The 57445-nt window shown below is 60.8% G+C and carries 52 protein-coding genes; 27 read left to right on the forward strand and 25 right to left on the reverse strand.

Features of this window, described 5'->3' with window-relative positions:
• The 17 genes from cydB to BJ928_RS29105 form a co-directional block, all read left to right on the forward strand.
• Window positions 1-519: cytochrome d ubiquinol oxidase subunit II (cydB, locus tag BJ928_RS29025; RefSeq protein WP_120296733.1), on the forward strand; the 519-nt coding region annotated here is incomplete at its 5' end.
• Between the two features lie 18 nt (window positions 520-537).
• Window positions 538-663 (forward strand): cytochrome bd-I oxidase subunit CydX, encoded by a 126-nt coding sequence (cydX, locus tag BJ928_RS29030; RefSeq protein WP_047634591.1) that lies wholly within the window; start codon window positions 538-540, stop codon window positions 661-663.
• Between the two features lie 338 nt (window positions 664-1001).
• The gene (locus tag BJ928_RS29035) at window positions 1002-2405 is read left to right on the forward strand and encodes a PLP-dependent aminotransferase family protein (RefSeq protein WP_047634589.1); all 1404 of its coding nucleotides are present in this window, start codon (window positions 1002-1004) and stop codon (window positions 2403-2405) included.
• 199 nt (window positions 2406-2604) lie between these two features.
• Window positions 2605-3009, forward strand: coding sequence for a DUF983 domain-containing protein (locus tag BJ928_RS29040; protein ID WP_047634588.1), 405 nt, complete (start codon window positions 2605-2607; stop codon window positions 3007-3009).
• A 267-nt stretch (window positions 3010-3276) separates the two neighbouring features.
• A complete protein-coding gene (locus BJ928_RS29045; RefSeq protein ID WP_047634586.1) occupies window positions 3277-3987 on the forward strand; it encodes a FadR/GntR family transcriptional regulator in 711 nt (236 codons plus the stop codon).
• Window positions 3988-4016: 29 nt separating this feature from the next.
• Window positions 4017-5609, forward strand: coding sequence for an ABC transporter substrate-binding protein (locus BJ928_RS29050; RefSeq protein ID WP_047634584.1), 1593 nt, complete (start codon window positions 4017-4019; stop codon window positions 5607-5609).
• A 155-nt stretch (window positions 5610-5764) separates the two neighbouring features.
• Window positions 5765-6724 (forward strand): ABC transporter permease, encoded by a 960-nt coding sequence (locus tag BJ928_RS29055; protein ID WP_047634617.1) that lies wholly within the window; start codon window positions 5765-5767, stop codon window positions 6722-6724.
• Window positions 6725-6727: 3 nt separating this feature from the next.
• The gene (locus BJ928_RS29060) at window positions 6728-7603 is read left to right on the forward strand and encodes an ABC transporter permease (RefSeq protein WP_047634583.1); all 876 of its coding nucleotides are present in this window, start codon (window positions 6728-6730) and stop codon (window positions 7601-7603) included.
• 20 nt (window positions 7604-7623) lie between these two features.
• A complete protein-coding gene (locus BJ928_RS29065) occupies window positions 7624-8538 on the forward strand; it encodes a dihydrodipicolinate synthase family protein (protein WP_047634582.1) in 915 nt (304 codons plus the stop codon).
• A gap of 5 nt (window positions 8539-8543) precedes the next feature.
• A complete protein-coding gene (locus tag BJ928_RS29070; RefSeq protein ID WP_047634616.1) occupies window positions 8544-9560 on the forward strand; it encodes an ABC transporter ATP-binding protein in 1017 nt (338 codons plus the stop codon).
• Complete coding sequence (locus BJ928_RS29075; RefSeq protein WP_047634580.1) at window positions 9561-10514, forward strand: oligopeptide/dipeptide ABC transporter ATP-binding protein; 954 nt, start codon at window positions 9561-9563, stop codon at window positions 10512-10514.
• A gap of 229 nt (window positions 10515-10743) precedes the next feature.
• Window positions 10744-11628, forward strand: a complete 885-nt coding sequence (locus BJ928_RS29080) for an AraC family transcriptional regulator (protein WP_047634579.1) — start codon at window positions 10744-10746, stop codon at window positions 11626-11628.
• A 207-nt stretch (window positions 11629-11835) separates the two neighbouring features.
• Entirely contained in the window at window positions 11836-12921 is a 1086-nt protein-coding gene (locus BJ928_RS29085) for a sugar ABC transporter substrate-binding protein (protein ID WP_047634578.1), read from the forward strand.
• 74 nt (window positions 12922-12995) lie between these two features.
• Window positions 12996-13817, forward strand: a complete 822-nt coding sequence (locus BJ928_RS29090) for an ATP-binding cassette domain-containing protein (protein WP_047634576.1) — start codon at window positions 12996-12998, stop codon at window positions 13815-13817.
• Window positions 13814-15064 carry an ABC transporter permease gene (locus BJ928_RS29095; protein WP_047634575.1) on the forward strand — a complete coding sequence of 417 codons (1251 nt, stop codon included), beginning with the start codon at window positions 13814-13816 and terminating at the stop codon, window positions 15062-15064. Before BJ928_RS29090 ends, BJ928_RS29095 begins: the two co-directional genes overlap by 4 nt.
• Window positions 15065-15089: 25 nt before the next feature.
• Window positions 15090-15818 (forward strand): SDR family oxidoreductase, encoded by a 729-nt coding sequence (locus BJ928_RS29100; RefSeq protein WP_047634615.1) that lies wholly within the window; start codon window positions 15090-15092, stop codon window positions 15816-15818.
• Window positions 15818-17449, forward strand: coding sequence for an FGGY-family carbohydrate kinase (locus tag BJ928_RS29105; protein ID WP_047634574.1), 1632 nt, complete (start codon window positions 15818-15820; stop codon window positions 17447-17449). The genes BJ928_RS29100 and BJ928_RS29105 overlap by 1 nt, the downstream gene beginning before the upstream one ends.
• 9 nt (window positions 17450-17458) lie before the next feature.
• Here BJ928_RS29105 and BJ928_RS29110 read toward each other — a convergent pair whose 3' ends face one another.
• On the reverse strand, window positions 17459-18352 hold the full coding sequence (locus BJ928_RS29110; protein WP_047634573.1) for a LysR family transcriptional regulator: 894 nt from the start codon (window positions 18350-18352) through the stop codon (window positions 17459-17461).
• A 259-nt stretch (window positions 18353-18611) separates the two neighbouring features.
• Between BJ928_RS29110 and BJ928_RS29115 the strand changes: the two genes are divergently transcribed.
• From BJ928_RS29115 to BJ928_RS29125, 4 genes are all read left to right on the forward strand, one after another.
• A complete protein-coding gene (locus BJ928_RS29115; RefSeq protein WP_047634613.1) occupies window positions 18612-19010 on the forward strand; it encodes a cupin domain-containing protein in 399 nt (132 codons plus the stop codon).
• A gap of 11 nt (window positions 19011-19021) precedes the next feature.
• Window positions 19022-19759: an SDR family oxidoreductase gene (locus BJ928_RS29120; protein WP_047634570.1), complete on the forward strand. Its 738-nt coding sequence runs from the start codon at window positions 19022-19024 to the stop codon at window positions 19757-19759.
• 70 nt (window positions 19760-19829) lie between these two features.
• Window positions 19830-19952: a hypothetical protein gene (locus BJ928_RS39755; protein WP_281024160.1), complete on the forward strand. Its 123-nt coding sequence runs from the start codon at window positions 19830-19832 to the stop codon at window positions 19950-19952.
• A gap of 116 nt (window positions 19953-20068) precedes the next feature.
• Window positions 20069-20989 (forward strand): alpha/beta hydrolase, encoded by a 921-nt coding sequence (locus BJ928_RS29125; RefSeq protein WP_047634569.1) that lies wholly within the window; start codon window positions 20069-20071, stop codon window positions 20987-20989.
• Between the two features lies 1 nt (window position 20990).
• Here BJ928_RS29125 and BJ928_RS29130 read toward each other — a convergent pair whose 3' ends face one another.
• Both BJ928_RS29130 and BJ928_RS29135 read right to left on the reverse strand, forming a co-directional pair.
• A complete protein-coding gene (locus tag BJ928_RS29130; protein WP_047634612.1) occupies window positions 20991-22994 on the reverse strand; it encodes a CocE/NonD family hydrolase in 2004 nt (667 codons plus the stop codon).
• Window positions 22995-23017: 23 nt separating this feature from the next.
• Window positions 23018-24598: an ABC transporter substrate-binding protein gene (locus BJ928_RS29135; protein WP_047634568.1), complete on the reverse strand. Its 1581-nt coding sequence runs from the start codon at window positions 24596-24598 to the stop codon at window positions 23018-23020.
• A 122-nt stretch (window positions 24599-24720) separates the two neighbouring features.
• Between BJ928_RS29135 and BJ928_RS29140 the strand changes: the two genes are divergently transcribed.
• On the forward strand, window positions 24721-25506 hold the full coding sequence (locus tag BJ928_RS29140) for a helix-turn-helix transcriptional regulator (RefSeq protein WP_047634567.1): 786 nt from the start codon (window positions 24721-24723) through the stop codon (window positions 25504-25506).
• Window positions 25507-25759: 253 nt separating this feature from the next.
• Window positions 25760-26869 carry a thioesterase domain-containing protein gene (locus BJ928_RS29145; RefSeq protein ID WP_047634566.1) on the forward strand — a complete coding sequence of 370 codons (1110 nt, stop codon included), beginning with the start codon at window positions 25760-25762 and terminating at the stop codon, window positions 26867-26869.
• 61 nt (window positions 26870-26930) lie between these two features.
• Here the strand turns inward: BJ928_RS29145 and BJ928_RS29150 are convergent, their stop codons facing one another.
• From BJ928_RS29150 to BJ928_RS29190, 9 genes are all read right to left on the reverse strand, one after another.
• Window positions 26931-28562, reverse strand: a complete 1632-nt coding sequence (locus BJ928_RS29150) for an ABC transporter ATP-binding protein (RefSeq protein ID WP_047634565.1) — start codon at window positions 28560-28562, stop codon at window positions 26931-26933.
• The gene (locus BJ928_RS29155) at window positions 28555-29382 is read right to left on the reverse strand and encodes an ABC transporter permease (protein ID WP_047634564.1); all 828 of its coding nucleotides are present in this window, start codon (window positions 29380-29382) and stop codon (window positions 28555-28557) included. Before BJ928_RS29155 ends, BJ928_RS29150 begins: the two co-directional genes overlap by 8 nt.
• Window positions 29379-30386 carry an ABC transporter permease gene (locus BJ928_RS29160; protein ID WP_047634562.1) on the reverse strand — a complete coding sequence of 336 codons (1008 nt, stop codon included), beginning with the start codon at window positions 30384-30386 and terminating at the stop codon, window positions 29379-29381. The genes BJ928_RS29155 and BJ928_RS29160 overlap by 4 nt, the downstream gene beginning before the upstream one ends.
• Window positions 30387-30583: 197 nt before the next feature.
• Window positions 30584-32173, reverse strand: a complete 1590-nt coding sequence (locus BJ928_RS29165) for an ABC transporter substrate-binding protein (protein ID WP_047634561.1) — start codon at window positions 32171-32173, stop codon at window positions 30584-30586.
• Between the two features lie 127 nt (window positions 32174-32300).
• Entirely contained in the window at window positions 32301-33083 is a 783-nt protein-coding gene (locus BJ928_RS29170) for a carnitinyl-CoA dehydratase (RefSeq protein WP_047634559.1), read from the reverse strand.
• Window positions 33084-33089: 6 nt separating this feature from the next.
• Window positions 33090-35147 (reverse strand): acetate--CoA ligase family protein, encoded by a 2058-nt coding sequence (locus BJ928_RS29175; RefSeq protein ID WP_047634558.1) that lies wholly within the window; start codon window positions 35145-35147, stop codon window positions 33090-33092.
• 4 nt (window positions 35148-35151) lie between these two features.
• Window positions 35152-36312: an acyl-CoA dehydrogenase family protein gene (locus tag BJ928_RS29180; RefSeq protein WP_047634557.1), complete on the reverse strand. Its 1161-nt coding sequence runs from the start codon at window positions 36310-36312 to the stop codon at window positions 35152-35154.
• 12 nt (window positions 36313-36324) lie between these two features.
• Complete coding sequence (locus tag BJ928_RS29185; RefSeq protein ID WP_047634556.1) at window positions 36325-37815, reverse strand: carnitine 3-dehydrogenase; 1491 nt, start codon at window positions 37813-37815, stop codon at window positions 36325-36327.
• 7 nt (window positions 37816-37822) lie between these two features.
• Window positions 37823-38725 carry a 3-keto-5-aminohexanoate cleavage protein gene (locus BJ928_RS29190; protein ID WP_047634555.1) on the reverse strand — a complete coding sequence of 301 codons (903 nt, stop codon included), beginning with the start codon at window positions 38723-38725 and terminating at the stop codon, window positions 37823-37825.
• 106 nt (window positions 38726-38831) lie between these two features.
• Between BJ928_RS29190 and BJ928_RS29195 the strand changes: the two genes are divergently transcribed.
• Window positions 38832-39827 (forward strand): GlxA family transcriptional regulator, encoded by a 996-nt coding sequence (locus tag BJ928_RS29195; protein ID WP_047634554.1) that lies wholly within the window; start codon window positions 38832-38834, stop codon window positions 39825-39827.
• Here the strand turns inward: BJ928_RS29195 and BJ928_RS29200 are convergent.
• Window positions 39799-40677 (reverse strand): LysR substrate-binding domain-containing protein, encoded by an 879-nt coding sequence (locus tag BJ928_RS29200; protein ID WP_047634553.1) that lies wholly within the window; start codon window positions 40675-40677, stop codon window positions 39799-39801. The two genes, BJ928_RS29195 and BJ928_RS29200, sit on opposite strands and share 29 nt — an antisense overlap.
• Before the next feature lie 105 nt (window positions 40678-40782).
• Between BJ928_RS29200 and BJ928_RS29205 the strand changes: the two genes are divergently transcribed.
• Together BJ928_RS29205 and BJ928_RS29210 are read left to right on the forward strand one after the other, a co-directional pair.
• Window positions 40783-41691 (forward strand): DMT family transporter, encoded by a 909-nt coding sequence (locus BJ928_RS29205; protein WP_047634552.1) that lies wholly within the window; start codon window positions 40783-40785, stop codon window positions 41689-41691.
• Between the two features lie 242 nt (window positions 41692-41933).
• Window positions 41934-42296, forward strand: coding sequence for a hypothetical protein (locus tag BJ928_RS29210; protein ID WP_047634551.1), 363 nt, complete (start codon window positions 41934-41936; stop codon window positions 42294-42296).
• Between the two features lie 29 nt (window positions 42297-42325).
• Here BJ928_RS29210 and ugpC read toward each other — a convergent pair whose 3' ends face one another.
• The 12 genes from ugpC to oiaX all read right to left on the reverse strand — a co-directional run bounded on the left by ugpC (window position 42326) and on the right by oiaX (window position 56530).
• Entirely contained in the window at window positions 42326-43390 is a 1065-nt protein-coding gene (ugpC, locus tag BJ928_RS29215) for a sn-glycerol-3-phosphate ABC transporter ATP-binding protein UgpC (protein WP_047634550.1), read from the reverse strand.
• 23 nt (window positions 43391-43413) lie between these two features.
• Entirely contained in the window at window positions 43414-44928 is a 1515-nt protein-coding gene (locus BJ928_RS29220; protein ID WP_047634549.1) for a DUF5060 domain-containing protein, read from the reverse strand.
• A gap of 38 nt (window positions 44929-44966) precedes the next feature.
• The gene (locus tag BJ928_RS29225; RefSeq protein WP_047634547.1) at window positions 44967-45854 is read right to left on the reverse strand and encodes a carbohydrate ABC transporter permease; all 888 of its coding nucleotides are present in this window, start codon (window positions 45852-45854) and stop codon (window positions 44967-44969) included.
• A complete protein-coding gene (locus BJ928_RS29230; RefSeq protein WP_047634546.1) occupies window positions 45851-46750 on the reverse strand; it encodes a sugar ABC transporter permease in 900 nt (299 codons plus the stop codon). Before BJ928_RS29230 ends, BJ928_RS29225 begins: the two co-directional genes overlap by 4 nt.
• Before the next feature lie 96 nt (window positions 46751-46846).
• A complete protein-coding gene (locus tag BJ928_RS29235) occupies window positions 46847-48100 on the reverse strand; it encodes an extracellular solute-binding protein (RefSeq protein ID WP_047634545.1) in 1254 nt (417 codons plus the stop codon).
• A gap of 78 nt (window positions 48101-48178) precedes the next feature.
• On the reverse strand, window positions 48179-48826 hold the full coding sequence (gene dhaL / locus BJ928_RS29240; RefSeq protein WP_047634544.1) for a dihydroxyacetone kinase subunit DhaL: 648 nt from the start codon (window positions 48824-48826) through the stop codon (window positions 48179-48181).
• Entirely contained in the window at window positions 48826-49842 is a 1017-nt protein-coding gene (locus BJ928_RS29245; protein ID WP_047634543.1) for a dihydroxyacetone kinase subunit DhaK, read from the reverse strand. The genes dhaL and BJ928_RS29245 overlap by 1 nt, the downstream gene beginning before the upstream one ends.
• 58 nt (window positions 49843-49900) lie before the next feature.
• Complete coding sequence (locus tag BJ928_RS29250; RefSeq protein ID WP_047634542.1) at window positions 49901-51781, reverse strand: hypothetical protein; 1881 nt, start codon at window positions 51779-51781, stop codon at window positions 49901-49903.
• Window positions 51778-52812: a Gfo/Idh/MocA family oxidoreductase gene (locus tag BJ928_RS29255; protein WP_047634541.1), complete on the reverse strand. Its 1035-nt coding sequence runs from the start codon at window positions 52810-52812 to the stop codon at window positions 51778-51780. The genes BJ928_RS29250 and BJ928_RS29255 overlap by 4 nt, the downstream gene beginning before the upstream one ends.
• 201 nt (window positions 52813-53013) lie before the next feature.
• Window positions 53014-53841: a phosphogluconate dehydrogenase C-terminal domain-containing protein gene (locus tag BJ928_RS29260; protein WP_047634540.1), complete on the reverse strand. Its 828-nt coding sequence runs from the start codon at window positions 53839-53841 to the stop codon at window positions 53014-53016.
• A gap of 89 nt (window positions 53842-53930) precedes the next feature.
• Window positions 53931-55265, reverse strand: a complete 1335-nt coding sequence (locus BJ928_RS29265) for a four-carbon acid sugar kinase family protein (RefSeq protein ID WP_047634539.1) — start codon at window positions 55263-55265, stop codon at window positions 53931-53933.
• A 5-nt stretch (window positions 55266-55270) separates the two neighbouring features.
• Window positions 55271-56530 (reverse strand): 3-oxo-isoapionate-4-phosphate decarboxylase OiaX, encoded by a 1260-nt coding sequence (gene oiaX / locus BJ928_RS29270; protein WP_047634538.1) that lies wholly within the window; start codon window positions 56528-56530, stop codon window positions 55271-55273.
• A 185-nt stretch (window positions 56531-56715) separates the two neighbouring features.
• Here oiaX and BJ928_RS29275 point away from each other — a divergent pair, with 185 nt between their 5' ends.
• Window positions 56716-57420: a transcriptional regulator NanR gene (locus BJ928_RS29275; protein WP_047634537.1), complete on the forward strand. Its 705-nt coding sequence runs from the start codon at window positions 56716-56718 to the stop codon at window positions 57418-57420.
• Window positions 57421-57445: the final 25 nt, after the last annotated feature.

The raw sequence follows: 57445 nt of genomic DNA on the forward strand, positions 1-57445 counted from the left end.
GCTCTCGCCGTGATCGTGCTCTTTGCGCTTGGGGGTCTGTTCCTGTGGATGGGCATAGACGGCTATCATATCGCCAGCGCCATCGATGGCGAAGGCCCGTCCAATCCGCTTCTGAAGACGGTCGAGCACAGCGCAGGGGCGTGGCTTACCAACTACGGCACCCATCCGTGGATGATGATCGCGCCGGTTCTCGGTTTCCTCGGCGCGGCAGCCGCCTTGCTTGCCATGCTCGGCCGGCGAGAAGTCACGGTGCTGCTGTTCAGCAAGCTTGCCATTTTCGGCATCATTTCGACCGTTGGCTTGTCGATGTTTCCCTTCCTCTTGCCGTCATCGCTTGATCCACGCTCCAGTCTGACGGTCTGGGATGCTTCGTCCAGCCATCTGACGCTGTTCATCATGCTGGTCGTCACCATCATCTTCCTGCCGATGATCCTGGCCTACACCGCGTGGGTCTATCGCGTGCTGTGGGGCAAGGTCGACGAAGAGACTGTCAACGACAAGGGCGGTCACGCCTACTGATCCTCAAGGAGATTTTACATGTGGTACTTTGCCTGGCTTCTCGGCTTCCCCCTCGCGGCGGCGTTCGCCGTTCTCAATGCCATGTGGTACGAACTCGTGGACGATCAAGCGAAGGCGAAAGCCGCGCGCGCTCAGGAGAAATGAACAAAACCTCCGTCCCGACCCAAATGGAACCTTGCCACAGGATTGGCACGTCAGCTGAAGCCGGCGTGCCGAATTTCGCGATAAACCAAGGAGGACATTCATAGCAGGTCTTCGCTGCTTGAGACTGCCTGGATGATCAAATCAGTTCATTATGCCGTCAATTGCAGCAGTAACTGTCCGCGCAAAACATCCATCAATTGAAAATATTGCGACATTTGGCCTTGCCGGGGATGAAAACCGGGGCCGGCGCCTCTACATAATTCGAGTTGTATGCAACAATATGCGATCAATGCCGGTCCCAATCCCAGCTTAGGCCCGGTCCCGGTGCGGAGCATGAAATGAAAGACTGGCATCCCGATCTCAGCCGCTCCTCCAGCCCCCGCTACATTGCCATAGCAGACCTGATAGAAATGGATCTGCGCACCGGTGTTCTCGTCGCCGGCGACAGGTTGCCGCCACAGCGTGCGCTTGCCAAGCGCCTCGGCATCGACTTTACGACGGTGGCGCGCGGTTACGTCGAGGCTCAGAAACGCGGTCTGGTGGACTCGCATGTCGGGCGCGGGACTTTCGTGACGGGCAGGCAGGAAAGGGAGCGCCGCAATTTCATCGTCGATGCCGCTCCCGATCCGCGCCGTGCTGTCGCGATCGATTTTTCGATGAATCTGCCGCCTGAGCCGAGCGACCCCGATCTTCTTGCCCGCATGCGGGAAGGCATGTCCGTGGTGGCGGCGGATCTGGTCCCCTTGCTGCGCTATCAAGGTTTTGGTGGCACCGGCATGGACAAGGAGGCTGCCAGTGCATGGCTCAGCCGCCGCGGCCTTTCCCCGGCGCGGGAGCGCATCTTCGTAACTCCCGGCGCGCATCCCGCCTTGCTGGCGATCTTCGGCCTGCTCGCCAAATCGGGTGAAACCGTGCTTTCGGAGAGCATTACCTATCCCGGCATGCGTTCGATCGCGGCGCAGCTTCGGCTCAATCTCGCAGGCCTCGCCATGGATGAAGAAGGCATTTTGTCGGAAGCCTTTGCCGAAAGCTGCGAACGGCTGCGACCGAAGGCGCTTTACCTCAATCCGACGCTGCAGAATCCGACCACTCTTACGATTCCGCAGAAGCGCCGGGAGGCGATCGCCGCCATTGCCCGCAAATATCGCGTGCCGATCATCGAGGATGACGCCTACGGCTTCATTCCGCTGGATGCGCCACCGCCAATGGCGGCAGTCGCGCCGGATCTGACCTGGCATATCGGCGGATTGGCGAAGTGCATCGGAGCCGGTCTGCGCCTCGCCTTTGTCGTGGCGCCGGACACGAAGTCGATATGGCCCTTCGTGAGTGCGATGCGCAGCAGTAGCGTCATGGCGTCGCCACTCAACATGGCGCTCGCGACACGCTGGATCGAGGATGGCACCGCCGACGGCATTCTGCGTTTCATTCGCACCGAGGCTGCCGCCCGTCAGGAGATGGTCGCAGACATCTTGCCGGCCGGCAGCTACAGGGCCGATCCTATCAGCTTCAATATCTGGCTACCGCTCGGCGGCGGCTGGACGCGCGCTATCTTCAGCAGCCATATGCGCGATGCGGGCATAGGCGTTGTCGCAAGTGATGCTTTCACGGTGGAGGGCACGGCACCCGAAGCGGTGCGCGTTTGCCTCGGCGGTCCGATCGGTCGCGACGCCTTGAAGGGTGCGCTGAATTTTATGGCCCATGCACTGCAAGGGCCGCCGGAAATGGCCGCGTCCTTCTTCTGATATCCTTGCCGGAATATCGTTATTGATTGGACGGAGACAGGCTCCGGCGCGGCGGTCGTTTTCCTTGATCCGAGCGGCCTCCACTGCGTCATTCTGACTGATGGACTTATCATTCGCGTTCATTGTACCTATATTGGATGCATTCAATATTAATATTGATCGCAGTCGTTCAGGAAATTGATCGAGGAGTGATGCTGTCATGGATGCCGATTATCCCCCGCTGAGTCCGTTACAAACAGGCATTCGCTGCCGTTGTCCGCGTTGCGGGCAGGGGCGTCTGTTCGATGGGTTCTTGACCCTGCGCAAGGAATGCGAAGCCTGCGGCCTGGATTATTCCTTCGCAGATCCCGCCGACGGGCCGGCTTTCTTTGTCATTTGCTTTGCCTGCATCCCGAGCGTGCTACTTGGCGTTTGGCTCGAGGTGGCGTTCTCGGCGCCGGTCTGGGTCCAGTTTCTGGTGACCGGTCCGTTCATGCTGGCGACCTGCATTCCGCCCTTGCGACCGTTGAAGGGCTGGCTGATTGCAAGCCAGTATTTCTACAAGGCGGAGGAAGGTAAACTTGTCCGGTTGCCGGAAAGCGATACGCCACATACGGCGAATTGAAGAGTGGCATGCCTGCCTGGCGCCGAAAGGCAGCCAAGTTGGTCCGTCATCGTGACGTTTCGACAGCATTTTTGCTGATTGTATAAGGGTCGGCGATAGCTGGCCTACGACGCCCATTAGCGAGCATAGAGCAGTATCGCGCCATCCACCCTGGAGCGGCGGCGTTTGCCAGCGTGTGATCCTCACATGTCGGAAACACTTATCCACTTGACGGATATCCTACAAGTCAATAGGTTCGCTTCCAATCTCGGTTGGGAGTCCGGTTCTATGGTCGGCAAAGTCATACAGCCATTGACGCGTGCACCGCTGTTGCATGTTTCCGTGCAGGAGAGCCTGCGCAGCTATATCGCCGACAACGGCCTGCAGCCCGGCACCATGCTGCCAGCGGAAGGAGAGTTGGCGACGCAATTGGGCGTCAGCCGAAACTCTCTCCGCGAGGGTATCAAGGCGCTCGAATCCCTCGGTGTGCTGGAGACGCGCCGCGGTATCGGCATCTTCGTCAAGGCATTCTCCTTTGCGCCGCTGCTCGACAATCTCGCCTACGGTCTCGGCGATGCGCTGCGGCACATGGAGGAAGTGCTGGAGATCCGCCGTACGCTCGAAGTCGGCCTGATCGGCAAGACGCTCGAGATGATCGGGCCGGAGGATCTGGCCGAATTGCGCGCCACCACCGATCGTATGCGCGCCCATGCCGAGCGCGGCGAGCCCTTTGCCGAAGATGATCAGCTCTTTCACCGCCTGCTGTTTCGTTGCCAGGGCAACGAGACCTTCGTTCGCCTGATCGATGTCTTCTGGCTCGCTTTTTACAAGGCGTCCCGCTTTTTCGATCTGGACGATGTCGATCCCATGGCCACCTGGCGTGACCATGAAGCGATCGTCGATGCGCTGGAATCCAAAAATCTGAAGGAGGTGCGCATGCGCCTCGACCGCCACTACGAGGGAATTTCGCAGGTGATAGCCAACAACAAGAAGAAATAGCCATCACGAACAAGGGGAGGAGGATATTCATGAGGAAGACTTTTCATCTGTCGACAATCGCGTTGGGAGCATTGCTGTCGGCCACCGCGATGCCTGATATGAGCGGCATGGCTGCGCCTGCCGTGGCTGCCACGATGTCCGGTGGATTCGATGTCGGTCCGGGCGGCTTTCAGGGCAATTTCAATCCGCTGGCAGCAACGGCCGGCCTCACCTGGCTCAACACCTATTTCGAGCCGCTCGTCAGCTATGACGAAAAGCTGCAGAAGATCGTCGGCGTGCTTGCTTCCTCCTATGAGGTGAGCCCGGATCAGCTGACCTACACGTTCAAACTTGCCGATGCCAAGTGGCACGACGGCAAGGCCTTCACGGCCAAGGACGCCAAATTCACCGTCGATCTTGCGGCGAATTCCAAGACCGGCTCGGTCTTTGCCGCCCGGTTTAAGCTCCTGTCATCCGTAGAGACGCCGGATGATCATACCCTTGTCGTCAAGCTGTCCGCGCCGTCGGCGAGCCTCCTCGATACGCTGGCCAAGATCATGGTTTTGCCCGAGCATGCGCTTGCTGCCATACCTGCCGATCAGCTTGCAAAGAGCAGCTGGTGGTCGACGTCGCCGATCGGGACCGGGCCATTCAAATTCGTCAAATATGTGCAGGATCAATATGTCGAGCTGACAGCGAATCCCGACTATCGCGGCGGCAAGCCGGTACTGGATCGGCTGATCAACCGCTATTTTGCCAATCCGGCCGCGGCGATCTCGGCGCTGCGGGCAGGTGAGATCCAGTTCACCTATGTCGATTCCAACGATGTGCCGACCTTCAAGGACGACAAGTCGTTCCAGGTCATCGAGGGCGATTCCTTCGTCGTCAATTATCTCGGCTTCAATCAGGATTCGCCGCTATGGAAGGATCTTCGCGTCCGTCAGGCCGTCATGCACGCCATCAATCGCGATGCGATCATCAAGAGCCTCTATGGCGGCGCGGCCAAGCCCGCCAATTGCGCTTATGTGGCCAGCCAACTCGTGCCCGATGGCATTGACGCCTATCCCTACGATCCGGCCAAGGCCAAGCAATTGCTCGATGAGGCCGGCTGGGACAAGATCAACGGCGACAAGCCCATCGCCCTGCTGACCTATTACAACACGCCGCTTGCGACGAATGTGCTCGCAGCCGTGCAGGCGATGCTCGCGCAGGTCGGCATCAATGTCGTGCCGCGCGCCGTCGATGCGCCGACCTACAACGGCATCGTGCTCAACCCCAAGGCCGACGCGTCGCAGTTTCAGCTCGTCTATGCCGGCCTGCAAAACGGACCCGATCCGAGCAACATCAATACCGGGCTCAACGAAAAGCAGATCCCTCCGGCAGGGGCCAATGTGGTGCGGGCACGCATGCCCGATCTGACCAAGGCACTCGATGCTGCGATTGCCGAGACGGATGCCAGCAAGCGCGATCAACGCTACCAGGATGTCTGCAAGGTCATGAACAAGGACCTGCCCTGGGCGACCATGTGGGTGGCGAACCGTTATGGGGTCGTGTCGTCCAAGGTGAAGGATTTCGTCTGGACGCCGGCGCCCGGCGGCGGCCCCTACATCGCGCATCCGGAAGCGTGGAAGCTCGCAAACTAGAGCAAATCCAGGAAAAGCGCGCAGCGGTTTTCCGTCGGGAATTGCGTGAAACAAAGAGATAGAGCGGTTCGGAGAGTCCGTGAAAGGCTGAACCGCTCTGGGTTTTCGGCCGCCCGTAAATGCGGCCGGCGCCTTCCTCGAAACATAGGTTCGATATGCTTCACTATGGTCTCAGGCGTCTTGTGATCGGCATCGGCATGCTCGTGGCCCTGAGCATGCTGGTCTTCGTTCTGCTGCGGTTGACGCCGGGCGATCCGATCGATGCCTATATCGATCCGAGCACGCCCCTGTCGCCGGCTGCCATGGCCGATCTGCGCGAGCGCCTCGGTTTGGATCGGCCGCTGCCGCTGCAATATGTCGGCTGGCTGCTGCAGGCGTTGCAAGGCAATCTCGGCTATTCCGTCAAGCGAGCCGATCAGCCGGTCTTGACGCTGGTGCTGTCGCGCATCGGCCCGACCGTGTTGCTGATGGGCTCGGCCCTGGTCATGGCGGTCATTGCCGGCATTGCCGCGGGGGTTATCGGTGCCGTCAGGCGTAATTCGGTGACGGATATCTCGCTCTCCGTGCTGGCGTTGGCCGGCATATCGAGCCCGGCGTTCCTGAGCGCACTGCTTGGCCTTTATATCTTTGCCGTGCGCCTCGGCTGGCTGCCTTCAGGTGGTATGCTGACGCCGGGCGAGGACTTTTCCGTTGGCGACTTGCTCCGGCATCTCATTCTGCCGGCTTCGCTTCTGGCGATCGCCCAGGCGGCGCTCATCATGCGCTACATGCGGGCGTCATTGCTGGAAGTCCTCAATCAGGACTATGTGCGCACGGCGCGCGCCAAGGGGGTGTTCGAGTTCTGGGTGATCGTCAAGCACGCCCTGCGCAACGCGCTGCTGCCTGTGGTGACGGTCATCGGCTCGACCATCGGGCTTGCGATCGGCGGCGCGATCTTCGTCGAAAGCGTCTTCAACTGGCCGGGCATGGGCCTGCTGCTGGTCGACGCGGTCACGTCGCGCGACTATCCCGTCATCATGGGGGCGACCCTTGTCATCGGCGCCTGCGTCATCGTCGTCAATCTGCTGACCGACCTCGCCTATGCGGTGATCGATCCGCGCATCAAGGTGGGCTGAGCGATGCTGGCGCGAACCGAACGACCAAGCCACGGCCCGCTTGCCCGAGCCTTCGACCGCTTCCGGCTGAACGGGGCCGCCCTGTTCGGCGTTGGGATCGCCGTGCCGCTGCTACTGTTGATCGCCACCTATCCGCTATGGTGGCGGTTCCAGCCCAACGATATCGATCTCCTCGCCATGAACGCGGCACCCAGTGCGACCCATTGGTTCGGAACGGACGGCGTCGGGCGTGACGTCTTTGCCCGAGTGCTCGAAGGCGGCCGCATATCGCTGATGGTTGCGGCAGGTTCCACCGTCATTTCCGCCATTATCGGCTTCCTGTTCGGCTTCGTTTCCGCCTTTGCCGGGCGCTGGGCGGATGCGCTCAGCATGCGCTTCGTCGATCTGGTCATGACCTTGCCGCCGGTCATCTTCCTGCTGGTACTCGCCTCGATCACCGGCACCGGCATCCTTCCGACAATTCTTGTCATATCGCTGCTGTCCTGGCCGCTGCTTGCCCGCATGGTGCGCTCCAGGCTGCTCGAGTTGCGCGAGCGCGATTTCGTGACGGCGGCACGTGGCATGGGTGCCGGGCTGCCGCACCTCCTACTGCGCCACGGCATGCCGAACTGCATCGATATCCTGGTGGTTTATGCCACGACGCAGGTGGCGAACGCGATCCTTTTGGAGGCCGGGCTTTCCTTCCTCGGGCTTGGCATCGCGCCGCCCGCAGCGAGTTGGGGCAACATGCTCAATGCTGCCCGCTCCACTGCCGTTCTCGAACAATATCCCTGGCAATGGCTGTTTCCCGGCGCCGCGCTGGTTCTGGCCGTCCTTGCCATCAATTTCATCGGCGACGGGCTGAGGGATGCCTTCGATCCGCGCGCCGAACTTCACTGAACCGAAGAAAGAAAGAGACAATGAGCAAATTCAAGGGCGTGGTGCCCCCCGTCGTAACGCCGCTGAACGACGATTTCACCGTGGATTACCCATCCTATACGCGGGTGTTGGAGCATCTGATCGATGGCGGCTGCCACGGCGTCTTCGTGCTGGGCTCCACCAGCGAAGTCATCTTCCACGACGAAAGGACGAGGCAGGAGATCATCGAGCATTCCGCCAAGATCGTGAACGGGCGAGTGCCCCTGCTGGTCGGGACCATCGATCCCACGACCGACCGCGTGATCGCCCATTCGAAAATCGCCAAGGCGGCCGGAGCCGACGCTGTCGTCGTGACGGCTCCCTTCTACACGGTGACCAGCCAGTCTGAGATATTGGATCACTTCCGCTATATAAGAGATGCCGTCGATGTGCCGCTGGTTGCCTATGACATTCCCGTCTGCGTGAATGTAAAACTTCAGCGCCAAACCGTGGTCACCCTCGCAAAGGAGGGGACCATCATCGGTTTGAAGGATTCAAGCGGCGACGATGGCAATTTCCGCTATGCGCTGCTCGATCTTGCCGATCACAAGGATATCTTCTTGATGACCGGCTCCGAGATCGTCGTCGACAATGCGCTCCTGATGGGCGCGCATGGCGTCGTGCCCGGCATCGCCAACGTCGATCCGCATGGCTATGTCCGGCTGTGGGATGCGGCACAACGCGGCGATTGGGTCGCGGCCCGGCGCGAGCAGGAGAGGCTTTGCCGCCTGTTCGAGATCGTCTGGGTCGCGCAGGGGCGCGTCAGCGGCGGCGCGGCCGGCATCGGCGCCTTCAAGGCCGCGATGAAGAGCCTCGGCATCATTGATACCGCGGTCATGCCGCGCCCGCGCGCCGCGCTGAATGCCGAAGAAACGGCCAGGATCGATGCGATCCTGAAAAACGCAGGGCTGCTCTGAGCATGATGACGCCGGCTGCCCAACCCGTTCTCGATATCAGGGGACTGAGAACGGTCTTTCGCACCCGTGGTGGCGAATTGACCGCCGTGCGCGATATCGACCTGACCATTGATGCCGGCGAGACGCTGGCGCTGGTGGGCGAGTCCGGTTCGGGCAAGTCGGTGACGAGCCTATCGGTGATGCGGCTTCTGACGCGCAATGTCGGGAAGATTGCGGCCGGCGTCATCAGATTGCGGGATCGGCAGGGTATCGTCAACGACCTCGCCGCGTTGGATGATCGCCACATGCGCGAGATCCGCGGTGGCGATATCGGCATGGTGTTTCAGGAGCCGATGTCGAGCCTCAATCCGGTGCTGACCATCGGTGATCAGATTGCCGAGCCGATCCGCATCCACCGTGGGGCGGATCGTGCAAGCGCAATGCGCGAGGCGATCGCACTGCTGGACAGTGTCGGTATTCCGGATGCCAAACGCCGCGTCCGGCAATATCCGCACGAACTGTCCGGCGGCATGCGCCAGCGCGCGACCATTGCCATGGCGCTTGCCTGCGATCCCGTGCTGTTGATCGCCGACGAGCCGACGACGGCGCTCGATGTCACGATACAGGCGCAGATCCTCGATCTCATGCAGCGTCTGCAGCGGGAGCGCGGCATGGCGATCCTGTTCGTCACGCATAATCTCGGTGTGGTAGCCGAGATCGCCCATCGGGTCGCGGTCATGTATGCCGGGCGGATCGTCGAGGAGGGGCCGACCGAAGCGGTGTTCCGCAATCCGAGACATCCCTATACCCGTGGGCTTCTTGCCTCCATGCCGCGGCTTGGCGAGGCGACTCGGATGCGGCAGGCCGGCAAGCAGCTCTATGCCATTCCCGGCGTCGTGCCGGGTCTGACGCGAATGCCTTCGGGCTGCGCTTTCGCGCCGCGTTGCGCGCATGCGATCCATGCTTGCAGCGAAGCCGTGCCGTCTCTCGAAACCGTCGAGGCGAGCCATGCGAGCCGCTGTATCCGCTGGCGGGAGATTTAGATGACCGAAGCGCTTGTCTCCATCCGCAACCTTGCCAAGGATTATGTGTCCCGCGGTGCAAAGCTTTCCATTCTTCGCGATATTTCCTTCGATATCGGAAAGGGGGAAGTCGTTGGGCTCGTCGGCGAATCCGGCAGCGGCAAAACGACGATCGGCAGGTCCATCCTGCGGCTGGTCGAGCCATCGGCGGGCAGCGTGCGTTTCGACGGCACCGAAATGACCAGGCTCGGGGCCGGCGATCTCAGACGGATGCGGCCACGCATGCAATATATTTTTCAGGACCCCTTCGCCAGTCTCTCGCCGCGCATGACCATCGGCGAGATCCTGACGGAAGGCTTGAAGATCCAGCGTATCGGCAGCCGTCTCGATCGGATGGATCGCGCGCGGGCAGCGCTCGAACAGGTGGATCTGCCGGCAGAGGCCATCAATCGCTACGCCCATGAATTTTCCGGCGGTCAGCGCCAGCGGATCGGGATAGCCCGCGCACTTGCGCTCGGGCCGGAATTTCTCGTCGCCGACGAGCCTGTCTCGGCACTGGATGTTTCCATTCAGGCACAGGTCATCAACCTGCTGCGCGGCCTTCAGCAGCGGCTATCGCTCACCATGCTGTTCATCTCGCATGATCTTGCCGTAGTCGAATATCTCTGCGACCGCGTCATCGTCCTCTATCTCGGACGCATCATGGAGATTGCCTCTAGCGCCGATCTCTACGCCAGACCGTCTCATCCCTATACACGCGCTCTGCTATCGGCCATCCCGTCGCCCGATCCGGATCGCAGGCGCAACAGGCAAATCCTGAAGGGCGATATTCCAAGCGTGGCAAATCCGCCGAGCGGCTGCGTCTTTCGCACGCGCTGTCCCCTGGCGCTCGACGCCTGCGCAGCGGCAGTGCCGCAATTGCGCGAAGTTGCGCCGGGGCAGTTCAAAGCCTGTATTCGCGACGATCTTGATTGATCCAGCTCTGAGCTGATGCAGGCCTCTTGGGCAATGCGGCTGACCATGCCGCACTGCACATTTGATCAAAGATGCCACCCTCCATGTCAAAAAAGTATCGGTCGAGCGTACAGGGCGTAGTAGCGGAGGGTTGCTGCTAGGGGTAGATTTACCACATAGAAGACGCGATGGCCTCTGGGAGGAGGCGCCGTAACCGTAGCAACACGGACGGACGAAAGGAGGCTTGCCGATGAATCCCGATTTGGAAGTTGTCGCGATCGGCAGCGGCGAGTCCTTCAAGGCCTGGGAACATGGCTATCCCTACCGCACGGTTCGCTGGCATTTTCACCCCGAATATGAAATCCATCATGTCGTCGCGACGACAGGCCAATATTTCATTGGCGACTTCATCGGCGAGTTCGAGCCTGGCAATCTGGTGCTGACGGGGCCGAACCTGCCGCACAACTGGGTCAGCGACGTGCCCGTCGGCGTCACCCTGCCGCTACGCTGCCGCGTCCTGCAATTTTCCGAATCCTTCTTTGCCGATGCCAGCAAGGTCTTTCCCGAACTTTCGGCCTGCGCCGGTATTCTTGAGACGAGCCGGCGCGGCGCGCTCTTCACGCCCGAAACCGCTGCCATCGTCGGCCCAATCCTTGGCGAGCTGGTGGAGGCGTCAGGCATTCGCCGGATAGAACTCTTCATGAACATCCTTGATGCGATGAGCAGCGCACAGGGCACGCAGACGCTCGCGAGCGCCGGCTATCAGCCGGACCCATCCGGCTTCATGTCGGCCGGCGTCAACCAGGCGCTCGCTTTCATCAATGCGCATCTGACCGAGCCGTTCAGCGAGTGCGATCTGGCCGAACTGACCGGTCAGAGCCCGAGCGCCTTTTCACGCAGCTTCCGCCGCCATACCGGCATGGCGCTGGTGCAGTATGTCAATCGGCTGCGCATCAATTTTGCCTGCCATCTCCTGATGAGCAAGGCAGAGATGACGATCACCGACATCTGCTTTGCCGCAGGCTTCAACAATATCTCGAATTTCAATCGGCGTTTTCTGGATCAGAAGGGCATGGCGCCTTCCCGGTTTAGATCGCTCCTGGCACAGCACGCGCGCGCGGTGGAGGCCGCCTAACAAAAGGGAGGACAGGGAGGAAAGGCAGAATTCAGGACAAGCGAACGGGCAGGCAGCTTTGCCGCTCGAAGGAAAAGGCTTGTCCGAAATTTACCGCCGCCTCGGTCGGATGACCGCCGGCGGGAACGCATCAAACAAGAGAGCATCGCGTGCGGACAGCCGCGATGATCGAGGGAAACTATTACCATTTGGAACGGAGAAATTCCAATGAACCATTTCGCATTGAAAATCGCCGGCGCTGCGGCGCTTGGCCTCGGCCTTCTGGCCGGCACCTCTGCCTTCGCGCAATCGGCCAAGGTGACAGACGCGACCGTTGCCTTCCTCATGCCCGACCAGAGCTCCACGCGCTATGAAGAGCACGACTTCCCCGGCTTCCAGGCGGAGATGAAGAAGCTTTGCGCCGGCTGCAAGGTCATTTACCAGAATGCCAATGGCGATGCCTCACGCCAGCAGCAGCAGTTCAACTCGGCGATTTCGCAGGGTGCGAAGGCGATTGTGCTCGACCCGGTGGACTCAACGGCCGCTGCTTCGCTGGTTAAGCTCGCGCAAAGCCAGGGCGTGAAGGTCATCGCCTATGACCGCCCGATCCCGTCGGCTGCTGCCGACTACTATGTCTCCTTCAACAATGAAGAGATCGGCAAGATGATCGCCAAGTCGCTGGTCGATCATCTGAAGGCGAAGGGTGTGAAGGCGGGCGATGGCGGCCTTCTCGAAATCAACGGTTCGCCGACCGATGCGGCCGCAGGCCTGATCAAGAAGGGCATTCATGCCGGCCTCGCCGATGGCGGCTATCCGGTTCTGGCGGAGTTCGACACGCCGGAATGGGCGCCGCCGAAGGCGCAGCAATGGGCGAGTGGCCAGATCACCCGTTTCGGCAAGAAGATCCTCGGCGTCGTCGCTGCCAATGACGGTACGGGTGGTGCAGCGATTGCAGCCTTCAAGGCCGCAGGCGTTGATCCGGTGCCGCCGGTGACGGGCAACGACGCGACCATCGCCGGTCTGCAGCTCATCATTTCCGGTGATCAGTACAATACGATCTCCAAGCCGAGCGAGATCGTTGCCGCCGCCGCCGCCAATGTCGCAATCGAGTTGCTCTCCGGCGAGACGCCGAAAGCCGACACGAAACTTTTCGACACGCCGACCAAGCTCTTCACGCCGGCCTTGGTTACGTCCGAGAACCTCAAGGCCGAGATCATCGACAAGACCGTCAACGGCAAGCCGATCCAGACGCCCGCACAGCTCTGCAACGACCGTTACGCCGATGGCTGCAAGAAGCTCGGTATCGGCGGCTGAGTTCTGCCTCCCAAGCTCCGGCCGCTTCGGCGGCCGGAAACCGATAGAATTCTAACCCGAGAAGGTGGCTGGTCATGAGTGACGCTTCCGATCATCGAGCCCCGGATGGCGAGCTTGTGCTCAGCCTCAAAGGCATCTCCAAACACTTCGGCGCCGTCTCGGCACTGACGGATATCAACCTCGATGTTCACGCCGGCGAAGTGGTGGCGCTTGTCGGCGACAACGGCGCCGGCAAATCGACGCTCGTCAAGGTTCTGGCCGGCGTCCACCAACCGAGCGCCGGCACGATCACGTTCCGCGGCAAGCCGGTGACGCTCAGCGACCCCGCAACCGCGCTCGATCTCGGTATTGCCACCGTCTTTCAGGACCTGGCGCTCTGCGAAAACCTCGATGTCGTCGCGAACATCTTTCTCGGCCGAGAATTGAGCCCGATGAAGCTCGATGAAACGGCGATGGAGGTTCGGGCCTGGACACTGCTCAACGAGCTTGCAGCGCGCATCCCGAGTGTGCGCATCCCGATCGCATCGCTGTCGGGCGGCCAGCGACAAACGGTGGCGATTGCCCGCTCGCTGCTGCTTGAGCCGAAGCTCATCATGCTCGACGAGCCGACTGCCGCACTTGGCGTCGCACAGACCGCCGAGGTGCTGAACCTCATCGAGCGCGTCCGCGACAAGGGGCTCGGCGTCATCATGATCAGCCATAACATGGAGGACGTGCGCGCCGTCGCCGACCGCATCGTCGTGCTGCGTCTCGGCCGCAACAACGGGATTTTCTATCCCGACACGTCAAACCAGGAACTGGTCAGCGCCATCACCGGCGCGACGGAAAACTCCGTGTCGCGACGCGCGGGGCGGCGTCAGGCCCAACAGGAACAAAGAGAAGGGGGCCAGCCATGAGCGAGAACGGCAAGCAATCCACCCTGCTGCTCGATCGCAGCGACGTTCGCGTCAACCATGATACCGGGCTTGCGGCCACCATCCGCTCGTCGATCGACAAGATCCGCTCCGGCGACCTCGGCTCTTTGCCTGTTGTCGTCGGGCTTGTCATCATCTGGACGGTGTTCGGTACACTCAATCCCATATTCCTTTCGAGCAGCAATCTCGCCAACCTGCTGTTCGACGCTTCGACGGTCGGCATCATCTCGCTTGGCATCGTCTGCGTGCTGATGGTCGGCGAGATCGATTTGTCCGTTGGCTCGATCAGCGGCTTTGCCTCGGCCATGGTCGGCATGCTCTGGGTCAACGAGGGCTGGCCGGTCGCTCTGGCGATCCTGGCCGCGCTCGTCGTCGGTGGTGTGATCGGCGCTATCTATGCGGTGCTGTTCAATCGGCTGGGCATGCCGAGCTTCGTTGCGACGTTGGCGGGTCTTCTCGCCGTACTCGGCATGCAGCTCTATCTGCTTGGCGCGACCGGTTCGATCAATCTGCCCTACGGCTCGGCCATCGTGAATTTCGGCCAGTTGCTGGTCATTCCCCGTCCGCTCGCTTACGTCTTCGCGCTCATTCCGGGTGCCGTCTTGCTCATCACCGGCTTGAGCGCCGTGCGGCGGCGCAAGCAGGCAAACCTGTCGGCACCTTCCGTTAGCGGCCTGCTGATCAAGGCCGCTGTCATCACGGTTGCGCTAGAGTTCGTCGCCTTCTATCTCAATCAGGATCGCGGCATCCCCTGGATGTTTGCCCTGTTCGTTGTGCTGGTTATCGTCATGGACTATGCGCTGACGCGCACCCAATGGGGCCGGTCGATGTCCGCCGTTGGCGGCAATCGCGAAGCGGCACGGCGTGCCGGCATCAATGTCAGGCGGATCTATACCAGCGCCTTCGTGCTCTGCGCCATGTTCGCAGCCCTCGGCGGCGTCCTGGCGGCGGCACGTCTTGCCTCAGCCAGCCAGCAGGCGGGGACCGGCGACGTCAATCTGAATGCGATCGCCGCAGCCGTCATCGGCGGCACCAGCCTCTTCGGCGGTCGCGGCAGCGCCTATTCGGCACTGCTCGGCATCATAGTCATCCAGTCGATCGCCAGCGGCCTCACCATGCTCGATCTGTCGTCGGCGCTTCGCTACATGATCACCGGCGCGGTTCTTGCCATTGCCGTCATCGTCGATTCGCTCGCCCGTCGTTCCCGCGCCTCGCATGGGCGTGGCTGATTTCTTCAAGAAGGTAAGGATTGTTATGAGACAGGATTTTGCCGGCAAGGTCGCCGCCATCACCGGGGCTGCGTCTGGAATTGGCCTGGAATGCGCCAAGTCGCTATTGAACGAGGGCGCCAGCGTCGCCCTCGTCGACCGGGCGGAAGAGAGCCTGAAAAGCCTTTGCGCCGAATTGGGGCCAAACGCCCATCCGGTCGTCGTCGATCTTCTGAAGCCCGAAAGTGTCGCGACCATGTTGCCGCAGATTCTCGACAGGTTCGGCAAGCTCGATATCTTCCATGCCAATGCCGGCGCCTATATCGGCGGCGAGGTAGCAGAAGGCGATCCAGATGCCTGGGACCGGATGCTGGACCTCAACATCAACGCCGCCTTCCGTTCGGTCCGCATGGTGCTGCCGCACATGATCGAACGGAAGACCGGCGATATCGTCATGACCAGCTCGATCGCTGGTCTCGTGCCGGTGGTCTGGGAGCCGATCTATACGGCATCCAAGCACGCCATTCAGGCCTTCACGCACACGGTGCGGCGTCAGGTTGCCAAGCATGGCATCCGGGTCGGTGCCGTGGCGCCGGGGCCGGTGGTGACGGCGCTGATCAGCGACTGGCCGCAGGCAAAGCTCGATGAAGCGATTGCCGCCGGCGGTCTCATGGAGGCGACGGAAGTGGCGGAAGCTGTGGTCTTCATGCTATCCAGACCGCGTAACATCGTAATCCGGGATCTGGTGATCCTGCCCTTGAGTACGGATCTCTGATGACGGCACCTTATTTCATTGGCATCGATGTCGGCACCGGCAGCGCCCGGGCCGGAATTTTCGACGCACATGGCCATCTGCTCGCCGCCGCCAAGCGGCCGATCACCATCTGGCACGAGGCCGGCAGCATCGTCGAGCAGTCGAGCGAGCAGATCTGGAGGGCCGTCTGCGATAGCGTCAAGGAGGCTGTCGCAACGGCGAAGGTAGCGGCCAGCGATGTCGCCGGTATCGGCTTCGACGCGACCTGCTCGCTGGTCGCGGTCAAGGCCGACGGCGAACCCGTGGCTGTAGGCCCTTCGGGGGATGCCGATCGCAACATCATCGTCTGGATGGATCATCGCGCCGCCGGCGAGGCCGCCGAGATCAACGCCGGCGACCATGCCGCGCTGCGTTATGTCGGTGGTCGCATCTCGCCTGAGATGGAGACGCCGAAGCTCCTGTGGCTGAAGCGAAAGCTGCCGCAATCCTTTGCTGCGACCGATCATTTCTTCGATCTTGCCGATTATCTGACCTGGCGCGCGACGGGTTCGCTGCAACGGTCGGTCTGCACGGTGACGTGCAAATGGACCTATCTCGCCCATGAGAAGCGTTGGGATGCCGCGTATTTCAAAAACATCGGCCTGGGCGAGTTGGCGGACGAGGGTTTTGTGCGGATCGGCACCGAGATCGTCGAGCCGGGGACTGGGCTTGGCGAAGGCTTGAACGATGTCGCCGCGCGTGATCTCGGCCTCGCGATCGGCACGCCGGTCGGCGCGTCGCTGATCGATGCCCATGCCGGTGGTGTCGGGACGCTGGGCGGGCAGGGGCCGGATGGAAGGGCGGATGTCAAAAACCGGCTCGCCTATATCTTCGGCACCTCGGCCTGCTCGATGGCATCGAGCGAAGGGGCCGTTTTTGTCGATGGTGTCTGGGGTCCGTATTTTTCGGCCATGGTGCCCGGTCTCTGGCTGACCGAGGGTGGTCAATCGGCCGCCGGCGCTGCGATCGATCATCTCGTCAGCATGCATCCTGCTACTGGCGAAGCGCGCCAGAAGGCCGAAGCGGAAGGTCTTTCGCTGGTTGCCTGGCTCGACCGGCAGGCCGTGAAGGCAAGCGGGAGCACTTCAGACGCTGTGAAGCTCGCGCAATCCATTCAGGTCGTTCCCGAATTCCTCGGCAATCGCTCTCCCTATGCCGATCCGGATGCGCGTGCCGTCATCTCTGGTCTAGGATTGGAAACCGGCATTGAAGACCTGGTCGCACTCTATGTCGCCGGCCTCTGCGGTATCGGCTATGGCCTGAAGCAGTTGCTCGAAAAGCTGGGTCAGGATGGCATTGACTGCGATCTCATCATTGCAAGCGGTGGTGCCGCCCAGAGCGGTCTTGTGCGCCAGCTGCTGGCGGATACGACAGGCAGGCCGGTCGCTGTCGCGGATACGGAGGAGCCGGTTCTTCTCGGTGCGGCCATGCTTGGCGCCACAGCTGGCGGTCATTGCGGCTCGCTCGTTGAAGCCATGGCAACCATGTCGCGACTGGCGAAGCAGTTCGAGCCGGCCGATGGTGCCATCAAGACGTTGCATGAGCGGCGCTACGAAGCTTTCGAACTGCTGCAATCGGCAGATCGCAGCATTCGCGCGCTGATGGCGTCGTAAGTCCCGCCCTCAGCCGCGGTAGCGCAACGCCTCCAGCACCACCGCAAAGGCGGAAGACGGCTGGCGGCGGCTCGGATAATAGAGATGGTAGCCCGTCCATGGCGGGCACCAATCCTCCAGTACGCGGACGAGGCGGCCGCTTTCGATGTGCGGCCGCACCAGGCCGTAGGGCGCATAGGCCAATCCGTAACCATCGACGGCGGCGGCCAGCACCTGCCTGACACCGTTGAACGTGATTTGCCCGTCCACGCGCACCCGCAGTTCTTCGTTGCCCCTTTCGAACTCCCACACGTAGTTGCCGCCATGCGTCGGGAGCCGCAGGTTGACGCACGTGTGAGCGGTCAGGTCCTGAGGGACGATTGGTTTGGTGCGTCCCTCGAAATAGGATGGAGAACCGACCACGGCAAACGGCTCATCGGGCGCGATGCGGACGGCAATCATGCCGTTGGCAACCGTCTGGCCGAGGCGCACGCCGGCGTCGAAGCGCTCCGCGACGATATCCGTCAGGCCGTAATCGTTGATGATCTCGACATGGATGTCAGGATAATCCTTAAGCACGCTGGCAAGCTTCGGCCAGATATAGGTATCGACAGCATAGTCGACCGAGGTGAGACGGATCGTTCCCGCCGGCTTTTCTCGGAGCTCGGTGACGGCAAAGAGTTCGGCTTCGATTTCCTGGAAGCGCGGCGTCAGTGATTGCAGCAGGCGCTCGCCCGCCGGTGTCGGGCTGACGCTGCGCGTGGTGCGCGTCAAAAGTCGGACGCCCATGCGCTCCTCGAGCTGCCGCACCGTGTGGCTGAGTGCCGATTGCGAAACGCCGAGCTGGGCCGCAGCGCGCGTAAAGCTCCGTTCTCTGGCGACGGCGAGAAAGAATAGCAGGTCGGTGACGTTTTCGCGTAGCATCTATGAGTGTCTCTCATATGTCAGGCGATGCTCTTATCATGGAATGAACGAGTCATATAGCGACCGTATGGGAGCGAAAGGCCAAAACACAGATTCGGCAGCCGTTCTGCTGTTTCGGCCCGCTACAGTGGGACGCGATATTTATCACTCGGGTTCATAAGTCTATGCGAGCGTGACCCACTACTGCTCCGAAAATTGTGGGCTAGATTAGCCTCATAAAGTCGAGCCATTGCGGCTCATCGCCAGAAAGGACGTCATCATGGATATCAAGAGGAACGGCACGCAGCCCTCGGGCAAAGGTCCTTCGGACTGGTTCACCGGTACCGTACGCATCGACCCGGTCTTTGCCGCCAATGAGGCGCGCAGAGCCGCAGCCGGCAGCGTCACGTTTGAACCAGGCGCAAGGACTGCGTGGCACACCCATCCGCGCGGCCAGACCCTGATCGTCACTGCCGGCTTCGGTCTCGTTCAGCGCGAGGGCGGCCCGATCGAGGAGATTCGCCCCGGAGACGTCGTCTGGTTCGAGCCGGGCGAGAAGCACTGGCATGGCGCTTCGCCGACGACAGCCATGACCCACATCGCCATCCAGGAACATCTTGACGGTAAGGTAGTCGATTGGATGGAGCATGTGACGGACGCCCAATATCAGGGAAAGTGAGGTCGAAGACGATGACGGAAGGTATCAAGGACAAGGTCGTGGTCGTCACGGGCGCGAGCAGCGGCCTCGGTGAGGCGGCCGCCCGCCGTCTTGCCAAGGATGGCGCCAGGCTCGTTCTCGGGGCGCGGCGCATCGATCGCCTGCGGGAACTGGCAAAAGAGCTTTCGTTGGGCGAGGGGGCCGTCGTCCAGACGGATGTTACGGATCGCGCGCAGGTGAAGGCGCTCGTGGACCACGCTGTCAGGCAGCATGGCCGTATCGACGTGCTCATCAACAATGCCGGTCTAATGCCGAGCTCTATGCTGGAGCGCCTTCACATCGACGAATGGGATCGGATGATCGACGTCAACATCAAGGGCGTGCTCTACGGCATTGCTGCTGTTCTTCCCTATATGAAGGAGCAGAAGAGCGGGCATATCATCAACGTTTCCTCGGTAGCTGGGCACAAGGTCGGGCCGGGCGGGGCTGTCTACTCGGCGACGAAGCATGCCGTGCGGGCACTTTCCGAGGGTCTGCGCCAGGAGGTAAAGCCGCACAATATCCGCACGACGATCATCTCGCCCGGTGCTGTCGCAACCGAGCTGCCGGACACCATCACCGATCCGGATGTCGCCGCCCGCATCAACGAGGTCTATAAGGGCGCGATATCGCCGGAGGCATTTGCCAGCACCGTGGCTTTCGCCATAAGTCAGCCGCAAGATGTCGATATCAACGAGATCCTGTTTCGCCCGACGGCACAGGTCTACTAAACGAAACAACCGGCCGGCGAGGCATTTGCGACCTCGCAGGCCGCGTCAAACGGGGACGAAAGAAGAGCTCATGATTCGGCTTGTGATTGGCGCGGCACTCGCGCTTGCAGCGCTTACCTGGTCCAATGCGCAGTGCATGCAGATGCCGACGGGCTTTTCCCTGCCGTCGAGCAGCGTATTTGCGGCTGATTAAACCCGGCCGCTAGTTGGTGAATGTCGCCATCACGGTGATGCTGGCCGTAGGCAGATCAGCATTCGCCCGCATCGCCACGCTATCCTCGATCCATTGGCCCGAATCGAGGATATCCGATGACTTCCCCTAAGCGTCCCATGCCGAGCGAAGCCGGGATCTCGCAGTTCATGGAAATCTGCGATTCCTTCTATCCGCCGGACGCGGTAACGGCCACGATCGCGCAGCAGCGTGAATGGTATGATGCCTTATGCGCCCGTTTCGATCGTCCCTTGCCGGAGGGCATGCAGACCAGCGATGAAGTCGTATCCGGAACGATTCCCGTCAGGCATTACAAGCCCGTCAATATCCGTACGGCAACACACCTGCTCTATCTCCACGGCGGCGGCTTCGTCGTCGGTTCGCTTGAGAGTCATCATGCGATCTGCGCCGAAATTGCCGATCATGCCGGCGCCGAACTGATCTCTGTCGACTATCGACTGGCGCCGGAGTATCGCTGGCCGGCGCAGACGGATGACTGTTTCAGCGTGCTCAAACAACTGCTCGCCGAGAAGAAATCGGTCGTGCTGATCGGCGACAGTGCCGGCGGTAATCTAGCGGCGGGATTGGCGGTGCGGGCGAAAGCTGAGGGGATTTCGGGAATTGTCGGCCAGATTTTGATCTATCCGGCACTCGGTGGCGATCTCGTCTCCGGCTCCTATCAAGAAATGGCCGAGGCACCGGGTCTGACGACAGCGGATGTCGCCTATTACCGCACTATTCTACAAGCGCCCGAAGGCGATCCGGTCTCCGGTCCGCTTCTTCTGCCGTCCGTCGCCGATCTTCCTCCGACTTTCATCACGGTGGCGCACTACGATCCGCTGCGCGACGACGGCCGCAACTATGCGGCTCGCCTCGCGCAGGCCGGCGTCGAGGTGTGGTTTCGCGAGGAGCCGCAGATGGTGCATGCCTGGCTGCGGGCACGGCATATGAGCGAGGGCGCACGCGCCGGCTTTGCCGCCATATGCGCGGCGGCAAGCCGCTTTGCTGGCTCCCGCTGACCTACATCAGGTCACGCGCGATACGCTTCTCCTCGAATATCTTCCGGAAGATCTCGGTCTCGCCCTCATAGGCAACGACGGAGGCGCTGATGACCCAGTCCCTCGCAGTGCAGGATATGGATGATGTCGCCACCGTGCGGACGAACCAGCCGGGACGTTGCATGTCGCACGTCCATGTCGAGATACCCGTCATCGACAGCGGGTCATCCGGCGCGATCGACCAGGTCTCCTCGCGCAATTGCCGCGTCGAAAGGCCGGTGCCGGGATGTTCGGAAAGGCCGGTATCCTCATGGATTTCATAGCGCGTGACGCCGGCCGAGAGATCGCGCATCACCTGTCGCTTCGTCGAACCCGCTGCATGTTCGATATACTTCGGCAGCGGGTTGGGATTGTCAGGCTGCTTGACCTCGATGAGCTCATGCGCACCGAGCTGAGGCAAGGCGAGGCCGATGGAGGCGATATCGATCGTCAGGCCGGGATCTTCCGGCGGCGGCAGCACCATCGGCCAATAGGCCGTCGACAGCGACAGGCGGATGCGATGACCCTTGCGGAAACGATAGCCGCAGGCATCGAGTGTTACCGTCACTCGGACCAGCTGACTCTTAATCAGTGGCTCAGGCGCGGCATTGCCATTGCGATGGGCGAGATTGAGCACGCCGAAGGAGACGCGCGTCGCCGTGCCGTCCGGATGGATATCGACAAGCCTTGCGCAGAGATTGGCGGTTTCGGCGTCGCACCGCAGCGTCAAGGTGACGACCGGGCGGCCGAGATAATCGTGATCCTCGACCAGCGGCGCGGTCTGGAAAGTCAGCGACCCGGCGTCGTCGATACGCTGGTCGATCGCCATTTCCGCATCCGGCTTCAGGGTGAACCATTCGCCCGAGGCGGTGCCGGTGTCGAGCGGCGAGCGCAGATAGACCGGATGTTCCGGCGCATGCGGGATCGGCATGCCTTCCATCAGCGTGCCGAACTGCTCAACGTAGAAGCACTGCATCTCCGGCTGGCGCCATTCTGGTTTGGCGATCCAGAAACCGGGATCGAAATCGCGGCGTTTTGCGGGTTTGGCTGCGTCGAGAATATAAGCGCGCACGGATGGCATGGCCTCCGCGCCGTTGCGCTCGCCGCGCAGCCAGTGGTTCCACCAGGCGATGGCCTCTCCGTGGAAATCGGCGCGCGGCTTCGGCCAGGCGAAATGCGGATATTTGTGAACCCACGGACCGATCAACGCCTTCGCCTTATCCCCGAGCCCTTCGACCGCCAGTAGCGGCGTGTTGCGATAGCCATCCGCCCAGCCGGCGATGACGATGGCCGGGATATCGAAGCCGGCGAAATCCTCGCAGATCGAACCATGGCGCCAGAAATCATCGCGACGCTGATGCTGGAGCCATTCCTCCATGAAGAAGGGTTCCTGCTCCAGGCGTTCCAGCCACATACCCCGCCAGTCGTCGCCGACGATGGCCGGATCGGGCGAACGCGATTGATAGCCGAGCATGGTCGCCGCCCACGAGAGCTGGGCGGAGAGATGGCAGCCATTCTTGTAATGGATGTCGTCATTATAGCGATCGACCGTGGAGGCGATCGAAATCACCGCCTTCAACGCCGGAGGCTTCAGGGCCGCGACCTGCAGGCAATTGAAACCGCCCCAGGAAATACCCATCATGCCGACGGAGCCGTTCGACCAGGGCTGGGCCGCGATCCAGGCGATCAGCTCGCAGGCATTGGCAAGCTCAAGCTCTGTATATTCGCCGTCGATGATGCCGCTGGATTCTCCGGAGCCTCGGATATCGACGCGGACGCCGGCGATGCCGGCTGCTGCAAAGACCGGGTAGGTGGATTCATCGCGGGGGCTCGTCCCGTCGCGCTTGCGGTAGGGCAGGAACTCGAAGACCGCCGGCACGGGATTGCTCTCCGCGCCATCGGGCATCCAGATGCGGGCCGCAAGCCGGGTGCCGTCCTTCAGGGTGATCCACTGATTTTCGATGGTGGTGAAGCTGCGCTCAGTCATGATCATATATATCCCGAAGAGGCTTATGCGTTAAACCATACGCGGCTGCCGATGTAGCCGTTGGACAAATCGTTGCCGATGTCGTCGACATATCCCTTCAGCGTTTTCGAAGAGGCCATGATGTAGTCGTTGAAGACGGGCAGGATGAGGCCGCCATCGTCTCGCACCATCAGAGCCAACTGTCGATAAAGCACCTTGCGCTTGGTGTCATCGAGCTCCGCCCGTGCCTGCAGCACCAGCTTGTCGAAGTCAGGGCGCTTGAAACGCGTGTCGTTCCACTCGGCGCTCGATAGGTATGAGGTGGAATAGCGCGAATCCTGGGTCGGGCGGCCACCCCAGAAGGAGGCGCAGAAAGGCTGCTTGTTCCAGACATTGGTCCAGTAGCCGTCTTCCGGTTCGCGCTTGACGTCGATCTTGATGCCGGCCTTGCTTGCGCTTTGCTGGAACAGGATCGCCGCATCCACGGCGCCCGGAAAGGCTGCGTCGGAGGTCAGCAACTGAACCGGACGATCGAGGCCCGATTTCTTGAAGTGGAAGGCGGCCTTGTCCGGATCATAAGACCGCTGTTCGATATCGGTCGGGGCCAGAGCATAGTTGGAGTTGACCGGATAGTCGTTGCCGATGGTGCCGTAGCCGCCCAGAACCTTATCCAGGATCGACTGGCGATCGATGGCATATTTCAGCGCGAGACGAAGATCGTTGTTGTCGAAGGGGGCCGTGTCGCAATGCATCAGGAAGCAGTAGAAACCCTTGCCTGCGTTCCGGACGATGTCGACAGTCGGTGCCCGCTGCAGCATCGGGACGGTCTTCGGATCGACATTGTTGACGAAATGCACCTGGCCTGAGGCAAGCGAGGCGATGCGGGCGGTGTTGTCGTTGATGACGAGGATTTCGACGCTGTCGACAAAGCCGCGGTCGGAGCGCCAATCCTTAGGGTTCTTCTCGAACGTCGCGCGAACGCCGGGTTCGAAGCTCTTCAGAATGTAGGGGCCCGTGCCGATGGCGGCCGCCGGCTTTTCGACGCCGCCCTTCGGCTGGATGATCAAGTGGTAATCGGTCAAGAGCAGGGGCAGGTCCGCATTGCCTTCGGAAAGCGTCAGGACAAGATCCCCCGCCTTTTCCTCGATACCGGTGATCGAGGCCATGAGCCCGAGAGCGCCCGATTGCGAATTCTTGTCCGCGTGCCGCTTCAGCGTCGCGACGATATCGGCGACGGTCATCTTGCTGCCGTCGTGAAACTGCACGTCGTTGCGGATCTTGAAGGTCCAGACCGAGGCGTCGGCCGACGGCGTCCAGGAGGATGCCAGCGACGGCAAGGGAGCGCCGGTCTTGGGATCGGATTCGACGAGCGTATCGCCCCAGAGGCGGCCGATGACGAACAAGACGGTTGCGCTATAGGTCGCCGGGTCGAGCGCATCGCTGGTGGCGCCGCCTTTGAGGCCGAGCTTCAGGTGGCCGCCATGCTTGGCTTCCTGAGCGCGGGCATCGCGCGGCATTAGAAGACCGGAGGTGAGGGCCGGCAAGGCACCCAGCGCGACGGCGCCACCCAGGAAGTGGCGGCGACCGATTTTCAGCTGTGAAGATTGATCCTTTTCATGCGTCATGACAGTTCCCTCGTTTTGCATTTTGTAGGTGGGAACGTAGAGGTCGGGCCGGCTCACGCAATTTCGCGACTTGACGCATCTTTAAGCAAGTTTACGCTAGTCTTTCCAAGACGGAGCCGCCGATGCCTTATCTGGTCGAGAACCTGAAAATTGCCTGCGCAACGCAGCGTTCCATTTCGCATCTGTGCCGTGCAATCGATATCAACCGGCAGCAATTTAACCGATACATCAACGGCCAGACGAGACCGTCCGCCCATAATCTGGCGCGCATCGCCAAGTATTTCGATCTCGATGCAGCCGATTTCGGCCTTGCTCCCAAGCTCTTTCGCGAGCGCCTTCGCAAGCCGGCGCTCAGCTTCAATGAAAGTTCAGAGCTGTTGAAGGCGTTTCCCGGAAATCTGACTGCGCTCAGGCGCCATATCGGCTATTTCCAGACCTACCATCGCTCGCCGTCCTGGCCAGGGATGATCGTCTGTTCCTGCAGTCGGCTCGTCGAGCAGGATGGGCTGGTGCATGTCAAATCGATGGAGCGCCTGCGGGACCCTGGAAACGGCATCCAGCAGTTTTCGAAATATGTGGGCTTGGCAGCCTTCTATCGCAATCGGATCTTCATCACCGAACGCGTCGTCGGCCCGAATTCCATGTTGTCGCAGACGATCTTGCTGCCGTTCGATGAGCACCAGCGCGTCTATCTGCGGGGAACAACCATGGGGGTTTCCTGGCGAAAGGAAAACCTGCCCTATGCGTCCCGAATGATTTGGCGGCATGTCGGCGCTGAACCGGACCTGCGTGAACTTCTTTCGCGCTGTGGTCCCTTGCCACTGTCATCGCGCCAGCTGCCGCCAACGGTGCGCTCCTTCCTCGCCGATCCATCTGCCGAGGTGTATGCCGTGCCAGCGGAATATTGACGACCTCGATTGTCGGGTTCGTCCATTCGGCACGACGGCTCTCCAAGGATGACACCGCTTGCCCTTGCTACCGAAGAGCCTGCCTTCGGCCAGATGGGAGCCAATTTCGGCTGGTCATTCGATTGCTCAATGACGCAGACCATAAAATACAAGAGCAAGTTGTGTCTTTACAGAATATATTAATGATCGCTTTATAAGAATACTGTCTATAATTGCATTAGTGACGCATGCTTCGATACTCGAGGGCGCTTAAATGCTTTTCTCTGTGAAAACAGATGCGGATTCCAGCCACTGTGCCTATGTCAGCGATCTGCTTCGTCGGGAGGCAAAGATCGATCTGGAGCACAAGGCTGACATTCCAGATGTCGTTTCAGTCAATCGGTCCCTGAATTTCATCAAGCGCTTATGGAGTGAAACCGGGGAGGAGTGGGATGTCAATGTATTCTATCGTCATCGCACCCTTGACGCACTCAGCCTTGCAATTTCCGGTCACGAAGACCTCTCATCCCAGCCGAAAATCGTAGAACTCCGCGGCGGGGAAGGTGCGGTGCCGCTACTGCTATTTGCCGGCGGCGCAAGCTGCTTTCTGGAGATGCAGCAACTCATCAAGGAAATCCGCTTTCCCGGGCCGATCCTGGGTATCGCTTTGACGGACTTTAATCGCGATCGTCAGCATCCGGCAACAGTCCAGGATGAAGTTGCAGAGACGCTGAGAACGCTGCAGGCAGCAGGGATAGGAGAGCCCTATCGATTGCTGGGTTATTCTTTCGGCGGTGTTTTTGCCTTGGAGCTTGCGCGCGCCTTGAGAGCGCAGAAGAAGGAGATCGCGTTTCTCGGGATGCTCGATACCCCGCTGGGTGAGCAGGAATGGCCGTTGATGCTCTGGGGCAAGTTCATGTGGCAACGCTGGAGGAGAGCCAGAACCAGAAAGAAAAATCTCACGAAGAGTGGTCTTCGCCCGTCCGGCCAGCAACTGACAAAGCCAAACCGGCTGGCTATCGGGCGACGAGAATATTTCGCAAGAAAGCTGAAGCCGCTCTCGTTCCGCTATGCTGATCCGCACACGGCCTACTACCCGGAACTGGCACCCCAATGGATGGGAGAATATCCCCCACATTATGATGCCGCCGCCCGGCAACTCCTGCGCATGAAAGGCGTTTACAAGCCAGATCGTTACGACGGCGAGCTGACTTTCTTTCGCAGCGCTCAAGGCTCTCCTGTCGATTGCGATCCGAAATCCATATGGAGGCACCTTCTGGTGCATGCGGAGTGGGTCGATGTTGCCGGCAATCACCAGAGTATGATCGTTGGCCGCAATGCCAGCGCATTGGCTCTTGAACTCAGCACGCGCCTGACGCGCTGAGCCCTCGATTTACATGAAAGCGAGCAAACGCCGAACGGCGGGAGTCGAGGACGCCGAAACTTCAGTTTCCGGCGCTCTCCATTCTCCGCGTCGTCAGCACGCGCTCCAGCCAGCCGATCTCCATCTCGGGCACGGATTTCAAGAGCAGGTCGGTGTAATCGTCGAAGGGCGGTGAAAGTGCTTGCGACTTCGGGCCGAAGCGCACGAGCTTGCCGCGATGCATCACGGCGACGCTGTCGGCGATGGCGCGCACAATCGCGATATCGTGGGTGATGAAGACGTAGGAGAGGTGTGCCTCCTCCTGCAGCTTCAAGAGCAGTTTCAAGATGCCCTCGGCAACCAGCGGATCGAGCGCCGATGTCGGCTCATCGCAAAGGATGAGTTCCGGCTTCGCGGCAAGCGCTCTGGCGATGGCGACGCGCTGCTTCTGGCCGCCGGAAAGCTCGGCCGGATAGCGATCGATGAAGCCGTTGCCCATCTCGATCAGATCCAGCAGCTCTTTCACGCGCGCGGTCTTCGCTGCGCCGTGCAGACCGTCATAGAAGGTCAGCGGACGACCAATGATGTCGCGCACAGTTTGGCGCGGGTTCATGGCGGTATCGGCCATCTGGTAGATCAGCTGGATTCGCCGCAGCTCATCCCGCGAGCGGTTCTTCAAGGCCGGCGTCAGCGGCTTGCCGTCGAAGGAGATCCGCCCGTCGCTCGGCGGCAAGAGGCCGGTGATGACACGGGCAAGCGTCGATTTGCCGGAGCCGGACTCGCCGACCACAGCCAATGTCTGGCCTTTAGGAACATGTAGAGAAACATCATGTAATACCCTGAAACCATTGGAGTATTGCGCGCTTATGTTCTCGACCTTCAAAAGCGCGCTGGATTGGTCGGCAGCCTCGGGCCGTGCCTCCTGGCGGACGTTGACGAGGGCGCGGGTATAATCCTGGCTTGGCTCCTCGATGATCTGCTTAACGCTGCCATATTCCACCGTCTTGCCGTGCCTGAGCACCATGATGTCGTCGGAAATCTGGGCGACGACGGCGAGGTCATGGGTGATGTAAAGCGCGGCGGTGTGTGTCTCTTCGATGGCGTGCTTGATCGCCGCCAGCACATCGATCTGCGTGGTGACATCGAGCGCGGTCGTCGGCTCGTCGAAGACGATCAGCTCCGGGTTGGAGCAGAGCGCCATGGCGGTCATGGCGCGCTGCAGCTGGCCGCCCGAGACCTGGTGCGGATAGCGATCGCCGAATGTTTCGGGGTTTGGCAGACCAAGCACCCGGAAGAGATAGAGCGCCCGCTTTTTTGCCTCCTCCGTCGTCATCAGGCCGTGCTTCACGGTTGCCTCGATCACCTGCGCGCCGAGCCGATGCGCCGGATTGAAGGCAGCGGCGGCCGATTGGGCGACATAGCAGACCCGCGCGCCGCGGATTTTGCGGATGCCCGATTTGCCGAGCGGCAGGATATCGACACCGTCGAGCAGCACCTGACCGCCGGTAATCTCTGCACCGCCGCGGCCATAGGCGAGGGCGGAAAGACCGATGGTGGATTTGCCGGCGCCGGACTCGCCGATCAGGCCAAGCACCTTGCCCTTTTGCAGATCGAAGGAAACGCCATCGACAATGGTGACGCGTTTCGGCGGCTCGCCCGGCGGATAGCTGGTTGCCTCGATCTTGAGATCGCGAACGGAAAGAAGCTCAGGCATCGCCACGTCCTCCCTTGAGGCTGGAGGTGCGCCTTAACAGCCAGTCGACCACCAGATTGACACAGATCGCCAGCGCCGCGATTGCGGAACCCGGCACGAGCGCGGCGGAGATGCCGAAGATGATCCCGTCCTTGTTGTCCTTGACCATGCCGCCCCAGTCGGCCGCCGGTGGCTGGATGCCGAGGCCAAGGAAGGAGAGGGTAGAGAGGAACAGGATCGAGAAGGCGAAGCGCAGCCCGAATTCCGCCAGTAGCGGCGACAGCGTATTCGGGAGGATCTCGCGGAAGATGATCCAGATCTTGCCTTCGCCGCGCAGCTTGGCGGCTTCCACGAATTCCATGACCGCGACATCGAGCGCCACGGCGCGACCGAGACGATAGACGCGGGTGGAATCGAGGATGGCCATGACGAGGATCAGCACGATCAGGTTCTGTGGCAGGACCGCAAGGACGACGAGCGCGAAGATCAGCGTCGGGATCGACATCATCAGATCGTTGAAGCGCGAAAAGACCGTGTCGATCAATCCGCGCGAGACGGCGGCGGTAAAACTCAGGATGATGCCGAGCGAGAAGGAGATGATTGTCGCCGCCAGCGCGACGAAGAGGGTCGTGCGGGTACCATAGATCAGACGCGACAGGATATCGCGGCCGAGATTGTCTAGACCGAAGAAATATTGCGCATCGGCGGGCTGCCAGACATTGCCGACGACTTCCGTCTCGCCGTAAGGGGCGATCCAGGGGGCAAAGATCGCGCAGATAAAGGCGATCAGGATACCGATGATGCCGATCCAGGCGGTGATGGGGATATCTCTCAATCTCATCGTGGATGCCTCAGACGTGGGTTGGCGACGATGGCGAGGATGTCGGCCGTCATGTTGAGGAAGATGTAGACGGCGGCGAAGATCAGGCCACAGGCCTGGACCACGGGCATGTCGCGTACAGTCACCGCGTCGACCATGTACTGGCCCATGCCGGGATAGACGAAGACGACTTCGACGACGACCACACCGACGATGAGATAGGCAAGGTTCAGCGCAATGACGTTGATGATCGGCGCCAGCGCATTGGGCGCGGCGTGCTTGACGATGGCGCGGAAGGCGGAAAGGCCTTTCAGCTCCGCGGTTTCCATATAGGCCGACGACATGACGGAAAGAATGGCGGCCCGTGTCATGCGCATCATGTGCGCAAGCACGACCAGAACCAGGGTTGCTGTGGGCAGCGCGATCGCGTTCAGCCGGTCGACGAAGCCCATGCCGTCGAAGACCGTCGCCGGGAAGGTCGCAATGCCGAATTTCACCGAGAAGAACATGATGAGGAGATAGCCGATGAAGAACTCCGGCAGCGAGATTGCCGCCAGCGAAATGACGTTGATGATCTTGTCCGGCATACGGTTCCTGTAGTGGACGGCCAGCATGCCCAGGCAGACCGCGAGCGGCACTGAGATCAAAGCGGCAAAGCCTGCCAGAAACAGCGAATTGCCGAGCCGCTTGCCGATCTGCTCGCTGACGGAATTCTTGCTGGCCCAGGAGGTGCCGAAATCGCCCTGAACCGCATTGCCGAGCCATTCGACATAGCGGGTGACAACGGGCCGATTGAGGCCGAGCTCCTCGCGGATATTGGCGACCGCCTGTGGCGTCGCCGACTGGCCGAGATAAGTGGTGGCGAAATCGCCGGGCAGGGCTTCGAGCCCGCCGAAGATTAGGATAGAAACCGCAAAGAGCAGGATGATGCTGAGCACGCAACGCTCGATAATAAGGGACAGCAGCGGAAAACGCTGCTTGAACCTCAGCCCGGGCAGAACGGTTCCGGGGGGCTGATTGGACATGGCCGATGCCTCGCGCTTAGAGCGGTTCCCTGCTTCAGGGAATCGGTGAGCCGCTCAATCTTGTTGTCTTACGCAATTCCGGGCGGAAAGCAGCTACGCAATTTTCCGGGATTGCCGTAAACGTCGGGGGGACCGCGAAGGGCTTTCGCGATCCCGGCTGCGTCAGAGGTGAGGGCGTTATCGCCCGGCTTCGGGCATCAGGCGTCCAGCCAGACGCGGTTGGCGACGTAGCCGTTCGACATGTCGTTGCCGATGTCGTGGACGTAGCCCTTCACCTGCTTGGTAGAGGCGTTCACGAAATCGTTGAACATTGGCAGGATGACGCCGCCTTCGTCGCGCACCATCATCGCCATGGCGCGGTAAAGCTCCTTGCGCTTGGCCTCGTCCAGTTCGGAACGGGCCTGAAGCAGAAGCTTGTCGAAGTCGGGGCGCTTGAAGCGCGTGTCGTTCCAGTCCGCCGTCGAGAGGTAGGCGGTGGAATACATCTGGTCCTGCGTCGGACGGCCACCCCAGTAAGAGGTGGAGAAGGGCTGGACGTTCCAGACGTTCGTCCAGTAGCCATCACCCGGCTCGCGCTTGACCTCGATGTTGATCCCGGCCTTCTTGCAGCTTTCCTGATAAAGGACGGCTGCATCGACGGCGCCCGGGAAAGCCACTTCCGACGTGCGCAAGAGGACCGAGCCGCTGTGGCCGGACTTCTTGTAGTGGAAGGCAGCCTTGTCGGGATCATAGGCACGTTGCTCGATCCCTTCGGGGAAGAGCGCATAGGTGCTGTTGATCGGGAAGTCGTTACCGACCTTGCCGTAGCCGCCTAGGATCTTCTTGACCATGGTTTCGCGGTCCATGGCGTATTTCAACGCCATGCGCAGGTCGTTATTGTCGAACGGCGCCGTGTTGCAATGCATGATGAAGACGTAGTGGCCACGGCCGGCGGTGGACAGGATGTCGACGGTTGGTGCACGCTTCAACAGATCCACGGTCTTCGGGTCGACGCGGTTGATGTAATGGACCTGGCCGGACGAAAGTGCCGCGATACGCGCCGTCGCATCGTTCATCGTGATGATTTCGACGCTATCGACGAAGCCGCGATCGGTACGCCAGTCGTCCTTGTTGCGCTCGAAGGTCGCGCGCACACCGGGCTCGAAGCTGACCTGCTTGTAGGGGCCAGTGCCGATCGAGGCGAGCGGATCGTCATAGCCGCCATTCGGCTGGATGACGAGGTGATAATCGGTCAGAAGCAACGGCATGTCGGCGTTGCCTTCGGTCAGCGTCAGGACGAGGTTGTCGCCGTCTGCCTTGATCTCCTTGATCGACTTCACGACGCCGAGCGCGCCCGATTCCGATTTCGCGTCGGTATGGCGCTTGAGTGTGGCGACGACGTCCTCGATCGTCAGATCCTTGCCGTTATGGAACTTCACGCCCTTGCGGATCTTGAAGGTCCAGGTGGCGGCATCCTTCGACGGTTCCCAGGACTCGGCGAGCGAGGGAACGGCAGCACCGGTCAGCGGGTGGGATTCCACCAGCATGTCGCCCCAGCAGCGGCCGATGACGAACATGACCTGCGACAGGAATTTTGCCGGGTCCTTGGAATCGGTCGCAGCACCGCCTTCAAGACCAAGCTTCAGATGACCGCCGCGCTTCGGTTCGGCTGCCATTGCACTTTCGGTAAAGAGTTTGTCGGCGAGCGCCAAAGTAACGCCCGCAGCCATTGCGCGTCCCATGAATTCGCGGCGGTTCAGGCCGCCCGCCGCGACGCGGCTTGCCAGATATTTCGTGTAGTCGTTCATTCCCCTGTTCCTTCTTCTTGCCGTGTTGACAAAACTCACGAGCAAGCCACTTCACGTTCCGGTTTCCTCTTCCGTCTGAAGCCTGTTGCCCGCGATCATGTGGGAAATTGAGCGGTTGCCGCCGCCTCTATCTTCCTTTCCAGATTGGGGGCCGCTTCTCCGCAAAAGCCCTTGCGCCTTCCAATTGATCTTCGCTCGAATAAAGGACGTCGACGGTCGCAAACTGCCTCTTGGTTATCTTGTTCATGGCAGTCTGAAACGTCGAACCCTCCGCTTCACGAACGATCTCCTTGATCGCCGCATAGACGAGCGGTGGCCCGCTTGTGAGCAGGCGGGCGAGTTCCCAGGCCCTGTCCATCAGCTTGTCGGCGGTGACGATCTCGTTGACGAAGCCCCAGCGATGGGCCTCCTCGACATTCAGCCAGCGGCCGGTCAGCAGCATGTCCATGGCGATGTGATAGGGGATGCGCTTCGGTAGCTTGATCGAGGCCGCGTCAGCGACCGTGCCGGAGCGGATCTCGGGCAAGGCGAAGGTCGCGTGCGGGGCGGCGATGATCAGATCGGTCGATAGCGCGATCTCCAGCCCGCCGCCGCAACAGATGCCGTTGACGGCGCAGATGATTGGCTTGTTGAGATCGCGCAATTCCTGCAGGCCGCCGAAACCGCCGACGCCATAATCGCCATCGACGGCGTCCCCGGCTGCGGCAGCCTTCAAATCCCAGCCGGCCGAAAAGAATTTCTCGCCGGCACCGGTGACGATCGCGACGCGCAAATCCGGGTTGTCGCGAAAGTCGCGAAAGATCAGGCCCATTTTCCGGCTGGTCGCCAGATCGATGGAGTTCGCCTTCGGCCTGTCGATGATGACCTCAAGGATGCCGTCTTCGCATCGGGTTCGAATGGGGTCTTGCAACTTCTGCTACCTCCTTCGCCGGATGAGGGCGTCAGCGGCAATGACGCCGCGAGAATCTGGTAGGACCATCAATGGATTAATGTCCAGTTCCTCAAGCTGTGCGGCATTCTTTACGACATATTCTGCCGTTGATACGACGGCATCAGCAACGATTTCGAGACTGCTTCCCGCATTGCCGCGATAACCCTCGATCAATTTTCTGACCTTCAGGCGAGAAATCCTCTCCAGGACCTCGGCTTTCGTCACCGGCAGCGGCAAAACGACGGAATCTTCAAGCAATTCCACGAGGATTCCGCCAGCACCGACCGTCAAGGTCAGGCCGACGACCGGATCGCGGACCGCGCCGACGATCAGCTCGGCGAGCGGGCGCTCGACCATCTTTTCGACCAGGAATCCTCGGGCAAAAGAAGCCATGCCCTCGGCCGCATCCCCGACAGCATTCCTATCCCATAGGTTGAGCTTGACTGCGCCGACTTCGGACTTGTGCTCGACGCCGAGCGCCTTGAGCGCAACGGGGAAACCGAGTTGCTCTGCACGCTCGGCTGCCTCGCGTGCCGTCGCGGCGGTCTTGCCCAGCGGGACAGCAAGGCCTGAGGCTGCAAGCTCGGTTTTGGCTTCGGCCTCGCTCAAAGTTGCGACTTCACCTGCCTCGATGCGTGCGCTGAGAAGCGGGAATGGCTGCGGCTTCTTCCAGGCACTGGCGATGCCACTGGCAATATCTGCCGCCACCAGTGCCTCGCTGATGCCGCAGAGCGGCACGATGCCGGCTTCGGTCAATTGCAGGGCGATCGTCTCCGGCATGTTTTCCGGCAGCGTCGCCAGAATGCCGGCGCGGGCGCCGGTCTGCTTGGCGGCCGCAGCCACGGCAGAGACCGTGATCATCCAGTCCGCCCCGTCGCAGCGATCTTCGCGCGGGAAGTCGAGGACAAGCAGATTGAGGGCGTAGTCGCCGGCGAACATGGCGCTGAAAGCGTCTGTCTGCCGTGCCAGATCGCCCCAGACGAAGGTATGATAATCAAGGGGATTGGAGAGCGTCACCATCTGGCCGAGGCTTGCACGCAGCGCCGGTAGCTGTTCGGGTTTGAGGGCGCGAAATTCGACATTCCTGCTGACGGCAGCATCGGCCATCAGCGAGGCCTCGCCGCCCGAACAGCTCATCGAGGAGATCGCATTGCTGTCGAGCGGACCCGCGACATGCAGCAGTTTCAGCGTTTCGATGAGTTCGGGCAGTGTCGTGACGCGGCCGATGCCGAGGCGGTCGAGAACGGCACCCGCCACCGCATCGCTGCCGGCAAGCGAGGCTGTATGCGAGACGGTGGCGCGCTGTGCCTGTTCGGATTTGCCGATCTTCAGTGCGACGACGGGCTTCTTCAACTCCCTGGCGCGCATCGCAAGCGCTTCCAGCGCCCTTACATCACCGAAGCCTTCGATATGCAGGCCGACCGCCGTGACGCGCGGGTCCTCAAGAACGGCCCGGGCGAGGTCAGACAAGCCTGTCTGTGCCTGATTGCCTGCGGTCATCAGGTAGCTGATGGGCAGGCCGCGCCTCTGCATGCTGAGATTGATGGCGATGTTGGAGGATTGTGTAAGGATAGCGACGCCGCGCTCGGTTCTGACAATGCCATGCTGATCGGGCCAGAGCAGCGCGCCGTCCAGACCGTTGATCATGCCGTAGCAGTTTGGTCCGACGATCGGCATGGTGCCGGCAGCCTCGATAAGCGCGCGCTGCAAATCCGCGCCGTCGGCCAGTTCCGCGACGGCTTCGCTGAAGCCCGAGGCGTAGCAGACCGCACCGCCGGCCCCTCTGGCTGCGAGATCGCTGACGATATCGATGGTCAGTGTCCGATTGACACCGACGAAGGCGGCATCGGGCGCATCCGGCAGTTCTGCAACAGACCGGTAGCAGCGGCGGCCAAGCACGCTCTCCTGTGTCGGATGCACCGGCCAGATTTCGCCGGCAAATCCCATGAGGTCGCATTGCTCGATGACGCGTCGTGCCTCTCGGCCGCCGAAGACGGCGATGGTTCTAGGTCGGATCAGGCGGTCGAGCGAGCGCTGCGTCATGGGCTCATGCTCCGAACGGTCGAAGCAGATCGCGGCTGATGATGTGCCGCTGGATTTCCGATGTGCCGTCCCAGATGCGTTCGACGCGGGCATCGCGCCAGAAGCGCGCGAGCGGCAGGTCGTCCATCAATCCCATGCCGCCGAAGATCTGGATTGCCTCGTCGGTGACGCGGGCAAGCATTTCCGAGGCGTAGAGTTTGGCCGAGGCGATCTCGCGATTGGCAGGCCGGCCGGCATCGAGCTTCCAGGCGGCGGATAGCGTCAGCAGGTCGGCGGCGTCGATCTCGGTGATCATGTCGGCGAGCTTGAAGGAGACGCCCTGATTGGCGCCGATCGGCTTGCCGAATTGCTTGCGCTCTGCTGCATAAGGCAGAGCGAGTTCGAAGACGCGACGAGCACGGCCTACACAGGTCGCGGCAACGGTCAGGCGTGTTCCGTAGAGCCACTGATTGGCAAGGTCGAAGCCGCGATGTACCTCGCCGAGTACCTGCGACTTTGGCAGGCGGCAGTCGGTGAAGTTCAGGATAGAATTGTGATAGCCGCGATGGGAAACGGAGTCGTAGCCCTTCACAATGTCGAAGCCCGGCGTGCCGCGATCGACTAGGAAAGCCGTGATCTTCTTCTTGACGCCATGGCGAGTGTCTTCCTCGCCGGTGGCAGCAAAGACGATGACGAAATCGGCGACATCGGCGTGTGAGATGAAATGCTTCGTGCCGTTGAGCACGAAATCATCGCCATCCTGCCGTGCCGCGCATTTCATGCCGCGCATGTCGGAGCCGGCATCCGGCTCGGTGATGGCAAGCGCATCGATCCTTTCCCCGCGCACCGCCGGCAGGAGATAGCGCTCGCGTTGCTCGCCCTCGCAGGCCATGAGGATGCCGGAGGGGCGTCCGAAGAAGACGGTGAGCCCTAGGGAACCACGACCAAGCTCGCGCTCGACGAGCGTGAAGGTGACATGATCGAGCCCGGCGCCGCCGATTTCCTCAGGGAAATTACAGGCGTAGAAGCCGAGTTCGATACATTTGCGCTTGATATCCTGCCCAAGATCGAACGGCACGATACCGGTGCGCTCGACCTCGTTTTCGTGCGGATAGATCTCCGTCTCCACGAAGTCCCTGACCGTCCTAACGATCATCTCCTGTTCTTCGCTGAGTCCGAAATTCACGATCGCTTCCTCCTAGCGTTTTTGTCCCACATGACGGCCGGCTCCCTCCGGCATGGCAAAGACTGCGTGCGCGGCTGCAATCGGCCTCAGCTTCGCCAGCACCTCCTCCGATGCGGCAACGGCTTTGCCCGCTTTCGCGTCGACATGCAGCAGCATCTGCTCCGCGGTGGCGATCAGATCGCCACTCGCAGTGTCGTGCAGCGCATGGAAGACATGCAGCCGCTTTTCGTCGGATGCGAGGATCTGTGCGGTCGAATGGATGGCCTGTCCGAGCTTGGCTTCGCCGAGATGGCGGATGTGGGTTTCCACTGTGTAGTAGCTATGGCCGCGCTCGACATAATCGAGATCGACGCCGATCAGGCGCAAAAGCGCATCCGATGTGTCGCCAAAGACCTGCAGATAGCGATGCTCGGTCATGTGCCCGTTATAGTCGACCCATGCGGGGCTGACCTTGGTGTCGATCAGGCGTAGCGGTCTTGTAACGTCCGGCGTCTCTTTCTTGCCCCCGCCGGCCGCCCAAAGATGCTGCTCGAAATCCTTCAGCAGCTTGCCGGCGCCCCAGCCCTTGCCGCCGTGGCTACCTTTGAGGCTCTGGAGGATGCCGACGAGATTTTCGTCGCGGATGCGCTCGAGTTCGCGGATCGACAGGCCGTCTGCCTGTTCGTCCGACTGCTGGCCGATCTTTTCGACAAGCGTGTCGTCGAGATCGACGACATCCATCAGTTTTGTCCAGTTCCATTGCAGGGCGGGGCCAAACTGCGCCAGGAAGTGCCGCATGCCCGCTTCGCCGCCGGCGATGCGATAGGTTTGGAACAAGCCCATCTGCGCCCAGCGTAGGCCGAAAGAATAGCGGATGACGTCGTCCAGCGTCTCGACGGTGCAGATATCGTCCTTGATAAGCCACAGCGCCTCGCGCCAAAGCGCTTCGAGCAGGCGGTCACCGACGAAAGCCTCGATCTCCCTGGCGATATGCACGCCCTTCATGCCGATGGGCGGCAGCCGCTCCATCGCCGCCTGGATCGTGGCGGAACTGGTCCTTTCGCCGCCGACGATTTCGACGAGCGGCAGCAGATAGACTGGATTATAGGGGTGGGCGACGAAGAGACGCTCGGGATGGCGCATGTCGCGTTGCAGGTCCGTTGGCAACAGGCCCGAAGTGGACGAGCCAATCAGCGCGTCCGGCTTTGCCGCCGCGTCGATCTGCGTCAGCACGTTGCGCTTGAGATCCAGCCGCTCGGGCACGCTTTCCTGAATCCAGTCGGCGCCATCGACCGCTGCTTCCAGCGTATCCTTGAATGTGAGCCTGCCGCGCGGCGGAAGGGGAGCGCCGGTCAGCATCGCATAGGCCTTTTCGGCATTGGCGAGTACTTCGCCGACGATGCGCGTTGCCTCCGGATGCGGGTCGTAGACATCGACATCGATGCCCGCGAGCAGGAAACGGGCGATCCATCCGCCGCCGATGACGCCGCCGCCGATGCAGGCCGCCTTGTTGATCTTCGTCATCGTGGCCTCAGCGCTTCGTCAGTTTCAGCTTCTTGCGGACATCTTCTGGGCCGATGATGCGCGCGCCCATGCCCTCAATCACCTGGACCGCCTTTTCAACGAGCTGTGCATTGGTTGCGAGCATGCCCTTGCCGGCATAGAGATTGTCTTCCAGCCCGACGCGGACATTGCCGCCGGCAAGGATCGCTGCAGCCGGATAGGCCATCGCGTTGCGGCCAATGGAAAAGGCCGAGAAGGTCCAGCTTGTGGGAACGTTATTGACCATCGCCATGAAGGTATTCAGGTCGTCGGGCGCCCCCCAGGGGATGCCCATGCAGAGCTGGATGAGGACCGGGTCCTCGATCAGGCCCTCCTCGGCAAGCTGTTTGGCAAACCAGAGATGACCGGTGTCGAAGGCCTCGATTTCCGGGCGCACGCCGAGATCGGTCATCTTCTTTGCCATGGCCCTCAGCATCGAAGGCGTATTGGTCATGACGTAATCGCCGAGGCTGAAGTTCATCGTGCCGCAATCGAGCGTGCAGATCTCAGGCAGGCATTCGGCAACGTGGCTGACGCGCTCCGAAGCGCCTGCCATGTCGGTGCCTCTTGCATTCAAGGGCAGGGGGCTTTCGACATCGCCAAAAATGAGGTCTCCGCCCATGCCGGCGGTCAGGTTCAGCACGACATCGACATCGGCAGAACGGATGCGATCCGTGACTTCCCGGTAAAGTTCGTTGCGGCGGCTGGCAGCGCCCGTCTCGGGGTCGCGGACGTGGCAGTGAACCACTGCCGCCCCAGCCTTGGCGGCGTCGATCGCGGACTCCGCGATCTGCTTGGGAGTGATCGGAACATGGCTGGATTTCGAAACCGTGTCACCGGCGCCGGTCACGGCACAGGTGATGAAGACATCGCGATTCATCGCAAGAGGCATTTTTGTTCTCCCTCGTATTGAAGACATTACGAGCCATGAGACGCTGTCATGCTTTGCATAATCGGAAACATTCGATACAGTTTCGGAGCGACCGGAGAAATGCTGAGTGCTGACATCGGCCAATGAGACGCTCGACATCGATCTCCTGATCCTTCCGGAGACGAACCTGATTTTGATCGCTTCGGTGATCGAACCGTTGCGCGGAGCCAATCGCATTTCCGGAGCGGAGCTTTATCGCTGGCGTCTGTTCACGCCGGATGGTTCTCCGGCGGAAACGACGAGCCTCATCCCCGTGCCGGCTTCCTCCGGCTTTCGGCCGACATCGGACACCACGCCGCTTTTCGTGCTTGCGAGCTACAATTGGCGACGCAGCGCGACACAGGCATTGAAAATGCAGCTGTCACAGACGGCGCGCCATCGATCGATGGTCGCCGGCATCGAATCCGGCACCTGGCTGCTTGCCGAAGCGAGCCTGCTGGACAACGTTTCCGCTGCCGTCCACTGGGAGGATTACGACGATTTCGCGCTCGCCTATCCGCATGTGCGTGCCGTCAGGGATCGCTACGTGATCGATGGCAAGCGGATCACCACCGCCGGCTCCCTGCCGACTGTCGATCTGATGTTGGAGATCATCCGGCGGCGACAGGGCTATTCGCTGGCGCTCGAGGTTAGCCGCCTCTTCATCTACGAGCCGGCGAGCACACAAAGCGCGACCGAGCTCTCGCCGTCGACGGCCGGTCTGCGCATGCGTGATCCGAGGGTCGCTCAAGCCATCCGCCTGATGGAGGATCATATCGAGCAACCACTGGTGCTCACGCGTCTTGCCCGGCGCGTCGGCGTCAGCGCGCGTCACTTGCAGGCGCTGTTCCAGGAGAGCATCGGCGCGCCGCCGCATGTGCATTATCTGGCGTTGCGGCTGAATGCGGCTCGGCGCAAGGTCATCGAGACGAAGGCATCCTTTGCGGAGATTGCCGACGCAACCGGCTTCAACTCGGCATCGGCCTTCTCGCGTAGCTATCGCGCCAGCTTTTCCGAAAGCCCTTCCGGCACGCGCCGCAGGCTGCGCCGGCGTGTCACGGCTGCAGGAGGAGACTCGACATAGGCTGGAAGGCTTCGCGCACCATTTCCGCCAGTTCGCGGATCGCTTCGCTTGAATGATAGGGGTTGCGGCGAAGCACGACGCGCGAGGAATCGACCGGCGGGAAACCATCGTCGCTCGTCAACTCCCGGCAACCATGAGGAATGTTGCTGCGCGACAGCGTCGTCACGGCAAGTCCGGCGGAAACGGCGTTCTTCAAACCGGAACTCGTGTCGGCGATGAAGGCGATGCGGTACCGCCGCCCGATTTGCTCCAGTGATTTGAGCGCGAAGTCGCGGCACCATGTCGAGTCGCGGTAGACAGCGATGGGCAGCGGCACCGCCTCATGCACGCGATGGACCAGCGACGTCACCCAGACCGTGGGATCGACACACAGAACCTCACCCTTGTTCTGGTTGCTCCAGTCGAAGACGACGGCCAGATCCAGTTCGTCTTTCTCCAGGGCAGCCAGGTTGTGCGCCGTGTAATCGCAGGAGACGGTCACTTCGACGGCCGGGTGTCTGATCGCAAAGGCTGACAGCGCCGCCGGAAGCACGGTCTGGCTGTATTCCTCCGGAATTCCGATCCGGACCGGTCCGTCGAGCGGCTTGGTGCGAATGTTCGCCGCCGCCTCGTTCAAAAGTTCGATCACGCGTTGGGCATAGGGAAGCAACTGAATGCCGGCACGAGTGAGAACGGCTCCTCGTGCGCTTCTTTCGAAGAGCGTTTCGCCGATCGAATCTTCCAGCCGCTTGATCTGCGCGCTCACCGCCGATTGGGTGCGGCCGATCCTGTGGGCAGCCGTGGAAAAATTGGATGTCTCGGTGATGACGAGAAAGGTCCGCAGCAGGTCGCTTTCGATGGGGTCGCGCATGGGAGGTCACAAATATTTCTGATAGCTATTATCTCTACTATTCGTTTGCCTGATGTCAAATATCGGCGCAGAGAAGGGGTGTTCCTTCTTTCCTCGAGTCCATACATGACATTCCAGTTTCCGACCCGCTCCGCTTTTGCCAGCGATTATGAGAGGGGCGTTCTACTCGTGGCTACAGCCATGCTCGCATGGAGCTGCAGCGGTATCTACGCGCGTCTTCTGACCACCGACATCTGGACGACGATCGCTTGGCGGTCGCTGTTCGGCGGCCTGTTCTTGCTGATCCCCAGCTTTTTCCTCGAAGGTGGGTTTTCAAGGCGGCAATGGGCCTCGGTCTTTCATCCGGCCGGGCTGGCGATGCTTGCCTGCCAGACCATCAGTCAGGCGTGCTTCATCGGTGCGCTCTATACGACCACTGTCGCAAACGTCACGATGATCTATGCGACGGCTCCGTTCATCGCCGCGTTCCTGAGCTGGATCTTGCTGAAGGAAGGCGTGGCAAAGCGGACATTGATTGCCGGCGCTATATGTCTGGTCGGCGTCGCCGTCATAGTCGCGTCGTCCATTGGCGGGGGCACCGGTATCGGCGATCTGCTGGCGCTTGGCATGACCGTCAGCTTCGCTCTCATCATCGTCATCCCGCGGATTGACCCCAGCATTCCGATCCTGCCCTCGAGCGTCGTCAGCGGACTTGTGACATTCGTGATCTTTGTGCCCTTTGCCTCGGCGAGTTCGGTGGACGTCAACAATTGGCTTCTGCTCGCGGCTTTCGGGGCGACGAATTTCGCGCTGGCCTTCGTCCTCTTCCTTTTCGGATCGAGAAAGATGCCGGCCGCCGATGCCGCGTTGATCAGCTCGATGGAAATCGTATTGACGCCGTTCTGGGTTTGGCTGTTCTTTTCGGAAGTGCCGCCTGTGGCCACATTTATCGGCGGGGCGATCATCTTCGCGACGATCGTCTGGCACACGGCCATCGATCTCAGGCATAGCCGCCGTCGTCGTGCGCCGGTCTAGCGGGCTATAGCCATATAGGCTTCCATCTCGGCAAAGATGGGAGCCTTAGTCGCGATTTCGCAAAAGCGATGAAGGCGACATGACCTCCAGCGTCCCTTGTTCCAGCCCTATCAGGTGAGGATGCTATGCCTTGGCGGAACCGCCAAAGCCGTCATGATTCTGAAACAAAATGTAACAACTAATAACACCCAGTTACGCCCGAATCGGTATATTCCCGTCATGTTTGAACGAGAGGTCGCTTGATGCAGGCTAACCATGTCCCGTCCCCATCGCAGGCCGATGTGCTGATCTGTCTCGATAATCAACAGGTTGCGTCCCGCATCGGCTCGGTTCTGACGGAGCAGGGATTGTCGGTGACCGCCATACCGGCAGCGGGCATTCAACAGTGGTTCGAACCAAATGGCTGCAAGCTTGTCGTCACCCACACAGCGATGATCGGCGATGTGCGCACGCGGCTGAACCTGCCGATCGTCAATCTAGAAGCCTTCATCTTCGATCGCCCGGATCATGTGGCCGAGGGCGCTGCGCGTCAGTTCGATGGCGAGGCGTTCGTCAAGCGGGTGTTTTCCGTCATGAGCGGCACGCAAAAGCGCGCCGCCGTCTGATCGGAGGCGCCTGGCGCTTTAGCCGTCTTCTATAGTCGTTGCTGGCTCGCCTTGTCGAAGAAATGCAGGTTCGGAGTTTTCAAGGAAATCCGGATCGCCTGGCCTGGTGCGAGTTCGGCCCGTTCGCGCATCACCCACGTCAATTCCCTGCCTTCCAGATCAAGTGCGACATGCGTTTCCGAGCCCGTTGGCTCGACGACCGTAACCTTTGCGCTGACGCCGCCTGCCGATGCAAAGGAAATATCTTCCGGACGAACGCCCAGAACGACTTCGCGGCCATCGGATTGTGCCGGGGCGCTGGCAAGTTCGATACGTGTGCCGGTTGGCAATATCAATTCCGGCGAGGCGCCCCCGGTGATCTTGCCTTCGAGGAAGTTCATGGCAGGAGAGCCGAGGAAACCGGCGACGAAGACATTTCTCGGGCGATCATAGAGCTCGAGCGGCGAGCCGACCTGCTCTACCTTTCCGCCCTGCAGCACGACGATCTTGTCAGCCATGGTCATGGCTTCGATCTGATCGTGGGTCACGTAGACGATCGTCGTCTTCAGGCGCTGATGTAGCGCCTTGATCTCGGCGCGCATCTTCACGCGCAGTTTGGCGTCGAGGTTGGAAAGGGGCTCGTCGAACAGGAAGACCTTAGGGTCGCGCACGATGGCGCGGCCCATGGCGACGCGTTGGCGCTGGCCGCCGGAAAGCTGGGCGGGTTTGCGCTCCAGCAATGGCTGCAAGCCCAGTATCTTCGCAGCTTCGCCGACCTTCTCGTCGATCTCCGCACGCTTTGCGCCGGCAAGCTGCAGCGCAAAGCCCATATTCTGTGCCACCGTCATCTGCGGGTAGAGCGCATAATTCTGGAAGACCATCGCAATGTCGCGATCCTTCGGCGGCAGGTCGTTGACGACTCGGCCGCCGATCGAGATCTGCCCGCCGGTGATATCCTCAAGCCCCGCGATCATGCGCAAGAGCGTTGACTTGCCGCAGCCCGAAGGACCGACGAGAATGACGAATTCGCCGTCCGAGATTTCAACATCGACGCCATGAATGATGTTTACCGCGCCGTAGGACTTCCTGACGTTCTTGATGGTCAATCCGGACATGACATTCCTTCCTTCTCGATCGATCAGTGCTTCTTGCGGATGCGGAGCGCCTGGTACGGCTTGCCCGGCAATTCGACGCCGAAGGCGGCATCGGCTTTACCGCCGCGCACGATCGCGCCGTGGCGGGTCGGATGCGGGATCGGCGCTTCGACCTTCTTGGCCGGCGTGATCGTCATCGCCCATGTGTCGATGATGTCGACGTCATAGTCGGTTCCGTCCTTCGGCAGGCCGGTGGACCAGATGACCGGCTGATGTTCGCCGAGATAGATGTAACTGACATCACCGTCGCGTGCGCCGGAGACGCGGGTCCAGGGCCATTCGCCGAAGGACGCCATGGGCTCGAGGCCGTTGACGACATCCTGTTCCAGGAGATCACGCAGGAAGCCGATGCGCTTCCAGGCTTCGCCGCGCAATTCCCCGCCCTTCGCCCACCAGATCAGATCTTCCGGATGCGAATAGGTTTCGCCATGGCCGGCATAGCCGCCGCGTGTGACTGTGATCCAGAAGCGATGCACCAGCTCTTCAGCCGTCAGGTTGCCCCACGACTGGATGATGTTGCCTTCATATTCGGGCTCGTCGTTGACGACAGGTTTGCCATAGGCCTCGCGCCATTCCTGCGTGCGCTTCACGTCCCAGTTCTGAATGCAGGTATGGGTGACCCAAGGCTTGCGATGATCGAAGTTCATCGTCGGCTCGCCGTTATGGATCGACTTCAGATGGCCGTAGGGGTCATTTTCTTCGAGAATGTGGAAATAGCGGTCCCACTGCTGCAGCGGCTTGGTATCGAGCAGGAAATCATACTCGTTGGCAAGCGCCCACCAAACATTGCGATAGGCGGCAAGGCGCGCTGCGAGATAGGCGACGTAGCGGAAATCCTGTTCGGCGGACATGTCGGCATAGCCCCAGCGGTCGTAGGGGTGGAACATGATGATGTCGGCTTCGATGCCGAGATCGCAGAGTGCTGCGACCTGGCGCTCGAAATGGCGGAAGAGGATGGGGTTCGGACGATCGAAGTCTTGCTTGCCGTCGACGCCCTTTTCGAAGCAGGCATAGAGCGGCTCGTTGACGTTGTAAGGATAGTCCTTCGGGAAGACGCCCATGCGGATCTTGTTGAAGCGAGCCTTCTTCAGTGTCTCAAGCGTCTGCGCCTGCATCTCGAGTGGCTGGTGTGTCCAGGCATAGCAGGTCGTGCCGAACGACAGGAAAGGCTTGCCGTCGGCATGGGCGAAATGGAACTTGTTGTGGACATGCACGGGGCCGTGGTTGCCCTTGGATGGCTTGGTGGCAACGAAAGAGCCGGTCTTGCCATCCAGTTCCGATGTCTTCGAGCGTGTCCGGAATGACCAATCGCCTTCATTGTCCGGCATGAAGCGAACGCGGTAGACGCCGTCGCCGTCATAAAAACCGGGCACGCGGACTTCGCGGCTGTTCTGGCTGAAAACGGCATCGAATGCCACATCGAGATAGGGATTGTCGTGGGAAGGACCATTGAAGGCCGCTTCGAAGATCCCCCATTTTTCGACGGACGCGTTGGACATGATGTTCTCCTCGGAAGATATATGGATGGTTCGACCGCTCAGCCCTTGACCGCGCCGGAGGTGAGGCCGGAGACGAAGTAGCGCTGGAAGATCAGATAAACGATGGTGGCCGGTAGGACCGTCATGACGATAGCCGCATTCAATTGGCCGTAATCATTGGAAAACTGGCCCTGGAAGGACATGAGCCCGAGCGGCAGCGTCCACATGTGCTGATCCTGCAGCAGCACGAGTGCCATGGCGAATTCGTTCCATGTCGACACGAAATCCAGGATCAGCAGGGCTGCGAGCACCGGCAGGCAGACCGGCAGGAAGATGCGGCGGAAGATGGTGAAGTGGCTGGCGCCATCGATCAGAGCGGCTTCCGACAGCTCCTTTGGAATGCCTCTGAAGAAGCCATGCAGGATAAACACCTGATAGGGCACGCCGAAGGCGATATAGGGGAGGATGACGCCCGGATAGGTGTCGATGAGCCCGAGCGAATTGACCAGCGTGAACAGCGGCGCCAGCATGACCTGGAACGGGATCATGGTGCCGAAAACGACCAGAAGCAGCAGCAGCTTGCTGAACCGCAGGCGGATCTTGGCGAGCGCATAGGCGGCCATCGCAGAGAGGATGAGCCCGAGCGGAACCTTGATGACGGTGATGATGGCGCTGTTCAGGAAGGCGCTTGCAAAATTGCCGCGGCCCCAAGCATTTGAGTAGTTCTCGAAGGCCGGATCGAGCGGCGGCATGAAGGCGCCTGTCGAGGTCACGTCCGCCTGGTTCTTCAGCGAGGTGAAGACGATGAAGATAAAGGGGGCAAGCCAGATCGCCGCAACGACTAGGAGCGCGATCCACAAGCCGATCAGGACCGGGTCTCGCTTGCGCTTGGCCGGTGCGACGGTTTCAAAGCCGTCGGATATGGATGTGGCCGATGCTGCCGTCATTGCTCGGCCTCCTCATGTTTTTGCGTCCAGCGCAGGTAGGGAATGACGACGACGATGGTGATGAGCAGCAGAACAACCGAGATCGCAGCACCGCGGCCGAAATCGAAGATCTGCATGGCCTGTGTGAAGGCCCAGAGCGCCAGCATCTGCGTCGACTGCGCCGGACCGCCGCCGGTCAGGCCGTAGACGATGTCGAAGGCCTTCAACGAGGAGATGACCGAAAGCACGAGCACGATGGTCAGCGTCGTTCGCAACGCGGGAAGCGTGACGTAGCGGAAGATATTCCAGCGTCCGGCACCGTCGATGCGGGCGGCTTCCACCAGCGTTTGCGAGACGTTCTGCAGGCCCGCGAGAAAGAGAACCATGGAGAAGCCGACAGACTGCCAGAGAAAGGCGACGAAGACGGAATAAAGTGCGATGTCCTTGTCGCCGAGCCAGTCCTGAATCCAGTTCTGCAGGCCCATCGACGTCAGGATTTCGGTGAAGAGCCCGAAGAAGGGATCGTACATCCACTTCCACATGGTCGCGACCGCGATCGGAGCGATGATGACAGGCAGATAGAAGATGGCGCGGAAGGTGTTGCGGGCAAAGAGCTTCTGATTGAGACCAAGCGCCAGCAACAGTCCGACCATGGGCGGAAAGATCACGCACATGATCGTCCAGATCACGGTGTTGCGGAACGCGACCCAGAAGACCGGATCTTGTGTGAAGATATATTGGTAGTTCGCGAGACCAACGAACGGGCGCTGCGGATCAAGGCCGTTCCATTTCTGGAAGCTCAGTACCACCACGTTCAGCATCGGATAAAGCGCGAAGATCGCGTAGATCAGCATGGCCGGCGCAAGCAGGATCGTTGCCTGGACGCGTGGATCATGTGTTCGATTGCGCAATGACATTCTGGTTGCTCCCGGCGGCAGCTGGCGCTTGGGCATAAGGGTGAGGGAAGCCGTCCGCCGCGATTGGCAATCGGAGTGGCGGCCTCCCTCGGTCGATCAGGTGCGGCCGGAGATGAAGGTCTGCAACTGCTTGGCAGCGTCGGCTGGTTGGATATTGCCGGAGGCGACGTCGTTGATCACCCGGAAGTATTCGGTGGTCACGTCAAGCGGGAAGGCCTGGTCGCCATTCATGTAGACCTTGCTGTAGGTCTTGAAGATCTCGAGCCATTTCGCCTCGAGCGGCTTCTGGTCTTTATACTGAACGTTCTTGTTGACCGAGATCGAGCTGATCTGGCCGACGAGATCCTGTTGCACCTTGGTCGACAGGAAGTAGTCGAGGAATTTGGCGGCGAGATCCGGATTCTTGCTCTTGGTGCTGACGTAATTGTATTCGGCAAAGCCATAAAGGCGGTTCGTATTCGTCGGGAACGGGATAACGCCGTAATCGTCGAGGTTGACCTTGCTGCCGCTCAGCTGGCTGACCAGCCAGTCACCTTCGAGCATCATCGCGGCGCGGCCGGCGACGAACAGCGTATAGGACTGCTGATTGCTGATACCCATGAAGGGCTTCAGCGTGTAATCCTTCGTCCACTTGGCAAATTCGGCAAAGGCGTCGGTGGCGCAGGGCTCCTTCGTCCAGTCGGTCTTCATCGCCATCAGCGCATCATGCTTGTCGGCGCCGCATTTGGTTTCGAGCAGAACGTCCATCAGACGCATGACATGCCAGTTAACCGAGCCGCCGAAGGTGAAGGCCGGAATGCCCGCAGCCTTGAGCTTGTCGGCTGCAGCCAGCAGCTCTTCGTAGGTCTTCGGTTCCTGGGTAATGCCGGCCTTCTGAAAGAGCTTCTTGTTGTAATAGATCGCTTCGCCCTTGAAGGTGAAGGGAACGCCATGCTTGCCGCCCGGATAAAGATCGGCAAAGGCGGCGGCAGAGGGAAGCAGCTCGTCGTTCCACTTGTACTCTGTGTAATATTTGTCGAGCGGCAGCGAGAGACCTGCCTTCACATATTCGCCGCCGAGACCGAGGCCGGCCCAGCTGAAATAGATATCCGGACCCTTGCTGGAGCCGGCGGCTACGCGAAGGGCGGTCTTGTGTTCATCGACGCCGCGCTGGACGATTTCGACATGGGTGCCGGGATTGGCGGCCTCGAAGTCCTTCGCCACCTTCTTCAGGGCGCCGTTGGCAGCGCCATTGTCGAAGTTCAGCGTCCACAGCGTCAGGTCTTCCGCGGCAACATTGCTTGCCGAAAAAGCAGCCGCAGCAATCGCAGCGGCGCCGAACCAACGCGCATATTTCGAGTTGATAGCCATCTCCCGTCCTCCTCTGAGCAAAGCTGAGGGCGGTTTTGACAAATAGTTGTCATCATGTCAACTGGTATGATGAGCTTATCAGCCGTATCGCATGAAGTGATCGCGGAGGCAGGTGATCACCACGACGGCCGATGCGGCGCCGGGGTCGATGTGCCCCAGGGCGCGTTCGCCGAGACGGGACGACCGCCCTTTCGTCGCGATCATGTCTTTCGTCGCCTCCGCGCCGGCCTCGCCGGCCTTGAGGCCGGTGGCTAGGGATTCGGCAAGCGACGAGCCTTGATCTCGGGCGGCACGGCAGGCTGCAGCCGCCGGCGCCCAGGCATCGACCATCGTCTTCTCGCCGATCTCTGCCTTGCCTCGGTCCTGAATGCCCTTGGCAAAGGCCGAAAAGATCTCGACCATATCGTCGTCGTTCAGCGAGCTCTTGCCTTTGGCGATCGCGCCCGCGCGCATGAGAGCTGTCGCATAGAGCGGTCCGGATGAGGCGCCCACGGCATTGAGGAAGGATTTGGCCGCCGTATTGAAGACCAGCGTCGGATCGGCGGTCGCCGGCTCCAGTTCCGAGACCGCCTTGGCGGCGGCGGCAAAGCCAAGCTCCATGGCTATGCCATGATCGGCATCGCCGATCACGCCGTCCAGCTCGCAAAGACGGTCCTTTTCGCGCGCTATCGCCTCGGCGATCCGCACGAATAGCGCTTGCAGGTCTTGCGTTGTAATCGTCGTCATCACAATGCCTCGCCGGAGCGGAACATGGCGCAATCGCAGGGATGATCGATCAGTCGCTGCAATTCGTCGTCCAGATGCATGAGCGTGATCGACGCGCCGGCCATTTCCAGCGACGTGCAGAAATTGCCGACGAGCGAGAGATGAATGATGATGCCGGCATCGTCGAGCATTGCCTTGAGCTTGCGCATCATGATGTAGAGCTCCATCAGCGGCGTCGAGCCCAGGGAGTTGACAAGCACGGCAACCCGGTCGCCACGCGCAGGCTTCATCTCCTCGAGGATCTTGCCGGCGAGCTCGTTCGTCACCTCATCAGCCGATCGCATCGGCCCGCGGGCGACGCCGGGCTCGCCATGAATACCCATGCCGATCTCCATCTCGTCGGCGCCGATCTCGAAATTCGGCTTGCGTGTTTGCGGCAGCGAGCAGGGCGAGAGCGCGACACCCATTGTATAAGTGCGTTCGTTCGCCCAGCGTGCCACCCGTTCGACATCGTCGAAACGATACATCAGGTCGCAGGCTGCACCGGCGGCCTTGAAGATGAAGACATTACCGGCGACGCCGCGCCGCCGTTCCTTCTGATCGATCGGCGCGGAGGCGATGTCGTCGGTCGTAAGCACGGTCCGCACCTCGATATCGTCCATGGCAAGCATTTCGGCCGCCATGTCGAAATTCATGACGTCGCCCGCATAGTTGCCATACATGAACAGCACGCCGGCGCCGCCATTGGCGGCCTTGGCGCATTCGATGATCGGGTCTGGCGGCGGCGAGGCAAAGACATTGCCGATGGCTGCGGCATCGGCCAGCCCCTTGCCGACAAAACCGAGAAATGTCGGCTCGTGCCCTGAACCGCCGCCGATGACCAGGCCGACCTTGCCGGCTCGTGCGCCACGATTTGCCACGATGGAGCGGGGTGATCCTTCAACGGCGCGCAGGTGGCGCGGATGCGCGGCCAGGATGCCCGCCAGCATTTCATCCACCGCGGCCGCGCCTTCGTTGATCAGCTTCTTCGTCTTCACGCAATTCTCCCAAATCATTCCGATTGTTGGGAGTAACATGCGCGTCTGCGATCGAAGGTCAATCCATCAAAGCGAGGGAAACCGTTGCATAAGCGTCGAGCGTCAATCTCGCATTTTCGGGCTGTTCCAGCAGGCGGAGTTTCTCCAACTCGATCTGTTGCGAGGCAGGTGTGATGTTGACCATATGAAGCTGTCTGGATCGCCCAGGCTGGGTCGTGATGAAGGCAAGAACGGTTGTCGAATCGGACGATAGGCATTCCTGCCACCGATTGCCGGCGTGGCGAGACAGGGTGGAGACCGTATCTAAAAGCGGCCGAGGCGTTCCAGGAGCAGACGGCTCATCGTCACCTGCGATCAATCCGAACGATCCGGTCAGCGCCGAAAGCGTTAGACATTCCAATCCGGCATCGAGGACGCTTGCGGCATAGCCAAGCGCAAAGGCTGCACCGAAGCGGCCATTGTGCCGCGGATCGCTATTGGCCATGGCGATGCGTTTGCCGTGTGGATTGTCCATCGTCCGGCTGCCATAGGGGTTCTGCCGCATCGGTATGGTCGAAGGACCGATACGGCAAGGCTTGTTGCCGTAGATGGCACGCACCGACCGCGTGATGAACGGGAGCGCCTCCAGTGTCTGCATGACGCTGAGATCGTCTGCGGCATGGACGATCGGGTTGGTGCAGTGAGTGATGAAGCCGAGCGTATCGGCAGGAACCCGTTTGCGATTGAGCTCGGTGAAATAGCTTAACATGCCGCCGCCGATACGGATGCCGGGAAAGGCGGTGTGCGCAGCCGCATAGATTTCTTCGAGAGGCGGGCATTCGGGCCATTTGCTGCCCGGTGGCGTCGATTGCCGGTCAACCGCAGGCGATATGATGATGGCGTCAGGTTTGAAGCAGGCGCCTCGCATCAAGGTTGCGATATGCTGCACTTCCGCAAGCGGTGAAACGCGGCATGGTAATACGATTTCCAGGGTCGATCGCCCGGCATGAACAGCCGAGATTGCCGCAAAGGAGTTGAAGGCATCGGCACCATGAGCTGCATCGGGATCGAAATGAAAGAGCAATTCCTGCGGTGCGATCTCGGCGAGCCGGCTATGGGCGGCAAGCGTCGCCTCTGCTTCTTCGGGCGTAATGACGAGCCCGATTGCGGGCATTGTGCCGGACTTCTCTCCCGGGCTAAGCGTGATCGAACGCTGAGCAGCGATAGTTGCTGAGGCGGCTACCGAATGCTGCATATCTCCCACGGAAAGGATGATCCTTTGACGTATGGGTTCGCCGGCGGGAATGCGGTAGGGCCAGGGCAGGGCAAGCGGGCGAACATAGGTCTTGTAGGAAGCATCCGACCAGTTGCGCTGGTCCTCCATTTCGAAGGTGTCGCCTTCCATGCGGCACTCGGCCGTAACGTACGGGGTGACGCTATGCGTGATCGCCCGCATGTCCTTGAAGGGCTGCCAGGGTTCGATAAGGTCGGGGAAATGCGTGTCGATGCGGTTGCCGTCGACATGCTCGATCGAGGTCGGCATACCGGCAACACCGATGATTGGATGCAGGATGCAGAAGCCACAGCGGTTGGTTTCGAAGCCGGTAGCCGATAGAGCCTCTGCCGAGAAAATCAGCGCTTCGCCGGCCTCGGCGGTAATCTGAACATCGATCGCAAGCGCGGTATCCTGTGGCCCGGTGCAATGGGCAACATAACGGACCGAGAAGCCATCCTCCCGCTGATCGATCCGCAGATCCCGGATTGTTGGCGCATATGTGCCCCAGTCGCGATCCCGAACCAGATAGGAAACCGCCCGCAGGACTTCGGCGGCGCCATATCTAATTGAGCGCAGGTTGCCGTCTTTGAAATCGGTAGTGAGCTTGCCCGCGCTCAGTCGTACCGGTGGCGTTTCGGTCTCGCGCGTGCCGTAGAGCTGAAACGGATCGCTGTCGGCCGTCATCGCAACATCGCTCCGATATCGATCGACCGCCTGGTTGCGGCACTTTCATAGGCCGCCTCGACAAGGGCGAAGGTCTTGAGATTGTCAGCGCCTGATGTGGATGTCTCACCGCCATGGACAAGACGGTCGGTCCAGTGTTGCTGGATCGCCAGGACGCTCTCTTGAATATTGTGCCAGGGACGCGAAGCCCAGGACAGTAGCTGCGGCGAAGCATCGGATACGCTGACGCCATCGGGGCCGCTGACCTCAAGACGATAGCCCTGCGACAACCGGATCGAACCCTTCGTACCGTCGAGTTCGATCAGCGTCTCGGGGAAGGGCTCGTTGGAAAGCCTTGAGGCATAGCTGACGTCGACAATCGACGTTGCGCCATTCTCATGATCGAGCAGCATAGTGGCGACATCCTCGCCTTTGATCCTCGGGTTGACCCGCTTGGCGCGAGCCGTCAGCGAGGTGACGTCGCCGAGGACGAAGCGGGCGATGTCGAGCGTGTGGATGCCGAGATCCTCGATGATGAAGCGCTCTCCCTCCGCAAGGTAAGGCTGGCCGGAGAAAACGTCGAAACCGGAACGAAAGGAGAAGCGCCCCCAGAAGGGTTCTCCGATCGCGCCGGATTCGAGGACGGCCTTGACGGCCTGGATGGGTGTCTGCCAGCGGAAGTTTTCATGCACCATGAGGGGTACGCCTGCCTTGGCGCAGGCTGCGACCATGGCCTTGGCATCGCTCAGTGTTTTGGCGAACGGCTTCTGGCAGATCGCCGGGATTTTCTGCGCGGCGGCCATCTCCACGAGCGCGCGATGGCTCGCGACTGTCGTTGCAATATCGACGAAGTCGAAGCCACCATCGGCAAACATCGCGGCGGCATCCGTATAGCGGCGCTCGATGCCGAACTGATCGCCGACGAGTTTCAGTCGCTCGGGGTCGCGGTCGCAGATCGCGACGATTCGCGCACCGTCTACGTCCCGCCATGCGTGCATCTGATTGATGGCAAAGAAGCCGCAGCCGATCAATGCGCCTTTGAGTTCCGTCATCTCAGCCTACCTTTGTCATCTGCGCGAGCGGCCGTAATGGCAGCCGGATTTGCTGCGAACGCCAATGGCATATCGCGGCGGGCATACCAAAGGCAGTGATATCAATTCGCTCGTTACGGCCATGATTTCCTCCCGGTGGTGGGATAGGCCCCATTCCCCGCAGGGCAGCAAGGGGAGGGTGACACCCTCCCCGAACTTGGATCAGGTGATGCGGCGGATGCTCTCTGCAATTTCCTGCGGCTCGAACACTTTCTTCCAATCGTCGCGCATCAGGGCAGGGATGCCGAATTCGATTGCCTTGTTGCAGGCATCGGAAAACACGCCGTCGACTTCCTTGAAAATGACGGCACCGAGCACGTTCATGTGGCCGAGCAGGAAGTCACGGGCGGCCTCGGCGGGAACGCCACGGGCAACGCATTCATCCATGGCCTGGCGCATGATGACCAGAAGAGAGGCGCAAACCGTCTCGGAAAGACCCGGCTCAAGCATCGCCATCTGCTCGACCGTAACGCGGTGCGAGCGCATGACGGGCGCCCAGATGACCTTGGCGATTTCTTCGCCGAGCGCATAGGCACTTTCCGGACCCTGCATCAGTGCCGAGACAATATGCTGCTTGGCAAACAGACCGCCGAAATGGTCCTTCTTCGCCTGCATGTCGGTCTCGTCGTTGAAGATCGGCGGATGGCAGGGATGGGTGACGAAATAGGTGAGGTCTTCGCGCTGCGGCAGATGGCCGGCGAAGGGGGCGGCGGCGTCGAGAGCGACGACCATGGTGCCGGGCTTCAGTTTGTCGACAATGCCGGCGGCGACTTTGCCGATCGCCGTATCCGGAACAGCAAGAATGACGACATCGGCGCCGTCGAGCCCGGCCTCTGCCGGCACGCAATCGATGCCAAGGTCGTTCTTCAGGCGCGCCTTGCCGGCATCACCGACCTCGACGTGGCGCACATCGAAGCGCGAGCCTTTCAGGTTTTTGGCGAGCCGGTAGCCCATTTTGCCGCCGGCGCCGAAAAGAGCAATTGCAGTCATATTAGTACCTCGTTCACTTTCGGATTGTGGTATCTCAAGTGGTATGATGAGTCAATGAGTATGCCAATGTCTCGCGGGCGAATATGAGGCTAGGAGGCCCTGCCGTCGCGGATCTGCGCGAAGTAGTCGTCGGTTCCGACCTGTCCGCCCTTCAGCGCGATCTGCAGGCCGTTGGTGGGCGTGTGGCTGCCGTGGGCCGTGCAAAGCGGCGAGCCCGGCGTCTGCGGCAATGGCAGTAGCGTCGTCAGCGCCTCCACGCGAAGCTCCTTCAGCGCATGACTTGATGTATCGCCGCCGGCAATGACGGCGCGTGTGAGGTTCTCTTCCTCGATCAATCGTCGCAGGATCGTGCCAAGGGCATGCCCGAGGCGATGGCGAGCGCCGGGAATACGGTCGATGTCGCCGCCACGATCGGCTGATGGGCCGAGTGCCGTATGAAGAATGACGCTGCGCCCGGCCTTCAGGCTAGCCATGCCTGCGGCAATTGCGGCGTCAAGCGCCTGCGCGGCGTTCTCGCCGATAAGCGCCAAAGGGTCGAGATCGATACCTTCAAAACCTTCGGCCGTGGCGTGGCGGATTTGTCGCTCGGTCGTCGGCGATACGCTGCCTGAAACGACCGCCAGGCGATCGGCATTGCCCGGAGAGGCGAAATCTGGCTTCTCACCGATCAGGCCCTCGCTCCGCCAGGCATTGATAAGGGCATATTCGACGCCGGAGGAGCCTGCGACGAAGGCGTTGTGATCGCTCACAAGGCGCCAGAGCTGGCGGCCCACGGCGGCCTGCGTTTCTGGACTGTCGACGTCAAGCAGCAGGATGCCGTCATCCTCTTGGGCCAACGCATCGATCCGCTGGTCAGCATCGGCAGTTCGGATCGTCACGATGTCGGCCAGGCTTATGGGGAGGGCGGTCTGCTTGCTCAAATGCACGGCCAGATCGGCTTCATCCATCGGCGTGACGGGATGCCGGCTCATGACCGGATGACGATCGATGCGGAACACCTGTCCCTGATAGGCCGCAAAGAGCTGGCCGAATGCGGTGTAACGCTTCAGCTGCGGTGCCCCGACCACGACGGGCACGACGGATTGCCGAAACACCGCCTTGCCGATTTCGATCGCCTTGCCGATGCTTCCGACCTTCGGGCTGGAATCGAAGGTCGAGCAGACCTTGTAGTGGCATATGGCCGCTTCGAGGCTGCCGAGCCACTTGAATACAGGCGTCAGATGCTCGTCCATCCATTGCGGCGTTTCGCTGCGGCTGGTGCCGGCGATGCCGATTGCGCGGCAATCCTTGAACCGCTCCAGCGTGGCCGCACTCGGAACGCCGAGAAAGAGAGCCGTCGGCACGCCGTTTGCGGCAAGCGCTTCCATGACGTCGGTCGAGCCGGTGAAATCGTCGCCGTAATAGCTGAGAAGAAGATTGGACATCGCTGTCAGGCGTCCTTGCCGTCACTGAATTTCGCGATCGAGGCGGCAAGCTCGGGATGGTCCCTGGCATAGTCGACAAGCGGAATATCAGAAACCGCCGCTTGCCAGGCCTGCTGGATCGCACGAACGCCGGCCGCAGGTCCGAAGGGATGGCTGACGATGCCGCCGCCGCAGAGATAGAGAAGATCAGTAGTCCGGCCGGTTCGCTGGTAGGTTTCGGGCGCCTGACCACCCCATTGGCCTGAGCCGGCAACCGGAAGTGGACAGTCGGATTTATCGAAGAGCGGCGTGCTGATCGCCCTGAAGGATTCGACAAAGCTGTCGTCCGGCTCCCAGTATTTGACCCTGATGCCGTTGATCTGGAATTGGTCGACGCCAAGCAGGCGCCAGAATTGTTGGTAGACCCTAAAATCCATGCCGGCGCCGGGGTGACGGGTGAGTACATCCCAGCCGTTGCGATGGGCGTGAAGGACAAGGCCCGAGCGCTTGCGCAGGAAGCTCATGCCGCCGAAGCCGATGGAGTTGATGTTGACGACCGCGCAATTGCCGCCGGCGTTCAGCACCAGATCGTGATTGCGCATCATCTGATCCGGATCGGCATGCGAAATGCCGAAGGCATACATCACCTTCTTGCCGGTCTTCTGCTCGTGATCGAGGATCAGCGGCATGATGGCCTCGACGCGCTCCTTGAGCGGCGAATAGGCCGGGCTCATCAGCTTCTCGTCGTCCTTGATGAAGTCGACGCCGGAGCCGATCAATTCGCCGACGAGAGCGGCCGTTTCGTTCGGCCGCAAGCCGAGCGCCGGCTTGACGATGGTGCCGATGATCGGGCGGCCGCTGACACCGGTCAGACGCAAGCTGCCGGCAACACCGAACTGCGGGCCGGGATGCGCATCGCGGAAGGCCTCCGGCAGCTTCATGTCGACGATACGGATGCCGGTCATGCCCTTGATCGAATAGACGCCGCCGATTGCAATCGTCATGAGCGCTGAAAGATCGGTGCCGATCGCATCCAGCGGGAAGGCGATTTCGACATCGGCGCGGTGGATCGTACCATGCCCGTCTGCCACTTCCGGCCAGGTCGGGCGATCGGTATCGGGCAGGGGACGGATCGCGACCACGCGGGCGGCGACACGCGCCTTGAGCTCTTCCGTCTCGCCCGGCACGGCAACGAAGGTGCCGGTCGACTGATCGCTGGCGATCTTGTGGGCCATCGCCTCGATGCTGCCCGGCGTCTCGATACGGTAGGTGATGGTGATTGACATAAGTGGCAAAATGCTCCTCTCGCCGACGATTTTCGCGTGGCGCAAACTGGTAATCTGGTATAATGAGTATTCCAACTTCTGCAACGATTTTTTTGCCCGGTTGCCGATAACGCGTTTCGAATGGGCTTCCGCCACAGCGGCCAAAAATGCATAAGGAAGGAAAAGCTTTGTGAAAGCGGGATTCCATGGGTCAGCCTGTCGAACAAATTGTACGTCGAAAGCTGTCTGACGAGGTCTTCGACCGGCTCGAGCGGTTGATCACATCGGGAGAGCTCAGGCCCGGCGACGAAATGCCATCCGAGCGTGTGCTCATGGAGCGCTTCGGGGTCGGTCGTCCGGCGATCCGTGAGGCCATGCAGGCGCTCGCCAATATGGGCCTGGTCAACATCTCTCATGGCGAACGCGCAAAAGTGCTTCAGCTCACTGCGAAATCGATCTTCCGGCAAGTCGACCTGACCGCGAAGATCATGCTGTCGCAATCGTCCGATTCGCTCGAACAGCTGAAGGGCGCGCGTATTTTCTTCGAGCGCGGCATGGCGCGTGAGGCTGCGCAGCGTGCGACCGGGAGCGATATCGCCGAGCTTCAGGAGATCATCGAGCGGCAGCGTGCGTCTTTGGGGAATGCCGAGGAATTCATTTCAGCAGACATGCAGTTCCACACGCGCATCGCCCAGATATCCGGAAATCCCATTTTTGCCGCCGTCAGCGAAGCCATGCTGGCATGGCTGAAAGCCTATCACACGGATATGTTGATCTGGACCGGCAAGGAGAAGTTCACGCTGGTCGAGCACGAGGAAATCCTCGCACGTCTTGCGGAAAACGACGCCGATGGGGCGGAGCAGGCCATGCTCAAACATCTGGAACGGTCGCGCGCGCTCTATACGAAATAGATCCGCCGGGCTGCGCTCCGCGCCA

The sequence above is a fragment of the Rhizobium sp. WW_1 genome, from assembly GCF_003610155.1.
Taxonomy (GTDB): Bacteria; Pseudomonadota; Alphaproteobacteria; order Rhizobiales; family Rhizobiaceae; genus Rhizobium; species Rhizobium tropici_A.

Coding starts and splice junctions, on each gene's coding strand:
- BJ928_RS29080 (WP_047634579.1), top strand. CDS start 10,744: ATGAATCCCGATTTGGAAGTTGTCGCGATCGGCAGCGGCGAGTCCTTC.
- BJ928_RS29145 (WP_047634566.1), top strand. CDS start 25,760: ATGCTTTTCTCTGTGAAAACAGATGCGGATTCCAGCCACTGTGCCTAT.
- BJ928_RS29230 (WP_047634546.1), bottom strand. CDS start 46,750: ATGTCATTGCGCAATCGAACACATGATCCACGCGTCCAGGCAACGATC.
- BJ928_RS29155 (WP_047634564.1), bottom strand. CDS start 29,382: ATGAGATTGAGAGATATCCCCATCACCGCCTGGATCGGCATCATCGGT.
- BJ928_RS29060 (WP_047634583.1), top strand. CDS start 6,728: ATGCTGGCGCGAACCGAACGACCAAGCCACGGCCCGCTTGCCCGAGCC.
- BJ928_RS29200 (WP_047634553.1), bottom strand. CDS start 40,677: ATGCGCGACCCCATCGAAAGCGACCTGCTGCGGACCTTTCTCGTCATC.
- BJ928_RS29115 (WP_047634613.1), top strand. CDS start 18,612: ATGGATATCAAGAGGAACGGCACGCAGCCCTCGGGCAAAGGTCCTTCG.
- BJ928_RS29130 (WP_047634612.1), bottom strand. CDS start 22,994: ATGACTGAGCGCAGCTTCACCACCATCGAAAATCAGTGGATCACCCTG.
- dhaL (WP_047634544.1), bottom strand. CDS start 48,826: ATGACGACGATTACAACGCAAGACCTGCAAGCGCTATTCGTGCGGATC.
- BJ928_RS29185 (WP_047634556.1), bottom strand. CDS start 37,815: ATGACGAAGATCAACAAGGCGGCCTGCATCGGCGGCGGCGTCATCGGC.
- BJ928_RS29135 (WP_047634568.1), bottom strand. CDS start 24,598: ATGACGCATGAAAAGGATCAATCTTCACAGCTGAAAATCGGTCGCCGC.
- BJ928_RS29110 (WP_047634573.1), bottom strand. CDS start 18,352: ATGCTACGCGAAAACGTCACCGACCTGCTATTCTTTCTCGCCGTCGCC.
- BJ928_RS29070 (WP_047634616.1), top strand. CDS start 8,544: ATGACGCCGGCTGCCCAACCCGTTCTCGATATCAGGGGACTGAGAACG.
- BJ928_RS29125 (WP_047634569.1), top strand. CDS start 20,069: ATGACTTCCCCTAAGCGTCCCATGCCGAGCGAAGCCGGGATCTCGCAG.
- BJ928_RS29065 (WP_047634582.1), top strand. CDS start 7,624: ATGAGCAAATTCAAGGGCGTGGTGCCCCCCGTCGTAACGCCGCTGAAC.
- BJ928_RS29040 (WP_047634588.1), top strand. CDS start 2,605: ATGGATGCCGATTATCCCCCGCTGAGTCCGTTACAAACAGGCATTCGC.
- BJ928_RS29260 (WP_047634540.1), bottom strand. CDS start 53,841: ATGACTGCAATTGCTCTTTTCGGCGCCGGCGGCAAAATGGGCTACCGG.
- BJ928_RS29100 (WP_047634615.1), top strand. CDS start 15,090: ATGAGACAGGATTTTGCCGGCAAGGTCGCCGCCATCACCGGGGCTGCG.
- BJ928_RS29275 (WP_047634537.1), top strand. CDS start 56,716: ATGGGTCAGCCTGTCGAACAAATTGTACGTCGAAAGCTGTCTGACGAG.
- BJ928_RS29255 (WP_047634541.1), bottom strand. CDS start 52,812: ATGACGGAACTCAAAGGCGCATTGATCGGCTGCGGCTTCTTTGCCATC.
- BJ928_RS29045 (WP_047634586.1), top strand. CDS start 3,277: ATGGTCGGCAAAGTCATACAGCCATTGACGCGTGCACCGCTGTTGCAT.
- BJ928_RS29035 (WP_047634589.1), top strand. CDS start 1,002: ATGAAAGACTGGCATCCCGATCTCAGCCGCTCCTCCAGCCCCCGCTAC.
- BJ928_RS29235 (WP_047634545.1), bottom strand. CDS start 48,100: ATGGCTATCAACTCGAAATATGCGCGTTGGTTCGGCGCCGCTGCGATT.
- BJ928_RS29225 (WP_047634547.1), bottom strand. CDS start 45,854: ATGACGGCAGCATCGGCCACATCCATATCCGACGGCTTTGAAACCGTC.
- BJ928_RS29205 (WP_047634552.1), top strand. CDS start 40,783: ATGACATTCCAGTTTCCGACCCGCTCCGCTTTTGCCAGCGATTATGAG.
- BJ928_RS29095 (WP_047634575.1), top strand. CDS start 13,814: ATGAGCGAGAACGGCAAGCAATCCACCCTGCTGCTCGATCGCAGCGAC.
- BJ928_RS29220 (WP_047634549.1), bottom strand. CDS start 44,928: ATGTCCAACGCGTCCGTCGAAAAATGGGGGATCTTCGAAGCGGCCTTC.
- BJ928_RS29090 (WP_047634576.1), top strand. CDS start 12,996: ATGAGTGACGCTTCCGATCATCGAGCCCCGGATGGCGAGCTTGTGCTC.
- BJ928_RS29190 (WP_047634555.1), bottom strand. CDS start 38,725: ATGCCTCTTGCGATGAATCGCGATGTCTTCATCACCTGTGCCGTGACC.
- BJ928_RS29265 (WP_047634539.1), bottom strand. CDS start 55,265: ATGTCCAATCTTCTTCTCAGCTATTACGGCGACGATTTCACCGGCTCG.
- BJ928_RS29085 (WP_047634578.1), top strand. CDS start 11,836: ATGAACCATTTCGCATTGAAAATCGCCGGCGCTGCGGCGCTTGGCCTC.
- BJ928_RS39755 (WP_281024160.1), top strand. CDS start 19,830: ATGATTCGGCTTGTGATTGGCGCGGCACTCGCGCTTGCAGCGCTTACC.
- oiaX (WP_047634538.1), bottom strand. CDS start 56,530: ATGTCAATCACCATCACCTACCGTATCGAGACGCCGGGCAGCATCGAG.
- cydX (WP_047634591.1), top strand. CDS start 538: ATGTGGTACTTTGCCTGGCTTCTCGGCTTCCCCCTCGCGGCGGCGTTC.
- BJ928_RS29140 (WP_047634567.1), top strand. CDS start 24,721: ATGCCTTATCTGGTCGAGAACCTGAAAATTGCCTGCGCAACGCAGCGT.
- BJ928_RS29150 (WP_047634565.1), bottom strand. CDS start 28,562: ATGCCTGAGCTTCTTTCCGTTCGCGATCTCAAGATCGAGGCAACCAGC.
- BJ928_RS29050 (WP_047634584.1), top strand. CDS start 4,017: ATGAGGAAGACTTTTCATCTGTCGACAATCGCGTTGGGAGCATTGCTG.
- BJ928_RS29210 (WP_047634551.1), top strand. CDS start 41,934: ATGCAGGCTAACCATGTCCCGTCCCCATCGCAGGCCGATGTGCTGATC.
- BJ928_RS29250 (WP_047634542.1), bottom strand. CDS start 51,781: ATGACGGCCGACAGCGATCCGTTTCAGCTCTACGGCACGCGCGAGACC.
- BJ928_RS29165 (WP_047634561.1), bottom strand. CDS start 32,173: ATGAACGACTACACGAAATATCTGGCAAGCCGCGTCGCGGCGGGCGGC.
- ugpC (WP_047634550.1), bottom strand. CDS start 43,390: ATGTCCGGATTGACCATCAAGAACGTCAGGAAGTCCTACGGCGCGGTA.
- BJ928_RS29055 (WP_047634617.1), top strand. CDS start 5,765: ATGCTTCACTATGGTCTCAGGCGTCTTGTGATCGGCATCGGCATGCTC.
- BJ928_RS29120 (WP_047634570.1), top strand. CDS start 19,022: ATGACGGAAGGTATCAAGGACAAGGTCGTGGTCGTCACGGGCGCGAGC.
- BJ928_RS29160 (WP_047634562.1), bottom strand. CDS start 30,386: ATGTCCAATCAGCCCCCCGGAACCGTTCTGCCCGGGCTGAGGTTCAAG.
- BJ928_RS29175 (WP_047634558.1), bottom strand. CDS start 35,147: ATGACGCAGCGCTCGCTCGACCGCCTGATCCGACCTAGAACCATCGCC.
- BJ928_RS29075 (WP_047634580.1), top strand. CDS start 9,561: ATGACCGAAGCGCTTGTCTCCATCCGCAACCTTGCCAAGGATTATGTG.
- BJ928_RS29105 (WP_047634574.1), top strand. CDS start 15,818: ATGACGGCACCTTATTTCATTGGCATCGATGTCGGCACCGGCAGCGCC.